Annotated in this window: 47 protein-coding genes (1 of these 47 only partly in view); 35 read left to right on the top strand and 12 right to left on the bottom strand. The window is 42.5% G+C overall.

Translation table 11 applies throughout. The features are described from left to right. Both pyk and cmoA read left to right on the top strand, forming a co-directional pair. A protein-coding gene (pyk, locus tag RMO68_RS10105) for a pyruvate kinase (protein ID WP_310440629.1) crosses the window boundary here: on the top strand, nucleotides 1–1,104 show its 3' portion. Its footprint begins 393 nt before the window's first position; only the last 1,104 of its 1,497 coding nucleotides appear in the window; the start codon falls outside the window, past its left edge; its stop codon occupies nucleotides 1,102–1,104. A gap of 108 nt (nucleotides 1,105–1,212) precedes the next feature. Next, the gene (gene cmoA, locus RMO68_RS10110) at nucleotides 1,213–1,929 is read left to right on the top strand and encodes a carboxy-S-adenosyl-L-methionine synthase CmoA (protein ID WP_310440630.1); all 717 of its coding nucleotides are present in this window, start codon (nucleotides 1,213–1,215) and stop codon (nucleotides 1,927–1,929) included. A gap of 234 nt (nucleotides 1,930–2,163) precedes the next feature. On the opposite strand, the gene nth is transcribed toward cmoA, so the two are convergent. Further along, entirely contained in the window at nucleotides 2,164–2,811 is a 648-nt protein-coding gene (gene nth, locus RMO68_RS10115; RefSeq protein ID WP_310440631.1) for an endonuclease III, read from the bottom strand. A gap of 170 nt (nucleotides 2,812–2,981) precedes the next feature. Here nth and RMO68_RS10120 point away from each other — a divergent pair, with 170 nt between their 5' ends. From RMO68_RS10120 to RMO68_RS10170, 11 genes are all read left to right on the top strand, one after another. Next, entirely contained in the window at nucleotides 2,982–3,824 is an 843-nt protein-coding gene (locus RMO68_RS10120; RefSeq protein ID WP_310440632.1) for a peptidyl-prolyl cis-trans isomerase, read from the top strand. Nucleotides 3,825–4,033: 209 nt separating this feature from the next. Beyond that, nucleotides 4,034–4,468, top strand: a complete 435-nt coding sequence (locus tag RMO68_RS10125) for a MarR family transcriptional regulator (RefSeq protein WP_310440633.1) — start codon at nucleotides 4,034–4,036, stop codon at nucleotides 4,466–4,468. Then, nucleotides 4,468–5,904 (top strand): efflux transporter outer membrane subunit, encoded by a 1,437-nt coding sequence (locus RMO68_RS10130; RefSeq protein ID WP_310440634.1) that lies wholly within the window; start codon nucleotides 4,468–4,470, stop codon nucleotides 5,902–5,904. Before RMO68_RS10125 ends, RMO68_RS10130 begins: the two co-directional genes overlap by 1 nt. Further along, nucleotides 5,891–8,041, top strand: a complete 2,151-nt coding sequence (locus tag RMO68_RS10135) for an FUSC family protein (RefSeq protein WP_310440635.1) — start codon at nucleotides 5,891–5,893, stop codon at nucleotides 8,039–8,041. The genes RMO68_RS10130 and RMO68_RS10135 overlap by 14 nt, the downstream gene beginning before the upstream one ends. Beyond that, entirely contained in the window at nucleotides 8,032–8,232 is a 201-nt protein-coding gene (locus tag RMO68_RS10140) for a DUF1656 domain-containing protein (protein ID WP_310440636.1), read from the top strand. Before RMO68_RS10135 ends, RMO68_RS10140 begins: the two co-directional genes overlap by 10 nt. Nucleotides 8,233–8,241: 9 nt before the next feature. After that, on the top strand, nucleotides 8,242–9,147 hold the full coding sequence (locus RMO68_RS10145; RefSeq protein ID WP_310440637.1) for an HlyD family secretion protein: 906 nt from the start codon (nucleotides 8,242–8,244) through the stop codon (nucleotides 9,145–9,147). Between the two features lie 54 nt (nucleotides 9,148–9,201). Next, nucleotides 9,202–9,498 carry a hypothetical protein gene (locus RMO68_RS10150; RefSeq protein ID WP_310440638.1) on the top strand — a complete coding sequence of 99 codons (297 nt, stop codon included), beginning with the start codon at nucleotides 9,202–9,204 and terminating at the stop codon, nucleotides 9,496–9,498. Nucleotides 9,499–9,508: 10 nt separating this feature from the next. After that, nucleotides 9,509–10,351 carry a peptidylprolyl isomerase gene (locus RMO68_RS10155; protein WP_310440639.1) on the top strand — a complete coding sequence of 281 codons (843 nt, stop codon included), beginning with the start codon at nucleotides 9,509–9,511 and terminating at the stop codon, nucleotides 10,349–10,351. Between the two features lie 111 nt (nucleotides 10,352–10,462). Continuing rightward, the gene (locus RMO68_RS10160; protein ID WP_310440640.1) at nucleotides 10,463–10,702 is read left to right on the top strand and encodes a CopG family transcriptional regulator; all 240 of its coding nucleotides are present in this window, start codon (nucleotides 10,463–10,465) and stop codon (nucleotides 10,700–10,702) included. Between the two features lie 3 nt (nucleotides 10,703–10,705). Continuing rightward, nucleotides 10,706–10,966 (top strand): type II toxin-antitoxin system RelE/ParE family toxin, encoded by a 261-nt coding sequence (locus RMO68_RS10165; RefSeq protein ID WP_310440641.1) that lies wholly within the window; start codon nucleotides 10,706–10,708, stop codon nucleotides 10,964–10,966. Between the two features lie 60 nt (nucleotides 10,967–11,026). Next, the gene (locus tag RMO68_RS10170) at nucleotides 11,027–12,379 is read left to right on the top strand and encodes a hypothetical protein (protein WP_310440642.1); all 1,353 of its coding nucleotides are present in this window, start codon (nucleotides 11,027–11,029) and stop codon (nucleotides 12,377–12,379) included. Nucleotides 12,380–12,436: 57 nt separating this feature from the next. Here RMO68_RS10170 and fbaA read toward each other — a convergent pair whose 3' ends face one another. Then, on the bottom strand, nucleotides 12,437–13,519 hold the full coding sequence (gene fbaA / locus RMO68_RS10175; protein ID WP_310440643.1) for a class II fructose-bisphosphate aldolase: 1,083 nt from the start codon (nucleotides 13,517–13,519) through the stop codon (nucleotides 12,437–12,439). Between the two features lie 81 nt (nucleotides 13,520–13,600). On the opposite strand from fbaA, the gene RMO68_RS10180 reads away from it, so the two are divergent. Both RMO68_RS10180 and RMO68_RS10185 read left to right on the top strand, forming a co-directional pair. Further along, nucleotides 13,601–14,968: a M23 family metallopeptidase gene (locus RMO68_RS10180; RefSeq protein ID WP_310440644.1), complete on the top strand. Its 1,368-nt coding sequence runs from the start codon at nucleotides 13,601–13,603 to the stop codon at nucleotides 14,966–14,968. 30 nt (nucleotides 14,969–14,998) lie between these two features. After that, a complete protein-coding gene (locus tag RMO68_RS10185) occupies nucleotides 14,999–16,585 on the top strand; it encodes a methyl-accepting chemotaxis protein (RefSeq protein ID WP_310440645.1) in 1,587 nt (528 codons plus the stop codon). On the opposite strand, the gene RMO68_RS10190 is transcribed toward RMO68_RS10185, so the two are convergent. After that, nucleotides 16,575–16,883, bottom strand: a complete 309-nt coding sequence (locus tag RMO68_RS10190) for a cupin domain-containing protein (protein ID WP_310440646.1) — start codon at nucleotides 16,881–16,883, stop codon at nucleotides 16,575–16,577. The genes RMO68_RS10185 and RMO68_RS10190 overlap by 11 nt on opposite strands. A gap of 62 nt (nucleotides 16,884–16,945) precedes the next feature. Between RMO68_RS10190 and RMO68_RS10195 the strand changes: the two genes are divergently transcribed. From RMO68_RS10195 to RMO68_RS10245, 11 genes are all read left to right on the top strand, one after another. Continuing rightward, the gene (locus RMO68_RS10195; protein ID WP_310440647.1) at nucleotides 16,946–17,452 is read left to right on the top strand and encodes a shikimate kinase; all 507 of its coding nucleotides are present in this window, start codon (nucleotides 16,946–16,948) and stop codon (nucleotides 17,450–17,452) included. A gap of 1 nt (nucleotide 17,453) precedes the next feature. Continuing rightward, a complete protein-coding gene (locus RMO68_RS10200) occupies nucleotides 17,454–17,867 on the top strand; it encodes a thioredoxin family protein (protein ID WP_310440648.1) in 414 nt (137 codons plus the stop codon). A 12-nt stretch (nucleotides 17,868–17,879) separates the two neighbouring features. Beyond that, the gene (hisD, locus tag RMO68_RS10205; protein WP_310440649.1) at nucleotides 17,880–19,172 is read left to right on the top strand and encodes a histidinol dehydrogenase; all 1,293 of its coding nucleotides are present in this window, start codon (nucleotides 17,880–17,882) and stop codon (nucleotides 19,170–19,172) included. 229 nt (nucleotides 19,173–19,401) lie between these two features. Further along, complete coding sequence (locus RMO68_RS10210; protein ID WP_310440650.1) at nucleotides 19,402–20,037, top strand: 4Fe-4S dicluster domain-containing protein; 636 nt, start codon at nucleotides 19,402–19,404, stop codon at nucleotides 20,035–20,037. Then, nucleotides 20,037–20,936 carry an NrfD/PsrC family molybdoenzyme membrane anchor subunit gene (gene nrfD, locus RMO68_RS10215; RefSeq protein WP_310440651.1) on the top strand — a complete coding sequence of 300 codons (900 nt, stop codon included), beginning with the start codon at nucleotides 20,037–20,039 and terminating at the stop codon, nucleotides 20,934–20,936. The genes RMO68_RS10210 and nrfD overlap by 1 nt, the downstream gene beginning before the upstream one ends. Before the next feature lie 15 nt (nucleotides 20,937–20,951). Further along, entirely contained in the window at nucleotides 20,952–24,344 is a 3,393-nt protein-coding gene (locus RMO68_RS10220) for a molybdopterin-dependent oxidoreductase (protein WP_310440676.1), read from the top strand. Between the two features lie 90 nt (nucleotides 24,345–24,434). Then, nucleotides 24,435–25,052 carry a molecular chaperone TorD family protein gene (locus RMO68_RS10225; protein ID WP_310440652.1) on the top strand — a complete coding sequence of 206 codons (618 nt, stop codon included), beginning with the start codon at nucleotides 24,435–24,437 and terminating at the stop codon, nucleotides 25,050–25,052. Next, nucleotides 25,049–26,146, top strand: coding sequence for a 4Fe-4S binding protein (locus tag RMO68_RS10230; protein ID WP_310440653.1), 1,098 nt, complete (start codon nucleotides 25,049–25,051; stop codon nucleotides 26,144–26,146). The genes RMO68_RS10225 and RMO68_RS10230 overlap by 4 nt, the downstream gene beginning before the upstream one ends. Continuing rightward, nucleotides 26,143–26,586 (top strand): hypothetical protein, encoded by a 444-nt coding sequence (locus RMO68_RS10235; protein WP_310440654.1) that lies wholly within the window; start codon nucleotides 26,143–26,145, stop codon nucleotides 26,584–26,586. The genes RMO68_RS10230 and RMO68_RS10235 overlap by 4 nt, the downstream gene beginning before the upstream one ends. Further along, nucleotides 26,583–27,077 (top strand): hypothetical protein, encoded by a 495-nt coding sequence (locus tag RMO68_RS10240; RefSeq protein WP_310440655.1) that lies wholly within the window; start codon nucleotides 26,583–26,585, stop codon nucleotides 27,075–27,077. The genes RMO68_RS10235 and RMO68_RS10240 overlap by 4 nt, the downstream gene beginning before the upstream one ends. A 136-nt stretch (nucleotides 27,078–27,213) precedes the next feature. Continuing rightward, the gene (locus RMO68_RS10245; protein ID WP_310440656.1) at nucleotides 27,214–29,022 is read left to right on the top strand and encodes a diguanylate cyclase; all 1,809 of its coding nucleotides are present in this window, start codon (nucleotides 27,214–27,216) and stop codon (nucleotides 29,020–29,022) included. 15 nt (nucleotides 29,023–29,037) lie between these two features. Here RMO68_RS10245 and RMO68_RS10250 read toward each other — a convergent pair whose 3' ends face one another. The 6 genes from RMO68_RS10250 to RMO68_RS10275 all read right to left on the bottom strand — a co-directional run bounded on the left by RMO68_RS10250 (nucleotide 29,038) and on the right by RMO68_RS10275 (nucleotide 35,561). Beyond that, on the bottom strand, nucleotides 29,038–29,718 hold the full coding sequence (locus tag RMO68_RS10250; protein WP_310440657.1) for a response regulator transcription factor: 681 nt from the start codon (nucleotides 29,716–29,718) through the stop codon (nucleotides 29,038–29,040). Next, the gene (locus RMO68_RS10255; RefSeq protein ID WP_310440658.1) at nucleotides 29,715–31,778 is read right to left on the bottom strand and encodes a cation:proton antiporter; all 2,064 of its coding nucleotides are present in this window, start codon (nucleotides 31,776–31,778) and stop codon (nucleotides 29,715–29,717) included. Before RMO68_RS10255 ends, RMO68_RS10250 begins: the two co-directional genes overlap by 4 nt. 83 nt (nucleotides 31,779–31,861) lie before the next feature. Continuing rightward, entirely contained in the window at nucleotides 31,862–32,374 is a 513-nt protein-coding gene (locus tag RMO68_RS10260; RefSeq protein WP_310440659.1) for a phosphatidylglycerophosphatase A, read from the bottom strand. 13 nt (nucleotides 32,375–32,387) lie between these two features. Beyond that, nucleotides 32,388–33,578, bottom strand: a complete 1,191-nt coding sequence (locus tag RMO68_RS10265) for a sulfate adenylyltransferase (protein WP_310440660.1) — start codon at nucleotides 33,576–33,578, stop codon at nucleotides 32,388–32,390. Next, nucleotides 33,556–34,443 carry a hypothetical protein gene (locus tag RMO68_RS10270; protein WP_310440661.1) on the bottom strand — a complete coding sequence of 296 codons (888 nt, stop codon included), beginning with the start codon at nucleotides 34,441–34,443 and terminating at the stop codon, nucleotides 33,556–33,558. The genes RMO68_RS10265 and RMO68_RS10270 overlap by 23 nt, the downstream gene beginning before the upstream one ends. Further along, nucleotides 34,440–35,561: a bifunctional 2-C-methyl-D-erythritol 4-phosphate cytidylyltransferase/2-C-methyl-D-erythritol 2,4-cyclodiphosphate synthase gene (locus tag RMO68_RS10275; RefSeq protein WP_310440662.1), complete on the bottom strand. Its 1,122-nt coding sequence runs from the start codon at nucleotides 35,559–35,561 to the stop codon at nucleotides 34,440–34,442. Before RMO68_RS10275 ends, RMO68_RS10270 begins: the two co-directional genes overlap by 4 nt. 215 nt (nucleotides 35,562–35,776) lie before the next feature. Here RMO68_RS10275 and thiC point away from each other — a divergent pair, with 215 nt between their 5' ends. From thiC to RMO68_RS10290, 3 genes are all read left to right on the top strand, one after another. Beyond that, the gene (gene thiC, locus RMO68_RS10280) at nucleotides 35,777–37,153 is read left to right on the top strand and encodes a phosphomethylpyrimidine synthase ThiC (RefSeq protein ID WP_310440663.1); all 1,377 of its coding nucleotides are present in this window, start codon (nucleotides 35,777–35,779) and stop codon (nucleotides 37,151–37,153) included. Nucleotides 37,154–37,175: 22 nt separating this feature from the next. After that, on the top strand, nucleotides 37,176–38,351 hold the full coding sequence (locus RMO68_RS10285; RefSeq protein ID WP_310440664.1) for an Mrp/NBP35 family ATP-binding protein: 1,176 nt from the start codon (nucleotides 37,176–37,178) through the stop codon (nucleotides 38,349–38,351). Nucleotides 38,352–38,456: 105 nt separating this feature from the next. After that, nucleotides 38,457–40,250 (top strand): GGDEF domain-containing protein, encoded by a 1,794-nt coding sequence (locus tag RMO68_RS10290; RefSeq protein WP_310440665.1) that lies wholly within the window; start codon nucleotides 38,457–38,459, stop codon nucleotides 40,248–40,250. A gap of 12 nt (nucleotides 40,251–40,262) precedes the next feature. Here the strand turns inward: RMO68_RS10290 and RMO68_RS10295 are convergent, their stop codons facing one another. The 3 genes from RMO68_RS10295 to RMO68_RS10305 form a co-directional block, all read right to left on the bottom strand. Continuing rightward, on the bottom strand, nucleotides 40,263–42,101 hold the full coding sequence (locus RMO68_RS10295) for a GGDEF domain-containing protein (RefSeq protein ID WP_310440666.1): 1,839 nt from the start codon (nucleotides 42,099–42,101) through the stop codon (nucleotides 40,263–40,265). Nucleotides 42,102–42,208: 107 nt separating this feature from the next. Continuing rightward, the gene (glmS, locus tag RMO68_RS10300) at nucleotides 42,209–44,023 is read right to left on the bottom strand and encodes a glutamine--fructose-6-phosphate transaminase (isomerizing) (RefSeq protein ID WP_310440667.1); all 1,815 of its coding nucleotides are present in this window, start codon (nucleotides 44,021–44,023) and stop codon (nucleotides 42,209–42,211) included. A gap of 2 nt (nucleotides 44,024–44,025) precedes the next feature. After that, nucleotides 44,026–46,533, bottom strand: a complete 2,508-nt coding sequence (locus RMO68_RS10305) for an HD domain-containing protein (protein ID WP_310440668.1) — start codon at nucleotides 46,531–46,533, stop codon at nucleotides 44,026–44,028. Between the two features lie 78 nt (nucleotides 46,534–46,611). Here RMO68_RS10305 and mqnE point away from each other — a divergent pair, with 78 nt between their 5' ends. The 6 genes from mqnE (at nucleotide 46,612) to RMO68_RS10335 (ending at nucleotide 53,429) form a co-directional block, all read left to right on the top strand. After that, complete coding sequence (gene mqnE / locus RMO68_RS10310) at nucleotides 46,612–47,673, top strand: aminofutalosine synthase MqnE (protein WP_310440669.1); 1,062 nt, start codon at nucleotides 46,612–46,614, stop codon at nucleotides 47,671–47,673. Between the two features lie 9 nt (nucleotides 47,674–47,682). Next, nucleotides 47,683–48,252 carry an aminodeoxychorismate/anthranilate synthase component II gene (locus RMO68_RS10315; protein ID WP_310440670.1) on the top strand — a complete coding sequence of 190 codons (570 nt, stop codon included), beginning with the start codon at nucleotides 47,683–47,685 and terminating at the stop codon, nucleotides 48,250–48,252. After that, nucleotides 48,249–49,433 carry a hypothetical protein gene (locus RMO68_RS10320; RefSeq protein ID WP_310440671.1) on the top strand — a complete coding sequence of 395 codons (1,185 nt, stop codon included), beginning with the start codon at nucleotides 48,249–48,251 and terminating at the stop codon, nucleotides 49,431–49,433. Before RMO68_RS10315 ends, RMO68_RS10320 begins: the two co-directional genes overlap by 4 nt. 92 nt (nucleotides 49,434–49,525) lie before the next feature. Continuing rightward, nucleotides 49,526–50,842: an ATP citrate lyase citrate-binding domain-containing protein gene (locus tag RMO68_RS10325; protein ID WP_310440672.1), complete on the top strand. Its 1,317-nt coding sequence runs from the start codon at nucleotides 49,526–49,528 to the stop codon at nucleotides 50,840–50,842. 10 nt (nucleotides 50,843–50,852) lie between these two features. Then, nucleotides 50,853–52,670 carry a citrate/2-methylcitrate synthase gene (locus tag RMO68_RS10330; RefSeq protein WP_310440673.1) on the top strand — a complete coding sequence of 606 codons (1,818 nt, stop codon included), beginning with the start codon at nucleotides 50,853–50,855 and terminating at the stop codon, nucleotides 52,668–52,670. A 111-nt stretch (nucleotides 52,671–52,781) separates the two neighbouring features. Next, nucleotides 52,782–53,429 carry a type II secretion system protein gene (locus RMO68_RS10335; RefSeq protein WP_310440674.1) on the top strand — a complete coding sequence of 216 codons (648 nt, stop codon included), beginning with the start codon at nucleotides 52,782–52,784 and terminating at the stop codon, nucleotides 53,427–53,429. Nucleotides 53,430–53,524 lie beyond the last annotated feature (95 nt).

Raw genomic sequence — 53,524 nt, forward strand, 5'->3', positions numbered from 1 at the left:
TTAATCCGTGCCCGCATCGTCGATATCAATGATGTGTATGTGCAAGCGATTATCGAAAATAAAGGTAAACTCACTTCGAATAAAGGGATCAATTTTCCCAATACCCGTTTGGGGATCGATATTTTGACCGAAAAAGACAGACGGGATATCGGATGGGGCGTTGCGAACGGCGTTGACTTTATGGCAATCTCTTTTGTTCAAAATGCGCAGGATATGATTAACGCCCGAGAGGTTGTCCGTTCATACGGCGGAGAGGTGCAACTGATTGCGAAGATTGAGAAATTTGATGCGGTTGAGAATATCGATGAAATTTTGCGCCACTCCGATGGATTAATGGTCGCACGGGGTGATTTGGGGATAGAAGTACCTTATTATCGTGTTCCGACGATCCAAAAGATGTTGATTGACAAAGCCAATGCCCATTCCAAACCGGTCATTACGGCAACGCAAATGCTTCTCTCAATGACGGAAAAAGAGTCCGCCACGCGTGCAGAGATTAGCGACGTCGCCAATGCGGTTTTAGATGGAACCGATGCGGTGATGCTCTCTGAAGAGAGTGCCGTAGGGCATAATCCGGTGTTGGTGGTTGAGACGATGGTTAATACGATTCAGGCAATCGAGGAAATTTACCCGTATGAAAAATTTAATTTCGGCTACGATGATGCGATGGACAGAGTCAACGAATCCGCGGTTCGGTTGGGAGACTCACTCAATGCGGAGGGGATTATCGCTATGAGCTCATCGGGGGCATCCGCGAAAAAGCTTTCCCGTTACCGTCCGAAAATGACGATTTATGCGGCGACGCACGAAGAGAGGGTCGCACGATTGCTGACTATCGTTTGGGGTGTCGTTCCGGCATATTTGATCAAAAAAGGGCGTATAGAAGATATGCTTAGCGACATCATTCAAAGCGGTTTGAAGCGTAATATTATCGATAAAAAAAATACCTACATTTTCACGGCGGGATATCCGATCGGAACTCCCGGGACGACCAATATTATCCGAATTTTACGTGAAAATGAGATCACTTTTTTCGGTGAAACCAAATCTCTACCGGGCAAAGGGAAAAAAAATGAAGAGAACTCACCTGCAACCTTGTTTTGATTTTAATGGACTGAAAATTGCTTTTTAATTTTGCGAGGGGCACAAACATTTGTTTCGTCACTTAGTGTGCCCCTCAAAACTGCTCCCCTTTACGCTACAATTACCTTTATGAAAACCGATACTTTATTTACTAAACCCATATCCAAACAGTTTGAATTTGATGCGGATGTTGCCGCTGTATTTGATGATATGCTTCTCAGATCCGTCCCCTTTTATAAAGAGTCGCAGTCGCTTACCCGCCGCTTTGCACTCAATGCCCTCTCAAATGGCGGAACCGTATACGATTTAGGATGTTCAACCGCATCGTTGCTTCTGGAGATTGAACGCTCTCATGATAAGCAAAATGAGGTTCGATTGGTCGGTATCGATAATTCTCCCGCAATGATAGAACATGCACGAAAAAAAATCGAAGTTTATGGCTCAGGTATTGAGTTATATGAGGGAGACATTCTCCTCTTTCCTTACGAGAAAGCGCAAGTGATTATCAGTAACTATACCTTGCAGTTTATCCGTCCGATGGTACGCGATACGTTGGTTCGAACCATCAATGAAGCGCTAGAAGAGGGAGGCGTTTTTATTTTTAGTGAGAAAGTGGTGAGCGAAGATCCGAAGCTCAACAAAGAGCTGATTGATTGCTATTATGATTTCAAAAAAGTGCAGGGGTACAGCGAATATGAGATTGTACAAAAACGCGAAGCCCTTGAAAACGTTTTGATCCCTTACACTATGAATGAAAATATTCAAATGGCAAAAAACAACGGGTTTAAAACGTGTGAAGTATTATTTCGATGGGCAAATTTTGCCACTTTTATCGCGATTAAATAACGTATTATCTTACGCTGCCTCGGTTCGGATTTGAATTAGGCTGCAGCCCCTCTTTAATATCCGAATAATCCAAAATGTTTTTATCGCATTGCTTATGGTAATAACCCTGAGCATCATAATACTCTTCACAATCGTTGTAATAACGTAGACTTACTCCCCGTTCGTTGAAACACCCTGTAAAAAAAATTGGCACTAAAAGGTATAAATAGTATTTTTTCATACGGATATTGTATCTCATCTGGGTTTAAAGCCGTCCTTACTTTTACAGAACGCATTTAAAAAACATTCACTATCGCATTTTGGGTTTTTGGCCGTGCAGATGTAGCGGCCAAACAGTACGAGACCCTGATGCAATTGATGAAGATTTGTTTTGAATTTTTTGACGAGGGTTGCTTCGGTGGCGGTGGCACTCACATCATCGCTGAGCCCTAAACGGTGGCTGACACGAAAGACGTGTGTATCGACTGCCATTAAGTTCGCTTGGGTGTATTCGATAAGAACCACGTGGGCTGTTTTTTGTCCAACTCCGCCGAGGGTTATAAGCTCTTTTTCATCTAAGGGAATCTCTCCTCCGTAGACCTCCACCACTCTTTTTGCCATAGCGATGAGGTTGATAGCTTTGTTATTAAAAAAAGAGCAGCTTTGAATGAGCCGTTTTACCTCTTCGATATCTGCATTGGCGAGGTCTTTAGGTGTCGGAAATGCTTTAAATAATGCAGGAGTAATGAGATTGACCCGTTTATCGGTGCATTGGGCAGAGAGTGATACGGCGATGACCAATTCAAAAGCGTTGGTGTAACTTAGTTCTGTTACCGCCTCTGAATATCGTTCCAAAAGAGTTGATTTAAGTGCTTCAATCTCTTTTTTTGTCGCCTTCTTCATGCTGAGTATCCCATTTTTTAGCCGTATTGTAACATTTAAAAATTATCGGATAAAAGGGCGAGGGAAAACTCGTTTAATTTTGATTGTTTTTTGCGTACTATACTGACAAATGTATTATAATGCCGAAATCAAATCCCCCTTGAATAGAGGGGACAAATACAAGGATAACAATGAAGCGATATTATGCCGCTTGGATTTTGGGTTTATTGTTGGGTGCACAGTCTGCATCGGCAGTTGTTTTGGCAACTGTTAACGGGGATGAAATTACCTCTGAAGAAGTAAATAAAGTATTGATGGAAGGGACTCAAGGACGTTTTGACTCTCTACCGGCTGATAAACAAAACGAATTGCGTCAACGTATTATCGAAGGAATGATCGCACAAGAGCTTGTTTATGACGACGCTAAACGGACGGGTGTTCTTGATTCTAAAGAGTATAAACAAGAATTGGAAGCATTGGTCAACCGTTTAAAAGTGCAACTTGCCGCAAAAGTATGGGAACAAGAGCAATTTGAAGCGATTAAAGTCGATGCCAAAGAGGTAAAAGCCTATTTTGATGCGAATCCGGATGAATTTGTCGACAAAGAAAAAATTCGTGCACGCCATATCTTGGTAAAAACCGAAGCAGAAGCACAAGCAGTTATCCGAAGTATGAAAGCATTAAGCGGAGAGAAACTCAAAAATGAGTTTATTGCTCAAGCTAAATCAAAATCAACCGGACCAAGCGCAGCGAAGGGCGGGGATTTAGGTTATTTCCCTCGCGGACAAATGGTTCCTTCTTTTAATGATGCAGCATTTGCTATGAAAGAGGGGACAATGTCCTCTTCTCCGGTACAAAGCCAGTTCGGTTACCATGTTATCTATGTTGAAGATAAAAAAGCGGCAAAAAAACTTGGATTTGAAGATGTGAAAAACTTTATCGAACAACGTTTGAAAATGGATAAGTTTAAAGCAACGATGGAGAAAAAAATGTCTTCACTTCGCGAAAAAGCAAAAATCACCTATACTAAATAATTACCTCTTTACTCTAATCCCGCTTACGAGCGGGACCCCTTTTATCTCCCTCGCCATCTTTACTTTTTAACTATTCCTTTTTATTTTTAGTATCGTTCTTTGGAGTTGTGTATTTTCCATTTTATTTAATTACTAACATAATAGTTATTATAATAACTATTTAAGCTCCATTGATCTACAATCCCGAAAATTTTTCACAAAGGATTGTTATGAGTTTCGAATCCGATAAGTCAATAGCTTTTCTCATCGCCAAAGCGCGTAATGTTCTCAAAAATGAATTCGAAAATGAGTTAAAACCGTACGCTCTGTCGTATGCTCACCGAGTTATTCTAATCCGGCTAAGTGAAAAAGAGGGGCTGACTCAAAAAGAGTTGGCGCAAGATACCTATTTTGAACAATCCAATCTCACCTTGATGCTCGATAAATTGGAATTAAAAGGGTTGGTAAAACGGATTGCAAAAGAAAACGATCGAAGAGCGTACATTGTTACCATTACACCTGAGGGGGCAAAGCTTCGTGATTTGCTTGTTAAAATGGGTGAGGAGGTTATGGATAAAGCGTTACACGGTCTCTCAACCAAACAAAAGAACGAACTTTCTAATACGCTTCAATTGATATACGAGAATCTCAAAAGTACAAAATAATGGACTATTTACGGATACTGTTTCTCTTTATTACACCGTTTTTTTTACTGGGGTGTGTCCCGGCAATTCAAAAAGCTTCCCTAATACAGGAGAGGGATGTTACTAATGATTTGGAAAAAAATCGTAATCTTTTCGAGGGTAACGATGAATATCTTGTACGTGAATGGTGGGAAAACTTCGGGGATGAACAGCTCGATTCTCTGATAGAAGAAGCGTTATCTTCAGCGCCGAATCTACTAACGCTTGAAGCGCGATACGCTCAGGCCAATAGTATCATCGAATCGGTTCAATCCCGTAATCTTCCCCATCTCTCTGTCGATGCAAGCGTGGTTCGAGAACGCTTTAGTGAAAACCATATTTTCCCCGCACCGTTAGGGGGAAGTACGAACAACCAATACCAACCTCAATTATCCCTCAATTACGATTTTGACTTTTGGAATGCACGTAGTTCCCGTATTCTTGCCGCCAAAAACACTGCTCTGGCACAACGAGCCGCCATCGAAGCGACAAAAATCGCTCTTAGCAGTGCTATCTGCGAAACGTATCTCTCTTGGAACTATGATGAACAAAAACTGAGTCTGTTGAGTACGATAGAGCAAACTACCCGCGAAGAGATAAAGATAGTTGAAAAACAGTATAAACTCGGTCTGATCGATGCGATGGAGATTAATAATAAAACAAATTCCCTTTCACAAATCAAGCAGCGCCGTGAAGAACTGAAACGCTCCATAGAAGGGAAAAAAGAGGCACTGTGCGTGCTGTGCGGATTTCTCCCCTCCCGCGCGGATACCTTGAAGGTTCCCCATATTCATCATGAATTTAAATTGCCGATCCCTAAAGAGATTATGTTGAACTTCATAGCTCACCGTCCTGACGTTGCCGTCGCAAAATACACAGCTTTGAGTAAAAGCCACACCATTGAGGAGAGCAAAGCACAGTTTTATCCGAATATAAGCCTCTCAGGGCTTATCGGCTTCACCTCGTTTAGCTGGACAAAACTCATTGATCACTCATCCTATACCCCATCAGCCGGGATCGCATTCTCCCTTCCCCTTCTTGATTGGGGGCTGCGAAACGGAAATTTGCAAAACAGTGTCAGTGACTACAACGCTTCTGTTTATGACTACAATCAGGCACTCATCAAAGCAGCCAATGAGGTCGTTGTGTTACTCAAACAATCGAAACTCCTCGAGTCGCAGCGGCAATTTCATGATGAGGAGATAATGGCCAAGAGTGCGAATGAATCCATTGCACGTAAAAAGTTTATACAAGGGCTAAGTAATAAACTTCCTTATCTATCTGCCCAAAAAATCACGCAGGAAACGCAAATTAAAACCTTCTCGCTCAATGAAATTAAAACAGAGCTTCAAATCAATTTGATAAAAGCATTGGGCGGCGGTTACACCGATAACGAGGATACCAATGCAAGCCGATAAAACCCTAATGATTTCGGCTAAGGCTTTCCCGTGGAAACGGACACTTCACGAATGGCTAAGCATTGATGCCCCGATATTGATCTATATGGTTAAGGCGACAATTGCCGGACTGATCGCGCTTTGGATTTCGATGAAATTGAATCTTCCTGATCCGAGAACCGCCATTTTTACCGTTTTTATTGTGATGCAGCCGCAAAGCGGTTTAGTCTTTTCAAAAAGCTATTATCGCGTTGTCGGAACGATTGTCGGCGTAGGGATTTCATTGGTGCTTATGGGGATGTTCGCCCAAGATCCGATCTGGTTTATCGGATTTTTTGCACTTTGGATCGGTATTTGTACCGCAGCAGGATTCAAATATCGCAATTTTCAATCGTATGGATTCGTATTGGCAGGATATACCCTCTGTATCGTAGCCCTTCCCGTCATCGAAACGCCATTGGAAGTATTCGACATCGCCGTATCGCGTTTTTCGGAAGTGGTTGTGGGCATTATGTGCGCAACGATTATCAGTGACATTATCTTTCCGCGTCATCTCTCCGATTCACTCCTCATTGCTGAGAGGGAACGTTTCGGCAATGTCCTCTCCACGCTTGCCGATCCCGATTCGATTTTTGGTACTGATGAAGATGCACACGCGCAGACGGCAAGATTTTCGAGCGGTGTTGTCGGTCTCCATGCCATCCGAATTAACAGTGCATATGAGAGCGGAGCGGATCGAAAAGATCGTCAGCACTCGCAGCATCTTAATCATGAATATATGAATTTATCAACTACCTTTCACTCTCTAAAAAATATGATTCGCCTCCTTGAACCGAATACTTCCAAAGAGGTAACGGATACGTTGATCAATCTGTATGCTCCGATTGCATCAAGTCTGAAGCGCTTCTCTTCTACGGTGTTTTCTGCCGATGATTTGAACCGTATCATTCAAGAACTCTTGGAGGTAAAAAATACCATTATAAGTCGAGTAAAAAGGGAGGAAGAACGACTGCAACCTCTTTTGGATGAAGATACTTATGATGCTTTTATAGCAACATCGTATTTGATGATTCGGCTCTTGAACGAATTGCATATCCACTGTGTGACCTATCTATCGCTTCTCAAACATCGGTTATCAGGTAAAACATCGAATGAATTAAACCGTGTCGTTCGATTTTCAACCCATACGGATAATGTTCTAGTAGCGCTTGCGGCATTGCGTGGGAGCGGCGTATTATTGGTGACTATGGGATTTTGGATTGCGACGGGGTGGCCTTATGCAACATTCACCATCACCTTGGCTGTCGTTATCGGGCTCTTAATCGGGACACTTCCAAGTCCGCTGGATGCCGTTATCAATTTTTTCAAAGGGGGGGTGAGTGCCATTCTCCTTGCCGCTGTGTATGATTTTTATATTATTCCGGAATTTACTTCCGATCTTTTAACCCTCAGTTTAGTACTCGCTCCCGTCTTGGCACTGGTAGCATGGTGGACGACTCAACCGAAATGGAGCGGATTTGCCCTCGGTTTTATCTTTTTGTTTATGTATGAATGTGCACTTGATCCCTATTTCAAAATCGATCCGACTCTATTTTTAGAGAGTTCTTTAGCCTATTTGATCGGTATCATTTTTGCCGGAGCCGCGTATCTGCTTGTCAATTTCTGGTCATGTTCGTTGACGCAGCGCCGTGTTGCAAAGATACTTCGTCGTCAAATCGTAACGCTTTGTGAGGGGCAGCTTACTCTTGGGCGCAGTGCATTGGAGAGTACCGGACGTGACCTCGTTCAGCAGTTCTCCACACAAGGACGGCTGAATATGCGCTCCAGCCGCCTTGTATTCGAATGGCTCCTTTTAACACTTGAAATCGGACGGGCTATCGTGTCGATACGACGAACTCTTCAGCGGTTACACCCTCAATATCGCTATGAAAGTATCGATAACGGGTTGAAGTTAATCCGAGTATTTTTTGAAACACCGTCCGAAGCACTACGAAATACGATGCTCAACACTTTGCAAAATATTCTTGATGATCTTCGTCTAAGTGAAAATGGGCATTCGAATCGATTGCAGAGTCTGATAACAGAATTTGCGCTCATACGAACAGCATTGTTGAGGGTTGACTCATTTCCTATGATAACGGAGGATTCATGCCGCTAGATATTACTTTATTCGGTATCCAAATGCCCACACTTCTACCGATTTTTACAGCCAGTGCCGTATTACAAATTTTGTTTGATCGCGTCATGTCGGATACCGGTTTTTACAATCATGTATGGCACCCAGGATTATTTCGTACCGCAGTGTTTATCTGTATTTTTACTATTCCGTCTCTCTTTATTTATCACTAAGGATTTCTGATGAACAAAAATAACAAATTATCGAAACTTTTACGTTTTTTGATCACCTTTTTCATTGTTTCTCTTGCCGTATTTTTAGGATTAATGTTGTGGGAAAACTACATGAATACTCCATGGACACGTGATGGTCGTGTTCGTGCCGATGTCGTTATGATCGCGCCTGATGTCGGGGGATTGGTAAGTCGTGTCGCCGTTGTTGACAATCAATTTGTTAAAAAAGGGGAACTGCTGTATCAAATTGATACCGAGCGGTTTCACCATGCAGTGCATCAAGCCGATGCCGTTGCCAAAACGCGAAAAGCGGAGTATGAGATGAAAAAACATCAGGCTCAGCGTCGTCGTGATGCCGGTGATGAGGTTGTATCGGCAGAAAGCAGGGATGATGCGTATTATGATGCTCAAATGGCTTATGCGCGTTATGAGGAGGCCTTAACGCAAGTAGAGACTGCGAAGCTTAACCTAGAACGATCCTCGGTTCGTGCACCTGTGGAGGGTTGGGTATCCAATCTACTGCTTCGAAGAGGGGACTATATTGATATTGGGGAAAAGCATATGGCCCTTATCACGAAAGGATCATTTTGGGTTTATGGCTATTTTGAGGAGCATAAACTCTCCTTGATCCATATCGGAGATAAAGCAGAGATGAAAATGCTGGGGACAAAATACGTCATAAAAGGACATGTAGAAAGCATCGCAAAAGGGATTTCAGATCGCGATAATGTAACGGACGGTCGCCTTTTGGCCAATGTCAATCCGATTTTTACTTGGGTTCGTTTGGCACAACGGATTCCCGTACGTATTCACATTGATGAAGTCCCAAAAGGGCTCACTCTTTCTGCAGGTATGACCTGCTCCGTGAGCATTCTCCCAAATAAATTTGATCAAAGGAGTGCCCATAAACAATAATACTTATAGGGTCAAAGTTAGTATTCAAACATCAAAAAATAAGGAAATGGAATTATGAAAAAGAGTATGGGATTCATCATAACGGCAGTTGTATCGGTGTGTTTTGCCGATACGTTAGATGAGGGGAAAATAGCGCTCGAACAAAAAAGGTATTTTGATGCCGTTGAGGCATTTACCAAAGCCTGCGAGAGCGGAAACGGTATCGGGTGTTATAACCTCGGTGTGATGTATGAAAAAGGGGAAGGGATAGCACAGAATAAATACAAAGCGTCAACCCTCTACACTCAAGCATGCCGCGCTAATGTAGGGCTTGGATGTAGTAGTATGGCACTCTCATACGATACCCCTTAAGGAAAAAACAATGAAACGATATTGTGTCGCTTTAGCAATGAGTATGATGCTTATTGGACAAAGTGTATCGGCGGTTGTTTTGGTAACAGTTAACGGAGATGAAATTACCTCTGAAGAGGTGAATAAAGTATTATTGGAGGGGACACAAGGGCGTTTTGAATCTCTTCCTGCCGATAAGCAAAACGAATTACGTCATCGGATCATCGAAGGGATGATCGCTCAGGAACTGGTGTATGATGACGCACTTAAAACAGGTGTATTGGATTCGAAAGAGTATAAACAAGAATATGATACGTTGATGAACCGTTTAAAAGTACAACTTGCCGCAAAAATGTGGGAGCAAGAGCAATTTGAAGCGATTAAAGTTGACCTCAATGAGATAAAAGCCTATTTTGATGCGAATCCAAATGAGTTTATCGATAAAGAGAAAATTCATGCTCGTCATATTTTGGTAAAAAGTAAAGGAGAAGCAGAGTCCATAATCGTGATGCTAAAAACATTACGCGGTGAAAAACTTAAGCAGGAATTTATGGCACAAGCCAAAACTAAATCGATAGGGCCGAGTGCGGCTAAAGGTGGGGATTTAGGTTATTTCCCACGCGGACAAATGGTTCCTTCATTTAATGATGCCGCATTTGGAATGAAAAAAGGGTCGATCTCCTCTGTTCCCGTACAAAGTCAATTCGGTTATCACATCATTTATATCGAAGATAAAAAACCGGCTAAAAAGTTAGGTTTTGAGAGTGTAAAAAGTTTTATAGAACAACGTATTAAAATGGATAAGTTTAAAGCACACATGGAGAAAAAAATGTCTTTGCTTCGTGAAAAAGCGAGAATTATCTACACTAAATAATCTTCTTTACTTTCCCGCTTAGGCGGGAACTCCTTTAAATTTTATAAACCTTGACATTAAAATATAATTAGCAGTATAATTGTCCATATAATTATCGGATAAGGGGTTCTAATGAATAAGTACGTTAATGTAACCAAAATGAGTATCACCCTCGATAACAGCGTAGCCAATGAACTTAATGCATTGGCTAAAGAGCTTAACGAGAAAAAGAGTCATGTGATTGAAAATGCCCTTATGCTCTATTTTGATATGCTGGACGAGAAAATCTCTGACAAACGTTTACGAGAGGTGGCTGAGGGTTCTGTAACGCCGATCAGTGCCGAAGAGGTATGGAAAGAGTTGGGAATATAAACGATGTATGCGATTGAATTTTTGCCTTCCGCAAAAAAAGAGCTTTCGCAGTTGGATCGTGTCATCCAAAAACAACTCAAAGAAAAAATCATTTTACTTGCAACCGATCCCGATAGGCTTAAAAACAATATCAAAGCATTAAAAGGGGAATACAGCGGAAAATTTCGTCTGAGGGTACGAGATTATCGGGTAATTTTTCGGATTACCGAAGAAAAAATTCTTATTACGATCATCCGTATCGGACATCGTAAAGAGGTTTATTGAACTCATTTAATATACTTAAAACAGATATAATTATTTATATTGATCTTTAGGATGTTTTTTGTGCAAAAAAGTATTATGGAATTATCTAAAATAGATGATAAAAGTTATGTATTACTTTTCAATAAATATGAATACGCATTGTCTCGTCATGAAACCAATGAATTAACTTTAACAGGTGTTGAAAAACATTTTTATCTAGATTGTGATCTTATTTTCAATAGTCAAGATGTCCCGTATGAAGATATTAGCTCTTTATACGGGGAAGAACTTATTGAAAACATCGCTTTTCCTGTTTATTATAATAATGATTCATTCCCATATTTTTTTCTTTTTAATGTAGCAAATAAGGATAATAAGTTAGCAGTTTATTGTACGCTGAGTTATAGATTTGAAGATTGGTTAAATAATATAAGTTTACGAACCTATGCACCATTACTATCTTCAAAATTGAGTAATGAATCAATATTTGTAGAAGTCGAAAGTTTCATTGATGATGGAACACAATTTATTGGAATTTATACGAAATTTGATCTTAAAAGTAATATCCATATATGCATTAATGAAATAGTATCTGTATTGTTAAAATCTCATACTGATCTTTTAAACATATATGATGCCGAATATATTGCGCCGATTCATAGATGTCTAGAATTCGAACCTCAGTATTATCAAGCAGGACTTGGAATATTAAATTATTTTGGAACCATTGTACGAGAAAAATATCCAGATAAAAACGTAAAAATAAAAATTGAGCAAAATACTCATTCCGTTACAATGATTGTTGAAACAGAAGATGGTGATAAAGAGATTATTGAGAAGTTGCTTCACAATTATGAATTAGTTGTAATGGGTCAAAAAGAACCAGAAACTCTTTTGGATACACAGCTTCAAATCTTGGACTTGAAAAATGAATTAAGAATTGCACATTTAAGAATAGAAACACAAAAAGAGCAACTACAATATAGAGACAAGGAATTAATAGACGTCAAAAGTTGGTTTCAAAGTGCATTAATGCAAAATAATTCATCAACAAGTCATATAAATTTTTCTCCGATTATTTCAATCGATATGAATCAAATTATCCAATTGGAAATTGCAAAAGACATTAAAGAAATTTCACAAAATATTAACGAACTTATTGTTGGTTGCCACGATACTGTACTCAAATCATATTTGAATACAATCGCTAATGATGTGCAGAAGATTGAAAAATCTGAAAATAAAGATCAACTCAAAGAATCTTCCTCGTTAATTAAAATTAGGGAGTTTATAGAGGAATCCAATAAGACTGGAAGTTCGATAAATAGTTTTTTAAATACGGTTGCTAATGGCTATGATAATTTAAAAATAATTGCAAAAAAATACAATTCTATTGCACAATGGTGTGGAGCTCCACAAATACCTTTAGTCTAAAAATGAGAGTAATGGATCCCGTATCTAGTACGGGATGACGAGAAGAAGAGAGTTGAGTTAGTTTCGATTAATCGCGTTCAAATCTTCAAATGCGGCTTTTACACGATTAATCAATGTTTCTTGACCACTACGTAGCCATTTGCGAGGGTCGTAATATTTTTTGTTCGGTTTCTCTTCCCCTTCAGGGTTTCCGATTTGCCCTTGGAGATAAGCTTTATATTTTTCATAATAGTCTTTGACCCCTTCCCATGTTGCCCATTGGGTATCGGTGTCAATGTTCATTTTGATAACACCGTAGCCGATCGCTTCACGAATCTCTGCGTGGGTAGAGCCTGAACCGCCGTGGAATACGAAGTTAACCGGTTTATCCGAAGCGGTAGTGAATTTCTCTTGGATGTATTTTTGAGAGTTGTTAAGGATGATTGGAGTGAGGACGACGTTACCCGGTTTATACACACCGTGAACGTTTCCGAACGATGCGGCGATGGTGAATCGGTTACTGATAGCACTTAGTCGCTCATACGCATAGGCAACATCTTCGGGTTGGGTATAGAGGAGGGCGTTGTCAATATTGGAGTTGTCAACACCGTCTTCTTCTCCGCCGGTAACGCCGAGTTCGATCTCCAAGGTCATACCGATTTGATCCATGCGCTTCATATATTCCACACACGTTGCAACATTTTCTTCTAGGGATTCTTCTGAAAGGTCGAGCATGTGAGAGGTGAAAAGCGGTTTGCCGTGAGTTTTGTAATGGGCTTCTCCGGCATCGAGGAGGGCATCAATCCACGGGAGAAGTTTGCGTGCCGCATGGTCGGTGTGCAAGATGACGGGGATACCGTAGGCTTCTGCCATGGCATGAACGTGCAACGCTCCCGCGATAGCTCCGGCAATAGCCGCTTTTTCGTTCTCATTGCTAAGCCCTTTTCCGGCGTAATAGCTTGCCCCGCCGTTGGAAAACTGGATAATAACGGGTGAATTTACCACTTTGGCCGCTTCAAGGACACCGTTGATCGAATCGGTGTTGACAACATTGACCGCAGGGAGTGCAAATCCTTTTTGTTTTGCAATTTCAAAAAGTTTTTGTACATCATCACCGAAAATTACTCCCGGCTTTATCACATCTAAAATTTTTACGGACATTACTTTACCCCACTGTTAAAATGTGACGATATTATAGCCTTAGAGCAATAATGTTAGAATTAAAAAAAAGAGGGATATTTGGTGCGTATCATCGGTTTACTAATGATCGGGAGCAAAATGGTGTTTGCCGTAGTGACGCCATTGCTTTTTGATACCCTTGTTGTGCCGCTCCAAAAAAGTACGGCTTCGATTGAAAAATTAAGTCAAAAACCGGTGATGGAACCGAATCAAAGTTTGTTACATGATTTTTTGAACAGAGTGGAAACAACGTTAAATACGGGGAAGAAACTTTCAGGTGCTAGAGAGGTCGATAAAGAGGTATTAAATAGCTATCTTAAAGAGTTGAGAGAACTCGCACGAACCAAAGAATCGATAGAGGTTCTTTACCGTAAATCGTTGACCACGGCAATGGCTCAAAAGGACAAACAGAGTTTTGAGGATTTGGTGACGCTCCCTTTAGAACCTCTGCATCACCCTCGTATCCGCTCTGAAGTAATCGCATTTTACCGCCAGTATTATCCGCATCATTCCATTAAAAGTATGGAAATTTTGTGCGATGAACAGGCATTGGAAGAAAAGAGTATTCAAATCGCTATTGAACAGGAACAAGCGTATGAAGAACATTTGCGAATCTTGAAACGCTCTGAAGCCTACAAAGTGAAGAAAACTGCGCAAATCGGCTCACGTAACAGTGTCCTCTTAAGTGCAGAGTCTAACGGTGTGGGCGGATATGAGTTTGAGGCTGAAAATCTTAATCCCTATACGGTGACGATGAGTATTGATTTTGAATTTTTGAGCAATCTCAAACCTTCCGGAAAAATTCCTTTATTTATCGAGATTCCGGGGAAAAGTAAAAAGAGAGTGCTAGAACTCTCTCGTATCACTTCCGGAGGGGTCGATTATCGCTCATCGTATGGATGGGTGAGAGGATCGGCTTTTGCCATACATGAAGATAGATATCTGTATAAACTCCCTTTTTCAAAAGGTATAAATGTTGAAGTTTCTCAAGGATATCACGGGGAGACGTCGCATAAAGGATTGTCTGCCTATGCGGTTGATTTTCCTATCCCCGTAGGGACACCGATTTATGCGGCACGGGAAGGTATTGTCGTGGGGTCGGAAGGGAGTAGCAATGTCGGAGGGGCAAGTGCAGAGTATCGCAAATATGCCAATTATGTCATTATTGAACATAATGACGGAACCATGGGCAACTATTACCATTTAAAACAAAACGGTGCCGTTGCGGTGATAGGACAAAAAGTTGCCCAAGGTGATCTTATCGGATATTCCGGTAATACGGGGTACAGCAGCGGACCGCATCTTCATTTTAGTGTTAGCAAGGTAGATCCGATTTCGATGCGTCGACCGATGAATTTACCGATTAAAATGGAAACTGCACAAGGAATTGTAAATTTACCGCGCAAAGGCGATCGATATACGGTACAATAATTCCACAAATTATAACAGCGAGGTTTACATATGTTCGATACCGTAAAATCAAAAATAATTTTTACTACGTTACTGTTTAGTTTTTTAGGATTAGGGACAATTTACTGGTATTTAACAACTACATTTCATGAATTTTCCAATGAAACGGCAAAACGTTCTCTAAATATGCTCAGTCAATCTATTTTTCAAACGCTTTCGGGGAGTATGCTTGCCGGAGATCCGGCAGTCGTTGCCGAAGCAATCACGAATGCGCAAAAAATCGAGGGTATTCAGGCGTTAAAAGTGGAGAAATCTCAAGCGGTTATCGAATTGCTTGCACCCGATACAAAATTTACCAATGAACCTTTGATTCGAGAAATTTTTAAAAGCAAACAACCTCAAGTGATTGAAAATACGAACGGAAAACACTCTATTCGTCTCTTGCAGCCTCTTGTTGCGGAGGATCGATGCCTTGCTTGTCATACGAATGTTCAAAGCGGTGATGTTCTCGGAGTCATGGATTTGGTCATCTCATTAGAAAAAAATGATGCTGAAATCAGTAAAACCGAAACTATTTTGCTCATAGCTTTGAGTATTGTCGTTATTGTATTTGTATCCGTACTAAACATTTTCTTCGGTCGAGAGGTTTTGAATCCGCTTGAGGGATTACGTAGCCGTATCGGTGCGTTGGTCAGCGGGGATAAAGATTTGACGAAGCGTCTTGAAGTGGTTAAAAAAGATGAGTTTGCCGATGCGGCGCTTGCCGTCAATAATTTTGTTGCAATGGTGCAAGAGACGGTAAATGAAGTAAAAGATCTGGGAAAACAAAATGCGATGATCGCTACGACGATTACTGAAGCCACACGAACGATTTCGAACGGTGTGGAGCAAGAGAGACAAATCGTCGAAGCAACAACGCAAAAAAGCCATTCGATCAAAGAGATACTCTCAGGTGCAATCGCAATCTCGGAACAAACACAGCGTAATGTTGCCAATGCAAATGGAGAGTTAGTAACGGCTAAAGATGCTTTGTATCGACTTGTCGGTGAAGTTGATGGGTATATTGAAACGGAACATGAAATGTCATCACAGCTTATTGCGCTGCGTAATGATGCGGATCAAGTGAAAAATGTATTAGGAGTCATCAAAGACATAGCCGACCAAACGAATCTTTTAGCCCTTAATGCCGCGATTGAAGCGGCACGTGCCGGAGAACACGGGCGCGGATTTGCCGTTGTTGCCGATGAGGTGCGAAAATTGGCGGAACGAACGCAGAAAAGTTTGACCGAGATTGAAATCAGTGTCGGAACGATTGTCCAATCGATTAACGATGTGAGCGATAAAATGGGTGAGAACGCTAAAAATATGAATGAATTGACCGTTATTTCCAATGAAGTAGAGGAAAAAATATCGGCTACCTCTTCGGAAATGGAACGCTCGGTGAGTGTTGCGGAACGCTCTTACAACGATTCGGTTGAAGTCGTGGGGCATATTGAGTGGATTATAGAGAAGATTTCACAGATCAATGTTGTTTCGGAAGCAAATAAAAAAAGTGTTGAACAGATTGAGAACGATTCTAACCAACTGATGTTGGTAGCGCAATCCCTTTCTGCCCGCATTAATGAGTTTAAGAGCTAAAAACTCCTAGCCAAAGAGCATCTTTGGACGTTGAGAGTACCCGATGCGGGGTATGACGAGGGATAAAGCAATAATCTCCGGCTTGGAGATTTACCTCAATATCTTTTAACGTCATCCTGGCTTCTCCTACTAAAAGCAGTACCCATTCATCTTTTTCTTGATTGTAAAGTTCTCCCGGTGTTTTAAGCCATGATCGGATGGATTCGATTTTCAGTGAATTGTTTTGAAACAGGGTTGTAAAAACTTCGCTGTTTTCATTCGGTTCTAGGGAGGTGTAGAGATTGTTTATAGGTATCAAGAAGCACTCCTAAGTTAACGCATGATATGATTGCATGATTATAAACTAACAGTAGAGAATTTATGAAAAACATTGTTCTAATCGGTTTTATGGGAGTCGGTAAAGGTTCCGTTGCACGTGAGATTGTCAAGCAGTCTGATTTAGTTGCTTTAGATACTGACGATATTATTGAAAGTATGGAGAACCGTCGCATCAAAAAAATCTTCGCCGAAGAGGGAGAAGAGTACTTTCGCGTATTGGAGCGTAAAGTGGCTCAGTGGCTGCAAAAAGAGGTACGCGGAACTTTGATTTCTACGGGAGGCGGTTTTTTTAAAGTTCCTAATCTTTCTAAAATCGGCACGGTTGTTTATCTCTCTGCTCCGTTTGAGACAATTCATAACCGTATTTTAGCCCATCCCGATGCAGAGAAAAAATTGCGTAAACGTCCTTTGTTCCAAGATATCGATAAAGCAATCAAACTCTACGATGAACGTTCGGCGCTTTATAAAAAAGCGGCAGATATTATTATTGACGTGAGTAATAAAGAGATATCAGATATCGCTAAAGAGATTTTAAAAAAGGTGAAATAAAATGATGAAAATTATTTTTATTATGATGTTTGCAGCTCTTTCGCTTTTCGGAGCCGGTGTTAAATGGGAAAAAGATATTGCGGTAGCCGTTGAAAAAGCTTCTAAAGAGCAAAAACCGTTAATGGTATTGGTGACGAAGAACGGATGCAAATGGTGCGATATTTTAAAGCAAGGTACCCTTAAAAACCCAAAAGTGGTTGCGATATTAAACCGTGATTTTGTTGCTTACGAAGGGGTTGTAGATGAGGGTACGGTTCCCCCCTCATTAATGACGCAAGGAACCCCTGCAACATGGTTTATTAAAGATAAATCACCGATGTTTGAACCGATAATGGGTGCGGTAGAGGGTGAAGATTTTCTAAAAGCTCTCGATATTGTTAAACAAGAGTACAAAAAAAGTGCGACGAAAAAGTAAAAAGGATAATCAATGACCCTTATTCATACCAATGAACCTAACTTTACTACTGTTTTTAGCGAACTGCTAGGACGGGGAAAAATGGACATGGAGCATGTCTCTTCGATTGTTAAGGGAATTATCGATGAAATCCGATCCCAAGATGATGCTGCGTTAATGACGCACATTTCTAAATTTGATCGATGGAATCCCTCGTGCGGTGCCGACTTGCGTATCGATACGGGTGATATGAAACGAGCGTATGAGGCATTAGACCCTACTCTGAAAGCCTCTTTGCATTTGGCGTATGACCGCATTCGCGCTTATCATGAGAAACAGCTTCCGAAGAGTTGGTTTGATACCGAAGCCAACGGGACAATTTTGGGGCAAAAAGTGACGCCTGTCGATCGTGCGGGTCTTTATATCCCCGGAGGAAAAGCGGCGTATCCGAGTTCATTGCTGATGAACGTTATCCCTGCACAAGTTGCGGGGGTAGAGCATATCGTAGTAACGACTCCGACTCCCGATAATGAACCGAATGAGCTTTTATTGGCGGCATGCCATTTATGCGGTGTGAGCGAAGTATTTAAAGTCGGCGGTGCCAGTGCGATTGCGGCAATGGCATACGGAACTGCGACGATCCCTAAAGTGGATGTCATCACGGGTCCGGGTAATATTTTCGTCGCAACGGCAAAAAAGATGGTTTTCGGAGAAGTGAATATCGATATGATCGCGGGGCCGAGTGAGATCGGCGTATTGGCGGATGATTCGGCGAATCCTGTCCATATTGCGATTGATTTACTCTCTCAGGCAGAACATGATGAGATGGCGAGTTCTATTTTGATTACCCCATCAGAGAAATTTGCTAAAGCCTGTGCAATTGAAGTAGAAAATTGGTTGAAAAAACTTCCGCGTGAAGAAATTGCCCGTAAATCGATTGAGGAGCGTGCCGCTATTATCGTGACCGAGTCGATGGAAGAGGCGGTGAGACTGATGAATGAAATTGCCCCTGAGCATCTTGAAGTAGCAACGGATAACCCGTTTGCCCTTTTACCCTCTATCAAACATGCCGGAGCAATTTTCTTGGGTCATTATACGCCGGAAGCAATCGGTGATTATGTCGCAGGCCCGAATCATACTCTCCCTACCGGAGGGACGGCTAAATTTTACTCTCCGCTTGGGGTAGAGAACTTTATGAAAAAATCTTCTATTATCTCTTTTTCACGCCAAGCGATCAATGAAATCGGCGAAGCGTGTGCGTTGATTGCCCATACGGAAGGATTGGGTGCGCATGAAGCATCGGTTCGCTGCAGATTAGATAAATAAACCTTTCTTATTCTTTCATTCCCCTTCGCGGGAAAAATTTCCAAACGGTTACATATCAAAAAGTTATAGCAAAAATGGGTTTCCTTTTAGTTTCGGTTAAACCTAATTTAGCTACTATCAACCCAGCAGAAATGCCGTCAAATGCCTGTAATCACGGCATCAAATAAAGATTATTCATGTTGCTTATGACATGAATGGCACTTACGTGAATCAGGAATAAGGAGAATATATGCAATTGGGTTTCTTGGTAGACCTTCGCCTTTGCATGGGGTGTAAGGGCTGTGAGATCGCATGTAAAGTGGAAAACGAAGTTCCGCTTAGTACATGGCGTCTACGTGTCAAATATGTTGATGTGGGAACATTCCCGGAGACGAAACGGACCTTTACACCGCTTCGCTGTAATCATTGTGCAAATGCACCGTGTGAACGTATTTGTCCGGTAAGTGCATTGCACTATCTTGAGAACGGTATCGTTAATATTGATAAAGAACGCTGTATCGGCTGTGCCGGTTGTGTTATGGCATGTCCATACGGTGCGATTTACATCGACCCGCAAACCCAAACGGCGGATAAATGTACCTATTGTGCTCACCGTATTGCCAGCAGCATGATGCCCTCATGTGTAGTCGCGTGTCCGGTTGAAGCCAATATCTTCGGTGATTTAGATGATCCGATGTCAAGCATCAGCAAATATATCCAATCCCACCAGGGCAACGTTCAAGTCCGTAAACCGGAAAAAGGGACAGATCCGCACCACTATTACGTCGGTGGCGGTAACGTAACGTTGAACCCACTAGCATCTTTCCGCGGTGAGGGCCACAACCTCTTTAATAAACTTACTCATCTCCCGATAGGAGGGCACTAATGGTACACGAAACAATAGCGGCAACCAATGCGGTTGTAACTCTTGACGTTGCTCTTCCGGGAATCGTATGGGGTTGGATTATTACAATGAACATGTGGGCAAAAAGTATCGGTACCGGTATTATTTTTCTCGGCTTTTTCTTATTGAAAAAATACCCTGAGCAAACCGGATTTATCCGTTTTCCGATTGTAGCGATTTCGATTGTATTCATCCATATTTTCTTATTTTTTACAGTGATCGATTTGCATCAAATGTTCCGTTTTTGGCACATTTTCTTCTATCCTCATTTGACATCGGCGATTACGATCGGTGCTTGGATGGCGACAGGTTTCGTTGGATTGCTGTTTGGTATGGCATACGCGATCTACATGAAAAAAGATGAAGCACTGTATGACAAACTTCTCGGGTGGACTGTACTTCTTGCGGTACCGGTTACATTGTATACCGCAGGGCTCATGGCACAATCGACGGCACGTGAATTGTGGCAAATGCCGACAGAATCGGCACAAATGATTTTAGCCGCGCTATTAGCCGGTACTTCTGCCATGATCTTACTAGGGGGAAATAAATTCTCAGATCTTATCAAAAGAGATCTTGCGATTATTTTAGGCCTTAGTGCGGCGGCGGCATTTATCCTTTATATGGCGGAACTGATCTTCGGATCCATGAAAGCTGAAGAAGTGGCGGCAGTATTGCATTATGTTAAAGGCGGCGAATACACCGTTATGTTCTGGATCGGTCAAGTTATGGCATTCATTGTTCCGATGATTCTTGTATGCTTGAGCATTAAAAACCAATCGTATTATTTACTGAAAATTGCTGCAGTAACAGCATTGATCGGTTTGTGGGTAACTAAACATGTATGGTTAGTTATTCCTCAACTGTTACCAATGAGCTAAAGAGGATTAATTATGATGTATTTAGAAAGTAGAAGAACATTTTTAAAAGGGACCGCGCTCACCGTAGCGGGTGCTGCTATCGCAAAGGGAGTATTTTCAACAGATGCTGCCGCTGAGTCAGTCAAAGCGAGTAAATTTACCAATACCCCCGATAGCCTTTCATTCTATCCTCCTCAAGATCAGTGGAACAGTTTCCAGGAGCTTGACGGTGTAGACTGGAAGCGCGGCGGTATTGATCGTCACGGGGTACAGAGTGAAGAGAATCCGGACGGTATCTATGTCAATGACTATATGATCGTTCCGACGGCATGTTCGAACTGTGAAGCCTCATGTGGTTTGACGGCATGGATCGACAAAAAGACATTTACCGTTAAAAAATATATGGGTAACCCATTCCATACAGGTTCACGCGGACGTAACTGTGCGAAAGGGTATGCGGTTCAATCGCAAATGTACGATCCGGATCGTATCCCGTTTCCCCTCAAACGTGCTCCGGGTTCAAAACGTGGTGAGGGTAAATGGATTCGTACTACATGGGATGAAGCGATGACGACCATCGGGAAAAAAATCGGAGATACCCTTCGTAAAACCGATGATCCCCTCTCTCGTAAGCTTTGTATGTATCATGTAGGTCGTCCAAATGAAAACGGTTTCGTTCCTCAAGTGTGGGAAACATTGGGCCTTGATTCGTATAACTCTCATACGAATATCTGTTCTTCGAATGGTCGTACTCCGACGATTTGGACAGCAAATGATGATCGTACCAGTCCGGACTGGGCCAATGCGAAACTCATTTTCTTGAACTCGTCTCATGCCGCGGATGCAGGACACTATTTTGCACAATCGGCTGCCTTTATCGCCGATGCCCGAAAAAAGGGTGCGAAGATGGTAGTAATGGATCCTCGTATGTCGAACTCTGCGGGGATGTCCGATCTGTGGATCGCGGCATGGCCGGGGACGGAAGCGGCGATTTATCTCTATTTGGCAAACCGTATTCTCAATGAAAATATGACCGACAAAAAATTTGTGAAAAAATGGTTCAACTGGGAAACGTTGATGAACGATTCAGAGCATTTAAACTTTATGCTTGAAAAAGGACAAATAAACAAACTCCCGGCAGATCGTAGTTTTGAGAGTTATATGGAACTTTTAAAAGATATGTATGCTCCGTATACACTTGATTACGCGGTTAAAGAGACCCATGTTCCGGCATATAAACTCGAAAAATTGTATGAGATGTTTATTTGGGCAGGCGATGCAATCTCTACCTATATCTGGCGTGCAGCGGCTGCGGGTAACCGTGGGGCATGGATGGGCGGACGTGCGGCCTATTTCTGTATCGGTCTTCGTGGAGCTATCGGAACAGAGGGGGGAACATTCTTCCACCACTGGCATGTTATTTCCGTTTCGGGTAAAGGGGGAAGCTCAACCGTAGGTCAAGGGATTTCCGGTGCCGATGTACCGAAAGTTAAAACGTGGAATGAACTGACATGGCCACCGGAATGGCCGTTATCAACGTATGAACTTTCCTACCTTCTTCCACATTTGCTGAGTGATACAGCATGGCAGAAAAAATGGAATGATAGAGGATTAAACGTACCGAGTAAACTCGCGGTTTGGATTCCGCGTATGTATAATCCGGTATGGATTAATCCGGATGGGTTCCGTTGGATCGAAGTACTTAAAGATGAGTCAAAAATGGAACTTACCATGAATCTCTCTCCGGTGTGGTCAGAGACCAACTGGTACATGGACTACGTTCTCCCTGTCGGGCTTGCGGGTGAGCGACATGACCAACACTCTGAAGCAACTTTTCCGGCTCGCTGGTCGACATTCCGTCAACCGGTATTGCGTGTAGCGTTGGAAAAATCGGGCTGGAAACCTAAAAATCCTGCCCGTGCAACTCTTGAAGCCCATATCAAAGCCGGTTTGGGTGAAGTATGGGAAGAGAATGAGTTCTGGTTCCAACTCTGTACCGATTATATCGATCCAGACGGCTCTCTCGGTGTTCGAAAAATGTGGGAATCTAAACGTCATCCGGGGAAAACCGTTACGATTGCAGAGTGGTACGATGCGGCGTTCGGTGATAATTTGCCGAAACTCAAAGAGACGGCAACCAACGATCCTCGCTACATGAACGAAGAATTCCCTGTTTATTCGTACCTCCGTGATTACGGTTTCTGGATGGAAGAGGACAAAATTTACCATGCCATGGAACGCGAACTTAAAATGGAAGAGGGCGAAGTGATCTCACACGGGCATAAATTTGCTGCTTCAACGATGAGTATCGGTGCAGGCGGTGTTATTTCTGCTCAAGATCATCATGGTAAAACCAAGGCGATTGGTGTTGAAATCGACGGTAAGAAAATGGAAGGGTTTGCAACCCTCACCAAAAAGCTTGAGTTTTATACGCAGTGGGCTACCGATTGGAAGTGGAGAGAGTATGCTATGCCGTTCTATCCACGTAATGATGAGGAAAAAAATGAATATGTTCACTTGGTTTCTCATGTTAACCACAAATATATGACGGAAGAGAACTCGTTTGCGCTCAATACGGTATTCCGTTTGCCATATAATATTCACACCCGTTCAGCAAACTCGAAACACCTTATGGAGATCAGCCAAAATCATGACCCGATTTGGATAAGTACGGGCGATGCTAAGCGTCTTGGTTTCAAACGCGGTGATGCGATTCGTGTTAAAATTGTTGATACCGTTTCAGGATTAGAGAGCGGGCATTTCGTTGCTATGGCGGTTCCGACAGAGGGTGTCCTACCCGGAACACTCGCATGTTCACACCATGGCGGACGTTGGAAACTGACCAATGCAGTTACGATCCCTAACGGGGTGAGTGATGGTAAAGTAGCGCCGGGGGCAGCACCTCGTGATTTAGGAAATAAAGAGTTCCTAAAAGAATCACCGGCAAATGTCGGAAAAGTAGGTGGTCAAAGTATTATTGATGATTATGAGGGGACAACCGGGCTTAACAGCTTTGGGGTTCCGGTTGCCGAGATTCAAATGGACGGTAAAGTGGGTAAACTCAAATACGTCGAGGGGATCAAACCTTTCCATACGGAACGCTTTGCTGAGTATAACCGAGATTCGGGCAATATCTGGTGGGATGGACTCTCAGGCTCATGGCAAAATGCCGTTGCGGCTCCACACCCGGATCCGGTTTCAGGTATGCACTGCTGGCACCATAAGGTTCTTCTTGAACCGGCACAAGTGGGAGATAAAATCGGGGATATTTTCGTTAATTACGATAATAACCTTAAAGTATATCAAGCGTGGAGAGATACATTGACGCGTGGGTTGGATTCAAACTCAACACTTCGACGTCCTCGCCATATCAAACGCCCATGGGTCAATCTCGATCCATCGGTGTATGAGGTTAATATCAAGTCGTAAGGCTTGATATAGCCTTATAACCTAACACCTCTTATACGCTTTTCAGCCACATAAGTTACAATCACGCTACTTTATTAAAGGTTTTTACGAATGGATGAAATTATCGCACGCAGTAATTTATATGCGTTATTATCACGAATATTACTTCAAGAGTTGGATGTGGAGCGTTTAGAAATTCTTCGCAATGACGAAACGGTTTTAGAATTTATGCCCCATTGGCGTGATTGGGAACCTCGTAAAAATATCGAAGCACAACAGCTTTTGGAAGAGTATTTGAATCCCGATTTTACTAACCTCTCACTGCTCCACCTGGTTCCGTATGAAACCTTTTATACACGCCCTGACCAAATGATTGAAACAGGCGGTGCCAATCCGGTGACTGACATCTATAGTGCATACGATTTTCTAGTCGATTATGAGGTTGCACGTGTCGTTTCTGCGGACCATATAGGCATTGAGATGGAGTTTATGCATCACTTATGTGAAGCACAGCTTAAAGCGATGGAAGAGAGTGATCATGAAGCGATTCAAGAGTTGATTCGTGTGCAACATCAGTTTTTGAATACCCATTTACTTCGCTGGGCACCTATGTATCTCATCAACATGAAATATGAATCGCGTACTCCTCTTTATTATGATACGGCAGAGATGGCTTTAGAATTTATCCTCTCTGATAATGAAACATTGAGCGCTCTGGTTCAAGCGTGAGTCTACTACAGCTTTCACCCGGGCAATGTGTTCGTGCACTTAGTGTCAACTCACTCTGCTCTCATTGTGCTGAGAGCTGTCCGACGAGTGCTATTGCTCTCAGCGGTCGACTTCCATCCATCAATCAATCCCTTTGCGTCGGGTGTTCGGGTTGTGTGGCGGTGTGTCCGAGTGAAGCATTAGTATTGGATGATTTTAATCCGACTGAGTTTTTCTTTTCATTTATAACCGAGGAAGAGGGTGTTGTTTCGTGCCAAAAGAATATCCCCTGTATTGCAGCTCTCTCGAGTGAGCATTTAATCTCACTCTGCAGTCTTAAAAAAGGATTGGTTCTCGATATCGGGCATTGCAGTAGTTGCGATATCGGCTCTTATGTGCTTGAGATTATGGAAGAGAGAGTTAAAGGTGCAAATTATCTCCTTGAAGCGATAGAGGTTGAGAGGAGTGTCGTGTGTGAAGCAATCGCGTACAGTAGTACTGAAGCGGATGAACCTAAAGATCGGAGAGATTTTTTTAAAACGTTCCATTTGCGTGGGATTGCAAAAGCCAAGCACGATTTTGAAAAAGAGGTACAAAGGTCTACCGATGAGTTTATCGAAGCGAGTATTGACAGCTCCCACACCCAAGCGCTGCGTACGAAAAAAATCACCGATCGGCGGAAACTTTTTTTTACGGCATTGAAAAGGGTAGAAAAACCAGCCCAGTTTCACGTCGTCGATGCTCAGATGATTACTTTTACCTCTCAAAAGATTATGGATGAGACAAAATGTACCGCGTGTCAGATGTGCTATCGTATTTGTCCTACGGCAGCACTTACCTCTGACATGCGCAATTCGAAGATCGATTTTGACCCGTTTTTGTGTGTCAAATGCCATCTCTGTCATGATGTTTGTGAGAGTGATGCAATCAGTGTTTCAACGTCGTACAATCTCAGGGAGTGGTTTGAACCTGCTGTGCAAAATCTCATCACCTATCTCGTCTGCAGGTGCGATGAGTGTGATGCTCTTTTTAGCTCGGTCAGAGGGGAAAAGATTTGCCGCCGCTGTCAACTCGAAGAGGAAGAAGCTTTGGAATTATGGGGATTAAATAAATGATGAATAACGATAATACAATAACATCTGAGACAAAGCTGTACGGATATATTGCTGAAGAAGCTCATAGTAGCCGCTTTTCGGTCACACTTAATAAACTTTATAAAGAGAACGGGTGTGACGCGATGATGATTCCGATGAATATCCGAGTCGATGATGTCGCCTTTACGATATCTCAAATGCGCAGTTCCAAGCTCAATGGTGCTGTCATTGGAAGCGAATACCAAGAAGAGGCACTTTCATTGGTAGATGAAGCCTCTATTGAGGCTTTGGAGAGCGGCTATTGCGATTGTATTATGATACGTGAGGGAAAATTGATAGGGGATTTGATTATGACGAGGGCATTAGAACGCTATGCGGATCGAGACGATTTTGTGGATGATATCGCAATGCGTTCACAGTGTCACTATTTTTACGATTTAACTACAGGAGAAACAAGATGAAAACAAATGATTTTAGTGATCTTAAAGCTGAGTTTGATGAGTTTATACGGGAAAAATGCGACAGTGGAAGTTGTGAGACCGGAAATGAAGAGAGTACAACCGATGATGAACCGGTTCCGAGTTTTGTAGATGAATTAGCGGATAAGCTCCTTGCCCCTTATCATAGCGGAGTTTATTTTTCACGTCTTGATATTAAGCGGGTAGCGGAAGCTATCGATGAATCGATTCCTATCAAAGAGCGCAAAAAAATGATTAAAGCGCTGTTTCGCCACACAACATCAAAAGAGTACTTACGTTCGGCATTTGATGAGTTTAATCGCCATTTCGGAGGACGTATACTCATTTATCAAGAGCTGTCTGAAGCTTTTCCTGCATCAAAAAAACTTTTCGATGAGAATATCGTGAAAATAAAAAAGACGCAAAAAATGTTGGATCAAATCGTTTTAGACTTTGAAGAGATTGAACCGACTGATGAGCCCATGATGATTTAATAGGAAAATATTTCGAATCAGTGAGTATTTTAAATTTTTATAGTGTAATAAAATTTTTTTTGATAAAAATGTGCTAGAATAGGATTAAAACTAAGAGCATTAGATACAGTTATCTAAGATTTAAAAAAGAGAATTTATGAGCTTTAAACGACGTATTCAAGTCTCCATAACAGTACTTATATTCGTTGTTTCAACAATTTTGACTTCCTATTTTATTTATCATGAAGAGCAAATCGCTGCAGAAAAAGCATTTCATTCATCCCAAAATATTAAAAGAGTATACGATTCTATTCGTAAAGATTTAGAGTCATTTTATATTTATCGTGCCTATGCCAATCTTCGCTCAGCCGGAGTCAAAGAGGCAATGGATGCACGTGATCAAGAAAAACTGTATGAGCTTACACTTCCCCGCTATACAACATTACGAGAAGAAAATCCCCACTTGATTGTTATGCAGTTTCATGCTCCGGATGGAAGATCGATACTTCGTATGCATCGAAAAGAGGTATTCGGAGATGACATTGCTGCACGTCGTCCGATGTTAAAAAAGACCCATGCAACACGATCGGTTCATTGCGGATTTGAGGGGGGAATCGAGGGGATAGGGTATCGCATCGTAGTACCTTTTAGCGATAAAGATAAATATGTCGGCGCTCTTGAATTTGGTATCGATCCGGATGTGATTATTAGCAAACTTGTTCAAACAACCAAAATGGAGACTCTTTTTATGCTTCATGAGAGTCGTATGGCTGCAGCGGACACGCAAAAATATCAGGCACGTTACAGCGGTTATCTCTTTTCCCATTTAACCCCGTATCAGAAACCGTTGATAGAAGAGTTCGTAAAAGAGAATCAGGATTTAAATCAGCGTATTATTCATTATCAAGGGAAAAAATATGATGTTATTCCCATTTATTTAAACGGAAATGACGGTAAACCTATCGGCATATTTTTGTGCTTTAATGATGTCACAAGAGGTTTTCAAGAGGTATCTGAGGTTATTTTAGAGAGTTTCATGCTAACCCTTAGTATGATCATAATACTGTTAGGAATATTTGAATATGCCTTTGCGCGCATGACAAAGAAAATGGTTTTTCAGGAGACCTATACTTCTACAATTTTGAATTCTCAAAAAAATATCATTGTGGTTATGGATAACGGAGAAATTATTTATGCCAATAACGCATTTTTTGATTATTTTCATTATCGTTCTTTGGAAGAGTTTCGACAAAATAACCGATGTATTTGTGAACTGTTTGAGAAATCGGAAACAGAAACGTACATCCAGCCTGAAATGAATGGGATGGGGTGGGCAGAATACCTTCTGGAAAATAAAGATCGGGAAAACCGGGTTAGAATGACAATAAATGGAGTAACATCGACATTTACGGTGGACGTTCAAAAAATGGAATACGAAGAGGTACTTCGTTATGTTGTTGTATTTAATGATATTACCAATTTAAACAATTTAGCGACATTGGACAGATTGACTCAAATTGCCAACCGTTTTGAATTTGACAAAATATTAGGCCATTCTATTGATGTTGCTCGGCGGTATGAACGTTCATTCTCTATTATTTTACTGGATATTGACCATTTTAAATCGGTCAATGACCATTTTGGGCATTTAGTAGGCGATGAAGTTCTTAAAACGTTTAGTGAGCTTTTGCGTAAGCAGATACGACAAAGCGATGTTGTCGCACGTTGGGGTGGGGAGGAATTCATTATTCTTCTACCGGATACCTCTTTGCCTTCTGCGATTAAAATGGCTGATGCATTGCGCCAGCGTATAGAAGTAAACCCTTTTGAGACAGTTGGGAATATAACCTGTTCCATTGGGGTAGCAGAGTTCAATCTTGCGGATAAAGCCGATGATTTATTGCACCGTGCCGATCAAAAACTCTACCGTGCAAAAAATAGCGGGCGAAATCGAGTAATGGCTTAAGAATCTGATCCTTCACTACCCGACAAAGCGATACCCAATACCTGTTTCCGTAATAATCCATTTAGGTCGGGTAGGATCAGTTTCAATCTTTTGACGCAGTTGATTGATAAAAACGCGTAGATAATGGGTTTCATGCTGATACCCGATTCCCCATATTGCTTTTAGCAGCCATGCGTGTGTGAGGGCTTTTCCCTGATTCTCCATAAAAACGCGGAGGAGCTTAAACTCTTTGGGCGTCAATTTAATCAATTCATCCTCTATACTCACAATCCGATTGGTAATATCCATTCGCATCTCTCCGACGATTAAAATCGGAGATGTCGATTGTGAGGGAGGGACACGACGCAAGTTGGCATTAATGCGAGCGATTAGTTCATCAGTATTGAATGGTTTGGTGACATAATCATCTGCTCCGGCATTGAGGGCGGCTATCTTATCCGATTCAGCATGGATCGCTGACACGACAATGATGGGAGTTTGCTCATCCACTCTATAGAGCTCTAAAAATTTTACTCCGCTCATGTCCGGCAATCCCAAATCGAGCAAAATCAAATGAAAATGCTCATCCGCTCCTTTTTTCAGTCCCTCTTTTGCCGTTGATGCACTTTCCGTCATAAAACCTGCAAAGGCTAAGGTCATTGCTAATAACCGACGGATAGAAGCATCATCATCCACGATTAAAATGCGCGGTGTCATGACTCACTCCGAAGCGTTACTCGAACACAAAACTGGTCATTTTCCAATGTGATAGCCAATGTCCCGCCATGTACTTCGATGATATTTTGCGACAGTCGTAATCCGATCCCTGAACCCGGTTTACCCTCAGAATTATTGAGCCGACCAGGAGTATTCCCCAGCATTGCTATCGTGTCGGTAGAGGGGAGATCGCCGTTGTTGCAGATAATCAAGGTGATTTCATTAAATGCCGAGGTGATTTCAATACTTACCTCGTCACCGTATTTAAACGCGTTATCGAGCAGATTACCGATGGCAAGATGAAGTAAGGCGATATCACCATTCAAAGGTGGGATATCGGGTGAAAAAGAGAGTTTAGCCTCTCGTTTCCAATCCTTCTCAGCAATGGAGAGCGCAGAAGAGACGACATCATCTAGTCTAAGTATCGTTTTATTGAGAGGGGTTTTTCCCTCACGAAACCGTGCATTCACCAGCAGATTATCGATCACTTTTTCCATGCGACGTGATCCCTCAACGATGGTTTGAACCATCTCTTTTTTATCCTTCTCATCGAGGGTGAATTGCGGATTAGATAAATTACCAGCGGCTCCCCGTATCAATGTGAGAGGGGTTCGCAGTTCGTGAGAGAGGAGATCAATCAAACTCTTTTGCATCGTCTCGACGACTTTATTCTCTTTGAATCCATGGGTGATGAGATTAAGGAACGGTCCGGTCATAATGGTTGTTGCCAGTGCCATGACGACAAACATCGTAAAGAGTTCCGTCGAGAGTATCCCCATCTCATACCCGATATTAAGAACCACCAACTCCATGAGTCCACGGGTGTTCATGAGTATTCCCAGAGCAAACGAGTCTCGCCAGCTAAATCCCATGTATTTGGAGGCAAGAGCACTTCCGAAGAGTTTACCAAATACTGCAAGGACGATAATACCGCCGCAGATCAGCCACGCATCTATACTGTTGAGCAAACCGATTTCACTGCGTAATCCCGTTAGGGCGAAAAAGAGGGGCAATAATACCAAAAGGCTGACGTATTCCAAACGCGGTGCAATGAGTTCTTTGAGTCTCGATACAGCCGATGAGGGCATCATCGCTCCCGCCATAAATGCTCCGAATAGCGCATGTACCCCTATTGCTTCGGTTGCAAGAGAGGAGAGGAGTAACAAGACGATAATAAACGACATTCCGTTCATACTAAGCCGTTCACTTTGAGAGTGTCCGATTTTCGCGAAAAGGGGACGTATGACGTAAAACATGACAACGACATACAAGGCGATGAGGAACAATAACACGAAAGAGGAACTGAGCGATCCCGAAACAGAAATGGCAATAATCAACGCTAAGATATACCATGCCGTAATATCATCGGCGGCGGCACAAGTGATTGCCATCGAGCCATAGCGGGTGTCACCGATATTTTTTTCTTTGATAATCCGAGCCAATACGGGAAACGCGGTGATACTCATTGCGATACCGATAAAAAGGGCAAACGGGATAAAGGAGATGTTTTTGGGCGCGAAGATCGGATAGAGCCAATAAGCTAATGCTACTCCCAAGAAAAAGGGGAAGATGATACTGACATGGCTGATAAATACCGAAGCGCTCGATTGTTTTTTAATTTTATCAAAATCGAGTTCCATTCCCACGACAAACATAAAAAAGATCAACCCGAGCTGACTGATGAGATGGAGATTGCCGAGGGAGTCTTTAGGAAAGAGGGTGATAAACATATCAGGAAACAATGCTCCCATGAGTGAGGGGCCGAGGATAATTCCCGCAATAATTTCACCCACGACGGTGGGTTGTGCGACAAAGGAGACCAGATAGCCAAATAGTCGCGTGACGATCATGATGACGATAAACTGGATCAGCAATAAGGGGAGCGGATGATGGAGTTGTTTGAGAAATGTATCGCCAATCGTTGTCGGTAGCGAAGCCGCTGGGGCTATGACTTCAGAGAATAGAGGATTCTCTAAAAGTGTTCCGTAATGGAGGATTCCCGCAATAGCAATCCCGAAGAAAAGGATCAATGCCACATAAATTAAAAGTGTCTTTTTCATGCGGAAAGTGTAGCGCAGATCGTCTCAGGAAAGTATCAAGATGTAAATTTGAGTTTTCAGAGGAGAGTTCTTTTGGGATCTTATTAACCGATAAACCCACTTTTTAAAATCGCTTGCCAAATGATAGCAGCCGTGATACCTGCGGCAAATCCGGCGATGATGTCATCTCCCATCACCCCAATTCCCCCTTTGGCTTCACGATCAATACGACCTATAATTGAGGGTTTTTTGATGTCATAAATGCGGAAAAAGAGAAAACTAAGAGCGATTTGAACAGCAATTCCGTTATTCCATTGCATCAGTGTTGCCATATCAAATCCTACCCCCGGAGCGATGGATAGGGCGAACCATAACCCGACGAGTTCATCGATAACAATTCGTTGATCATCATGGTTGTTTGAAGCGGCTTCATACGTATTGATACTTTTAATAGCGATTAGGGTTATGAGTAGTGCAGCCAAAAAAAGGGTTTGCGGACCGAAATAGAGGAGTATCGCAACTCCTAACGGTAACGAAGCAATCGTCCCCACCGTGCCGGGAGCTTTAGGACTGAGGCCGCTGTAGCCGACGGTAAGAAAAAACCATTGAAATTTCATAGGTAATTATCCTTTAGTTGAGAGAGGTCGTTTGATAAAGGCGCATTAATGCGACATAAAAATCTTTTTCGGTATGCTCTTCGAGAAGACCGTTAACGGGCATAATATCGTAATAGAGTTTGGCCAAATTTTTAAATCGGTTAGGATAAAGGGATGCGACGATCATCGACGATATCTCTTTACGAACTAAAACGGCCGGAGGTAAAAGCCCTTGTCTCATTAACTCAAGAATTGATTCGGAATGGTATGAGATATGGTGATGATGTCCATGCGGGCAGGTTTGGACACTGACGAGTGTTTTGCATTGATTACAATAGACGTATTCGCTTGCAATTCCCACTTCGATATCGATCCCGACGAGACGGTCAATAATCGATTTATTGGCGTTATGGTCGTAGTACATGCCGATTCCGGCATGGTTTTGACCGATCATAAGACGGTTACATCCATAGTTTTTGGCCACAATGGCGTCTAAAATAACTTCATTGCTTCCGGCAAAAATATAGCTGCTCTCGAGAGGAACAATAACGACGCGATTACGAGGAAGATAGTTCTCGACGAAAAATTTCAGGGTCTCAAAACGGAGATCATATTTCAAATCGGCATTATTGTACGGCTTGAGGAGGAAAATAACAATTAGATCCGTACGCTCTAGGCTTTGTCGAATAAGGCGCTCATGGGCACGATGGAGTGGATTGGCCGCCATAAATAACGCGGTAATATGTTCGGCTCCGATTTGCTCTTTTGCTTGATTGACCATCTCTTGAAGGGATTGGACACTGAAAAGATCGATGGAGTATTCCCCGCAAATGGCATATTTTCCCAATCGTTTATGGGTTGCATTGACTCCCGGATGGGATAAATCTTCGGTTCCATAAATCTGGTGCAACCGTTCTCGAGGGTCGATAGGATAGACTTCGTCAACACAAAGCTCTCCTACAACGAGGTTATCACAAATCAGATCAAGAATTTCCCCTTTTTTGGTTGAGGTGAGGATCGTTTCATTGACTTTTCCACTGGGAGAGAGGATAAGGGGAAAGGGGAATGTTTTACCGAGAAACATACCGCTGCTTAGAACTTCTTTGCTCTGAGCCTCATTCATAAGGGCTGTTACGGGACTGAGCATACCTGCTTTGAGTAAAGTGAGGGCGGAAACGGCCTCTTGGTCAATATAGAGGGCTCTATTTTTTCTTGACAATGCCATATTTCTTTCTCTTTTCCCATAAACTTTTGCGTGAAATCCCCAGTTTTTTCGAAAGTTCTGTATCCGGGTATCGGTTTTGAAAATGGATCATAATGTATTTCACATACTCTTCGATCGGTAAAATCTCTCCTTGATCAAAAAGGTGGTTTTCACTTTCGATTTCGATCAGTTTGAAAGGGGGATTATCGATGGGATCAGTGCTGGCGACGATGCACTCTTTTCCTGCAATTAGTTCATAAAAGGCTTTATGCTCACTTTTCTTGAGGTTTTGAAAATCGGTGATAAACAAGATCGCATCGTCATTCGGTGCCGCAATATCGCTAAATGCTTTAGCAGAAGAGAGTGAGATGAATTGGAGTGTTTTATCATGATGTGCCGCATAACGGAATGCAAACGCATCGGCATATTTTTGGTATCCGCTGCAAATAAAGAGGGGAAGTTCTGTTTTATCCAGATCTTCATCTACATTAATCGAGTTAAAGGTGTGGGTGAGATAACGCTCATACGTTTGGTTTTGACGGCGAAGACGTTCATGATTTTGGAAGTGTTGAATTTTTCGGATAAGTTCTTCAATCATAAAAGGTTTGAGAATGTAATCTTTGGCTCCCGCTGCGAGAGGTTTGGAAACGGTATCGTTACTCACATAGCTTACCATCAAAATAACGACGGCATTTTTATACGCTTCGATGACAGGATAGATATCTTGACCGCTGATATTGGTCGAAAGGAGGACAACATCATACGGAGTTCCGCGAAGCCCTTCTTTGGTTGAACTGGAAATATCGCAGTTGTGGCTTAAATCGCTTAGTTTAGAAGCGATACTTTGAGCAAGATAGATCTCGTTTTCGATAATGAGTATATTCATCCGTTTTTCCAATCAAAATAATGTACTGATGCGGTTGCAATCACGCCGATACCTTCCTTACGTCCGATAAATCCAAGATGCTCGGTGGTAGTCGCTTTGACATTGAGCCGTGCAGGGGGGATATGGAGCAATGAAGCTAGTGTAGAGCGCATTTGCTCTTTATAGGGGGCAATTTTCGGTGCTTGTGCGATAATAGTGATGTCCGCGTGTAAAATGACAAATCCGAAATTGTGGAGTTTTTCGACACAGCGTACTAAAAGCTGCTTTGAATCAATATTTTTATAGGCATTGTCGGTATCGGGGAACAGCATCCCGATATCTCCCAAGCAGGCAGCTCCAAGTAAGGCGTCGATGAGGGCATGGATCGCAACGTCTCCGTCACTGTGCGCTTTAAAGCCGAAAGAAGATTCTATATTGATTCCGCCGAGAACCATCGGCTTAGCCTCTTCAAAAGGGTGAACGTCAAATCCATTACCGGTAAACACTACCGAAGAGGGAGATGAAAGACATTCGAGAGATGCGGTATCGGCAGTATGCGTTATTTTTGCGGCACGCGGATCACCGAGGACAAAGTAGCGTGTACCTCCGGAAGCGACAACGGCGCTGCTCTCATCGGTAAACTCCACATCCGTTTCCAACGCACGGCGTAATACGTCGGTACGGGAGAGTTGAGGGGTTTGAATTCGTTTGACTTTCTCACGCTCTATCGTCTTATCATCGTAGACAACCGTGTCATGAACATCGAGTGCGGGAACAATGGTATCCGCAACCCCTTTATGCTCTAACAGTCTGGAGATGAGGTCAGGGTCAATGCAGGCACGGGCAATATCACTGACCATGACATAGGGAGTTTTAACTTCATTGAGAGCGTTTTTAAGTGATTGTTGGCGGGTCTCTCCCCCTGCAACAATCGTAAAATCACACATAGAACGGATAAAAGGGATCTCATCCGGATGGGCAGAGAGGATAATGGAAGCTTCGGGGAGTGATTCTTTGATACGGTTAGTAACATAAAGCCATAGCGGATCATGGCCAATACGGAGCCATTGTTTTTTTACAGGTACTTTAAAACGGGTAGAGTTACCTGCGGCAAGCAAAACAAGGGTTAAATCAGACAAAATGTATCCTATTTTGTAAACTGTTACGAAATTATACACTTAAAAAGCTTTTTTTTATCTTGTTTGCGATAAATTATAAGATACTTCAAGAGGGAATGAGAGTCGTTTTCCTAAATCCTCTTGAAATTTTTTATTTAAATTGAAACAGATACGACCCTTTTAGGGGCTCTTATCTATAAGTCCAATTAAGCTTTTGAAAAGATCAAGGAGAAAGTATGAGAACTGAATGGGTCGCTAAAAGAGAAAACGACACCGTCCGTACTCAGATGTACTATGCCAAGCAAGGCATTATTACCGAAGAGATGGCCTATGTAGCCAAAGTAGAGGAACTTGACCCAGAGTTGGTTCGTTCTGAAGTAGCACGGGGGCGTTTGATTATCCCTGCGAATGTTAACCACAAAAATTTAGAGCCGATGGCGATCGGGATTGCCGCACGCTGTAAAATTAATGCAAATATCGGATCATCTGCGATTGCGTCTGATGTTCAAGGCGAGATTGAAAAGATTCAGGTCTCACAACACTATAAAGCCGATACTGCAATGGACCTTTCAACGGGGGGAGATTTGGATGAGATTCGCCGTGCGGTGATTGAAAACTCTAAAATCCCTATCGGTACGGTTCCTATTTATCAAATTTTACACGACGTGAATAATAAAATCGAAGATTTGAGTATCGAAGTGATGCTCGAAGTACTAGAGCGTCAGGCGAGACAAGGGGTGAGTTATTTCACGATCCATGCGGGGTTTTTGCTTGAAACCATGCCCAAAGTGGCGAAACGTAAAATGGGGATTGTCAGCCGTGGCGGTTCATTGATGGCGGCATGGATGATGCACTATCATCGCGAGAATCCATTTTATACGGCGTACGATGAGATTCTTGATATTTGCGCCCGTTATGATGTCTCCCTTTCTCTTGGGGATTCTCTCCGTCCGGGGTGTTTGGCGGATGCGAGCGATGAAGCGCAGCTCGGTGAGTTGAAAGTATTGGGTGAACTGACACTCCGTGCATGGGAAAAAAATGTACAGGTAATGATCGAAGGGCCGGGACACGTCCCTCTCAATCAAATCGAGCGTAACATGAAGATCCAGCGTGAATATTGTCATGAGGCACCGTTTTATATCCTAGGCCCTCTCGTTACCGATATCGCGGCGGGATATGATCATATCAGCTCAGCTATCGGCGCGGCAGTCGGCGGATGGCATGGGGCATCGATGCTTTGTTATGTTACTCCGAAAGAGCATTTGGGGTTACCGAACGCCGAAGATGTTCGTGCAGGGATTATCGCCTATAAAATTGCGGCACATGCGGCGGATATTGCCCGCGGACGTAAAGGTGCGCGTGATATCGATGATGCTATGAGCGATGCCCGTTATGCATTTGATTGGAAACGTCAGTTTGAACTCGCACTTGATCCTGAACGGGCACGTGAATATCATGATGAAACGTTACCCCAGGATGTATTTAAAGAAGCAGAATTTTGTTCCATGTGCGGACCGAAATTTTGTTCGTATAAAATCACCCAGCAGATTATGGATAATCCTGAATCGTTGGCATGGATTGCTGAAGAAGCAAAAACACAAAGCGTAAGCTAAAAACTACAAGGAGAATATTTTTATGACAGAAGAAATTGTAAAATCAGCATTATCGAAAGTTACCTATCCGGGGTTCACGAAAGATATCGTAACCTTCGGATTCGTTAAAGAGATCAAAATTGATGGGAATAATGTCAGCGTAATCGTTGACATCACCTCAAGCGCGCCGGAAGTGGCACATCAAATCACAATGGAAGCAACCGATGAACTTAAACGTATCGGTGCCAGCGAAGTGGTAGTTAATATTACCGCACCGAAAATGCCGCGAGAGAGTTCATCTAAGGGAAAAAATATTGCCCCTCAGGTGAAAAACTTCATTATGGTAAGTTCGGGTAAAGGGGGAGTCGGTAAATCGACTACTTCCGTTAACCTTGCAGTTGCTCTTGCGATGCAAGGGAAAAAAGTGGGTCTTTTGGATGCCGATATCTACGGCCCAAATATCCCGCGTATGATGGGTCTTGACGGTCAAAAACCTGAAGTGGTCGGAAACAAAGTTCTTCCGTTGAGGGCGTATGGTGTCGAAGTGATGTCGATGGGCTCCCTCATGGAAGAGGGGCAGTCATTAATTTGGCGCGGTGCGATGATTATGAAAGCAATCGAGCAGTTCTTGCGCGATATTATGTGGTCGGATTTGGATTGTTTGGTCATTGATATGCCTCCGGGTACCGGTGATGCACAACTCACGTTAGCGCAAAGTGTTCCGGTAACCGTAGGGGTTACGGTAACCACACCACAAATGGTTTCCCTCGATGATTCCCGCCGTAGTTTGGATATGTTCAAAAAACTTCATATTCCGATCGCGGGTGTTGTTGAAAATATGTCTGGATTTATCGCTCCCGATACCGGAGTTGAGTATGACATTTTTGGAAAAGGGACCTCTCAAGCGATGGCGGATCAGTTTGATACCTGTATTCTCGCCGAAATCCCTATCGAACCCGCTATCCGAACGGGCGGGGATGAGGGTAAACCGGTAACCTACTACGCACCGACTTCTGAAACGGCAAAGCGTTATATGAAGGCAGCCGAAGATTTATGGGCGACCATCGAGAAAATCAACGAAGAGGGGGGAGTGGACAATCAGGCGATCCAACCGAATACCCCTCCGGGCGTATCAGCATGTTCAACTGCCGCTGCACCGAAAGCCGCAGAAACAACTCCATCCGGCGGAAGCTGCGGTACCGGCTGCGGCTGTCACTAAAACCCTCTCTTTTCCCCTCGATTTGGAGGGGGAATTCCCCCTTTTTTATATCTCTAATCTTTTTTTCAGTATAATCGATCTATTTACGTCAATAAGTCAGGAATAATGAAAAAAGAGAAAACATTTATTACCCTTGTAATCAGTATTTTAGCCGTTATGATTATTTTAGTTGCCGTTTTGGCGGCAACTTTTCGGTATATGGGGTTGCAATCGGCGGAGAGTAAGGCAAATTTAGCGGCACAGATCGTTCGAGAATCGTTAACCTCCCATATGATTAGCGGAAGTGCCGATTACCAAAACGAACTACTGAAACAGATTGATGCGTTGGAAGGGATGAAACGTACGTGGGTTGTCCGCTCCGAGAATTTAAGTCGTCAATACGGAAAAGGGATACATCCTCAAGAACCTGTTGACGATATCGATCGTGCGGTATTACGCGAAGCTAAAAGTATTGAAAATATTTCAGGCTCATTATTCTCTGATACCCTTTATCGGCTCTCTATCCCCTACATTGCTACGGAAAAGGGAAAAATTGATTGTCTTAGCTGTCATAACTCCAAAGTCGGGGACGTTTTAGGGGTTGTCTCCATTGAAATAGAGATCAATGACCTTAAAGTAACCGGATTGATCGCCGTTGCCATAGCAATTTCCGTTTTACTCCTTTTAACGTTTTATCTTCTCAAAAATGTACGCCGTTTTATCGCTTCATATAAAGAGACATTGGATGCCGTTGCCCTCACTATGGAGAACGCTGAACGCGGCGACTATAGCCATCGTATCGACTCTTCTGAGACATTGGACGGTTATAATGCCGCGATGTGGACGAATGCCGTTATGGAAAAACTGGATACGACGTTGAATGAGAGCGGTAAAAAAATGGCTGCGCTCATCCGTTTAGATCAGTACAACACCAATCCGCTCTATACACTTCAGATGGGAGTGGATCAGCTGTATGAAGTAGAACGTTTTCGAACGGAGATTGAGAAAGATCAGAACCTTGAAGAGGTATATGGACGAATCATTGCATTGCTTCGTACACGTTGGAATTTAAATAATTTTAATATTTTAGAACTTAATCCGCTGGATAAGACAACGCATGTGGTTCATACGGAAAAGAGTTTATTGTGCGATGCCCTTAGTGGTTGTCGAGCAGATCATACAAGCGGTATAGTCGATTCGACACAGTGTGAGGTTGCATGCCCTAAAATGATTGATCCCTTAGCTCATTATGTGTGCCAAAGTTATCCGATTGTTGATGATTTGGATATTGTAGTCTCTCTCGTTACTTATGATGTTCGTGAAGTGAGCACGATACGGTTAGCCCTGGAGCAGTTAGGAAACTATATTAATGCTTCAAAACTTCAGATTATTAATAAAAAATTACAACAGACCGTTCGGATCGATCCTATGACACAGCTCTATAATCGTGCGTATCTTGAAGAACTTACAAAACTTATAATGGCTCAGTCTACGCGAACGATGATCCCTTACGGTATCTTAATGATTGATATGGACCAGTTTCATCTAATTAACCAATCTTATGGGAATGCCATCGGAGATGAGGTGATTAAAGCGATGGCGCGTAATATCCATGAGAACATTCGACAAGGGGACATCCTTGTCCGTTACAGCGGTGATACATTTGCGGTCATTCTTTACGATTATGAGGAGAATGATGTGCACGAAGTAGCGGAAGCCATACGGGTCTCTTTCAAGAAAAAAATCAGAATCAATACCTATGCTATTTTGAAAACCGTAAGTATCGGAGTCTCTCTTTTCCCATTGCAAACGCACGACATGATAGAGGGGATCGAATACGCTAAGCGAGCGTTGCTAGAAACAAAGCACCAAGGGGGGAATGCCTCTTTGGTATACGATAATAAGAGAATGCCGGTTTAATAGCAATCTCTTTTAAAATTGATCTCCGCCGGTAAACATACGCGCTTCAAATTCGATAACGCGGTTACGTCCCGTATGTTTACCCTCATAGAGGGCGATATCAGCGAATTTAATCACTTTCCAGATAGAGTCGGCTTGGGAAGGGAAGTGAGCAATACCGATACTAAGTGTTTTTTGAACGGTATCGTTTCCGAATTGAAATTTCTTCTCATTAAATACCGTCCGTATTTTTTCAGCTACTCCTACTGCCCCCTCAGGTGTCGTGTTGTGGAGCAGTACTAAGAATTCTTCTCCGCCGTAACGTACCGGAAGATCGGCTTTGCGAATACTTTGTACCAAGATTTCAGAGAGAGATTTGATCACAACGTCTCCGGCATCATGACCATAGGTATCATTGATCATTTTAAAGTAATCGATATCAATCATAAGTACGGCATAAGAGACGTGAGATCGTATCGCTTGTTCAGCACTTTTATCAATAAATTCTTCTAAAAAGCGACGATTATAGAGTCCTGTTGCCCCGTCTCGCAGAGAAGAGTCTCGTAATTTATCCATAAGACTTCGACTTTCAATAACCGCTTTAGCCGCTTCGAAATAGTTTCGAATACTCGGAAGTGCAAGATTCATCATTTCAATAGTTTCCGTATCTTTAGCTGAATAGGAGAGAATTAATGCCAAATCATCGTTAATATTAAATGGGATACACGAATACTCTTTCTCATCCGCACAGTTGGCACAAATACCCGGAAAATCGGTTGAGTAAACATCCGTTGCGGTGCGGTAAGCCCGACACTCTTGCGTATCTTTGTCCGCACTTGGGAGACAAAAGCTTTTGTGATCGGTAATGTAAATAAGTTTACGCTCTTTGGTTGTTTTATCCACTTCGTAAAGGGCAAAATGGTCAAAATGAAATTTTTCCTTTAGAACATAAATAAATCGAGAATAGACATCATTTTTATTACTGTCCATTTCGATTGTCTTTTTAAATTTATAGACATCGGAGAGTTCTTGAATAATGACACCTGCTGTACTAAGCGGATCACTGCTACAGATATTAGAGCGAGAAGCAAAAGTATTGAGGTTGTGTTTTATCCCCCCGAACGTATCTTCCATTTTTTGAAATAGGGTATTCATCTGTTCGGCGACTTCACTTCCCGCATCTTTGAGCGTAGTAGTAAATCGAAAACTGAAATCTCCGGTACGTGCACGTTTAATACCGTTTTGAAGATTTTCAAAGAGTTTCATATAAGGTTTGAAATAATGGTTTGTCACCCATAGGGCGATGATAATAAAGACAACATTGATAGCAAAAATTTTAGCAATCGTCATGGCGCCGGTTTGACGAATTTCATTGATGTTGAACTCCATACTGATAGCCCCTAAGACATCCCCTTCTTGGACATTATGACAGGTGAGACAGTTTGGATTCCCATACGCGGTTGCGGTATAGGGAATGGTTACCCGTAAAACGGCATTTTGAGGATCTTCCCGAATTTCTCGGACGGTTACCCCCTCTTTTAATACTTGACGATCGATAGCATCGCGGGGTTTTTCATTTTGCATCCCCTCGCCGTGTTGCTGTATAACACTGTCGGCACGAACTATCCAAAGGGCTTGTACATCTTTGATATTGGCAATATTGCCGAGAAAAAACTCCCGCTTATCCATGATGCCGTTAACCATATGTGCCGTTAAACCGTCACGAACAATTTCAGCCGTCATCTTTGATTTTTCGATAGCGTTGTTGTAGCCATAATCACGAAAATTAAGTGCGACGTTGGTGATCGTTGCAACAGCAAGCCCGATGAGCATTAAAGCAACGATAAATAATATTTTACGGTTGGCATTCATATTTTATTACCTTATATTTTAACGGATGAAAATAGAGAGTTATTTTGGGAAGACAATAGCTAAATAATTTTTAAAAATAGATGAAAGTAGAGTTAAAGCGTCAGGGTCTATTCAACCGTAACGCTTTTGGCGAGATTGCGCGGCATATCGACGTCATTACCCAAACGGATAGCGATCTCCATCGATAGAAGCTGTAATACGACCATCATTTCAAAAAACTCACACATATAATCGTCATGTGCATGGGTGCGGATATGATCGTCCGCTTTATCAAAATCGAGCGGACTGATAGAGCAGATTGTTGAGTCGCGGGCGCTTAGCTCTTCGATATTGCTTTTGGTCTTATCATAAAGTTTATGTTCCGGAAGGAGTGCAATGGTAAATAGCTCCGGATCGGCGAGGGCGATAGGACCGTGTTTCATTTCACCGCTCGGATACCCCTCGGCATGGAGATAGGTAATCTCTTTAAGTTTTAAAGCTCCCTCTAACGCAAGCGGGAAGAAAACATCTCTCCCGATGAAAAAGAAACCGTGCCCATGTAAATAGCGTTTGCTTAAGCGACGTAGTTGCTCATGCAGAGCATTCTCAACACTCACGGTTGAGGGGAGGGTGCGTAGAAGCTGAATTTGACGTTTGATCTCTTCGGAAGGGAGGGTTTTTCGTACTCCCCCAAGATAGAGGCTAAGCATCCATAACACACACACTTGGGTAGCAAATGCTTTTGTCGAAGCGACCCCTTTTTCGATTCCGGCACGGGTGAGGATAGAGGCATCGGCGAGTCGTACCATTGAAGAGTTATCGACATTACAGATAACCATAGTTTTGAGGTTATTGCGTTTCGCCATTTTCAGAGACTCTAACGTATCGGCCGTTTCGCCGCTTTGGCTGATAACGACGAAAAGGGTACCCTGAGTGAGAAAAGGTTCGCGGTAACGGAATTCACTGGCAATTTCAACCGAAGTTTTTATCTTTGCATGGCGTTCAAACAGATAGCTGGCAACAAGCGCGGCATGATAGCTTGTACCGCACGCACAAAATTTGATTTCGTTGATCCCCTCAAATAGATTACTCTCAAGCTCTTCAAAATAGACACTTTCATCGCGTAGACGTCCGAGCAATGTGTCGGCAAGGACGCGACTTTGTTCATAGATCTCTTTTTCCATAAAAAATCGAAATCCCTCTTTTTGAGCGGAGAGTTTGTTCTCGGAGAGGGGGGTAAAACGGAGCACTACAGCATGATGAGTTTCATCAAACAATGAAATTCCCTCTGCGGATGCATAGCCGTAATGACCGTCTTCGAGATAGATCACTTCATGACACTTGCCGATTAAAGCGGCATCAGAGGAGCCGAAGAGAGTTTCACTCTCTTTGTTGCGCCCGATAATCATTGGAGAGCCGTGTTTCGCGAAGAAAATTGTCCCCTCCATATCGGCGTTAACAAGTAAGATAGCATAAGCACCGTGAAGCTGGGCAAGGGTTTGTTTAAACGCTTCAAATGGACTTGAGGCACTTTTGAGTTGATACTCAAAAAGATGGACGATTACTTCTGTGTCGGTTTGACTTAAAAACTGAACCCCTTGAGTGGTAAGCATTGTTTTAAGCTCTTGGTAGTTTTCGATGATACCGTTATGAACGACGTAGGAATTTTCCCCTAAGTGCGGGTGGGCATTGAGTTCAGTGGGTTTGCCGTGGGTTGCCCAGCGAGTATGTCCGATACCGACAGAAAAACCGGTACTTTCATAATTTTTGGCTTTTTCTTCAAGGTTAATGAGTTTGCCGACCGCTTTAAAAAGGGAAAAATGTCCCTCTTGCAAGACTGCGATACCTGCAGAGTCGTAACCGCGATATTCGAGTTCTCGAAGTCCGTCGATCAATATCTTTTTAACCGGTTTGACTCCGATATATCCGACGATACCGCACATAGTTATTCTCCTACCAATTTAGCAATTATTTCGCGCGCATTATCGCACATTCTATTTTGTTTTTCAATTAAGAAGTGGTCACGTGCCATATTTTTGTTCGTATGGATTTTAGCAGTCGCAATATTGATCTGCGCTTCATCGAAACATTGGACAAAATAGGCCAAAAGTCCCCGTTGATTTGTTGTGTTGAGATTAAGTTGTGCGTAATGAATAGAGTGGTCACAATCGAGAGTAATTTCATTCGGTTTAATGATCGGTTTAGCGAGGGTCAGTTTTTTAGTCATATCAAATGCCTCTTCGACAATAATCTGAATTTGCTCCATAGTCCCCTCTAGGGGGCGTTGCAAAAATTCGATTTTAAAGTATTTGATGCCGTCAAAAAGGGTGAAAATATCCATCGATGCCACGTCAAGATAACTGAGCTTTCCTAATAAGTACCCAAGATTTAGAGGGATGCGACGGAAAATATGGATGACAAGCCCCCCCTCGATGTTAAGTTGATAGGTGAAGGTTTGACATTCAAAGGCCTCTTTGGAAATATTGATAATTTCACTCGGAGTATGTTTGAAAAAGAAAAGGTTGGATTCAATGGAGAGAACTTTTTTCTGCTCAATTTTCGAAAGTTGAATAAATTCAGGATCGTGGATCAGGCGTTTTTCTTTATTTTCACGTTTAATAGCATCGGTAATCCGATCATTCTGGGAAGCAATCTCAAGGGATGCTTCATAGAGTTCATGAAGCAGGTTTGCACCGAAACTGGTATAGGTTCCACTCCCCACACCGTTAATGTCGGCATAGGTCAGAATATAAAGAAGGGTTAGATTTTCCGGTGTTTTGATTTTGGACATAAATTGGTAGAGGGTTTTTTCGTTGTAAAGATTTTCACGATAAGCGACATTGCTCATTAAAACGTGGTGCCGTACAAGAAGCGCTCCACGCTCGAACTGCGGAGTTGGAAGTTTCAAGTTTTTGAGGAATGGGACGATGAGTTTTGTCCCCACTTCAGAATGATCTTGTTTACGCCCTTTGCCGGTATCATGTAGAAGTATAGCTGCTTTGAGGAGGAGTTTGTCCGGAGAACTGAGAGGGTGATAAAGGGCTTCAACATACGGGTCTTGAATGTTTTCAAGGGCTTCAATACATTTAATCGAGTGTAAATCGACGGGATAGTGGTGATACCCGTCAAACTGCGGTAAATGAAGTACTTTCTTAAACGCGCCGATGAGGTGATGTAAAATCCCCGCATCATAAAAGAGTTTTATAATGACATAGAAATGTTGACGTTCAAAGAGCTTACGCAATAATCCATAGGTTTTCACTCTGAGCGGATGTTTGATGTGGGTGTAGGTAAAATGAAATAGAACACTGGAATCAAAAATCCATTCACGATCTTCCAGATTAACCAGTAACTCTAAAAGGGTGTCAATCGGAGGGGTTTGTATGTTATAAGAAGCATACAATATCCCCTCAAAACTGTAAAAACCTTTGTGGATCCTCCCCTCTCGGAGTGCTTGAATAGGAGCTGAATGATGGAGATAAAGGCGAGCCATTTTTTTGACATAGATTTGAGTGAAGTTATTAATCCGCCATTGCGCTTCCAACAATCGACTGACGAGTTTGCGCTCGTCACTAAATCCGAGCATTTGTGCGATACGGGGCATATAATCAAGGACGAGCTGATCTTGTTGTTTACCGCTGAGCAGATGGAGTGCACTACGGACGCGAAAGAGCAGTTCAAGAGCAATCCTATAGTCACGGTACTGTTCATCGCTAAAGAGTTCACTGCTGAGCTCTTTGAGGCTATTGACGCCATAGATAGTCTTTGCTATCCAATAGAGCAGTTGCGAATCACGCAATCCGCCTACCCCTTCTTTGATATGCGGCTGCATCGAAAAAGGAAATTTTCGACGACGAATATCGGCTTCTTCGATTTTAGCCATTATAAATGTTTTTGGGTCATCATTTCGGATAAGGGTTAGACGGTTTTGTGTGACACTCCACGTAAAGGGGGAACCGATGATGAGACGCGATTCCATGAGTGCTGTTTTGATCGTAATATCCTCACGTGAGGCATTCAGTAAGTCATTGACATCATGAACACGATGGCCCAGTTTAAGCCCTGCATCCCATGCTAAATAGAGAAACTTTTCGATGATGGAAGCGGTATTGTATCCGTCGTTTTTTTCATACACGATCATGAGGTCGATATCACTGTGGACGCAGAGTTGCTCTCGACCATAGCTCCCAAGTGCGATGAAAGCGATAGGGATGGAGCTGCGCATCGGCAGATAATTTCCAAACATGCGACGCAGGATCGTTTTATACATGAGAGAGACAATGGAATCAAGTGTTTTGGTGTGAATGACAAGGAAATCTTTTCCCTGATTACGTTCAAAGAGTTCCAAAAGTGAATTTTTATAATCGGAAATATAGGTTTTAAAAAGTTTAGATATCTCAAAATCGCTTGCATTACGCTCGATGAGGTCTTCAATCTGTTCGCTGATGCTCATAGTAACTACTTTTTGAAGATATTGTACCGTTTTTCTTTTGCTATAATGCGCCAAAAAATAAGCAATAAAGAATAAACAATGGATTTGATAGCAAAAGTAAAACGACATGAACGTCTGAGCGCAGATGAAGCGGTTGCATTGTACGATTTAGACCTTTTTACTCTCGGTGAACTTGCGGATGAGCGTCGCAGGGCATTGCACGGCAAACGTACCTATTTTAATATCAACCGTCACATCAATCCGACCAATGTATGCAAAGACATCTGTAAATTTTGTGCGTACAGCGCGAGTCGTAAAAATCCGAACCCTTATACGATGAGTCATGAAGAGATTTTGGCGATCACCGATGATATCGTTGCACGGGGAATTTCGGAAGTTCATATCGTCTCTGCCCATAATCCTGAAACGGGATTGGAGTGGTATCTCGAAGTATTTAGTAAAATCAAAGCACGTCACCCCGAGCTTCACATCAAAGCTCTCACAGCGGCAGAAGTCCATTTTCTCGCCGAAGAGTACGGCAAAAGCTATGATGATATTATCGATTTGATGATAGCCAACGGGGTTGACTCGATGCCCGGAGGCGGTGCGGAGATTTTTGACGAGAAAGTACGTGACTATATCTGCAAAGGAAAAGTAACTTCCGCGCAATGGCTCGAAATTCACCGTAAATGGCATGAACGTGGGATGAAATCAAATGTCACGATGCTGTTCGGTCACGTCGAAGAGCGTTCTCACCGCATCGATCATATGTTCCGAATCCGTGATTTGCAAGATGCTACGGGGGGATTTAACTGTTTCATCCCACTTGTCTATCAGAGCGAGAACAACTTTTTGAACGTGAAAGAGTCGATAACAGCGCATGAAATTCTCAAAACGATGGCAATCAGTCGTATTGTTCTCGATAATGTACCGAATCTCAAAGCCTATTGGGTCACTTCAACGGTCAATCTCGCCCTTGTTGCCCAAGAGTTCGGGGCGAACGATCTTGACGGTACAATCGAGCGCGAGTCAATCAACTCTGCTGCCGGAGCGGCAAGTGCGAACGGTGTAAATCTCGAAGAGTTCGTTGCTCTGATAAAGAACAGCGGATTTGCTCCCGTTGAACGTGATAGCTTGTATAATACAATCAAAGCATGGTAAGGAACAGCGATGATTTTAATGATTGATAACTATGACAGTTTTACGTATAACATTGTGCAGTATTGTTTAGAGCTTGGAGCCGACCTTAAAATTATCCGTAACGATGAACTCACGGTCGAAGAGATCGAAGCGTTGCATCCCGAAAAGATCATTATTTCTCCTGGCCCTGCAACCCCCGATGATGCGGGAGTGACACTAGACGTTATTCGTCATTTTGCCGACAAAGTACCTATTTTAGGAATTTGTTTGGGACATCAAAGCATCGCACAGGCATTCGGTGCTAATGTGGTACGAGCCAATCGGATGATGCACGGCAAAACATCTAAAATGATTCGTTCGGGAGAAACCCCTATTTTTAATAAATTACCGGAGATGTTTACCGCTACACGCTATCACTCCTTAATTGTTGAACAAGAGAATCTTCCGGATGTTATTGTCCCTACGGCATACAGTGAAGATGACCATGAAATTATGGCATTAGAGATTAAAAACAAACCAATATACGGTGTTCAATTTCACCCAGAATCGATTATGAGTGAATTCGGACATGAGATAATCAATAACTTTTTAAAATTATGAGAGAAAAAGTTCTTTTTTTAGCACTCTTAGGGATTAATTTTTTAGTCCTTGTTTTGCAAATAAAAGGGCTCTCTATCGGATATCATGAAGCGCAAATTTTATACGGTGAAGTATCCCCTCTACAACTGCTAATCTCTTCTTCGCTCCGTTTTTTCGGACAAAATGATTATATGCTTAGAGTGCCGATGATTGTACTTCATCTGCTTTCGGTCGTGTTACTTTACGGCATTTCAAAACATTATGTTTCACGGGAGCATGATCGTTTATGGATCGTTCTCATTTATATCCTTCTCCCCGGTGTCACGAGTGCGGCTTTGATTGTGGATAATGCGGGATTAGTTATTGCCTCATTATTCCTTTTTGTGTACATTCATCTTAATTTTGGACGCTATGCTTTGGGACTGATCCCTATCCTTATCGTCATTGATCCTGCATTTGCTTATCTTTTCTTTGCAATAGCTCTTTATGGTCTTTACCGAAAAGAGTATCTGTATACTTTATTCGGAGCGGTAGCTTTAGTACTTTCTCTCAGCGTCTATGGGATACATGTCGGGGGATCGCCGGAGAGTCGTTTTTTGGATGCTTTGGGTGTGTATACGGCTATATTTTCACCTATTGTCTTTCTTTATCTTTTTTATGTTTTGTATCGTCGTATGATTTCCAAGGAGTGGGATCTAATCTGGATGATTGCGATGAGTGCTTTTATGATTTCTTTGTTACTCTCTTTTCGGCAAAAAGTAGAAATTCAAACCTTCGCCCCCTTTTTACTTTTGGCATTACCGCTCGCGGCACAAACATTTTTACATACCTATCGTATTCGCTTACGCGAATTCCGTGGACGGTACCGATTCCTTTTTTATACGGCGTTTACCCTTTTAGTAGTAAATGTATTAGCGGTATTTTTTAACCACTATTTTTATCGTTTTTTGAGCAATCCGACACACCATTTCTCCTATCCGATGCATGTTGCAAAAGAACTTTCGGCAGTGTTGCATCATGACAATATCAAATGCATTGATGCAGGGAATGAGAAACTTCAGTTACGTCTACGTTTTTACGGAATCACACACTGTGAGGAGTATCGTTTGGAGAATGAGATAGCTCCAAGAAGTAAAAAGGTTACAATAAGTTACACTAAAAAGCCAATTTATGAGATGTATGTTACTAAAGTAAACAAATAATCATCTTTTTTCTGCAAAAACTTCCGAGAAGTCATTCAAATTCCCTATAAATGATATAATTTTCGTTAAATAGATTATTCGAAGGAGTTGCAATGGCTCAAAGAGCGATTCGTGAATACGATGGTAAAGCAATTTTCTCTAAACATTGGGAAAAATACTTCAGTGGGTTTCATTACGGTTTTAAATCAGTATTGGTAACCAATGGTGATGAATTGCGTGCATGTGCGCAAAAACACGGATTTGAGTGGTTAAAACAAGAAGCTCTTGTAGCAAAGCCGGATATGCTATTCGGTAAACGCGGTAAAAATGATCTTGTATTGTTTAAAACCAATAAACCGGGTGATGTCACTCTTGAAGAAGCTGCCAAATGGATTGATGAAAAAATTTCTCACGAAACGACACTTCTCTCCGGTCAACACGGAACATTGACCCATTTTATTGTTGAGCCGTTCACTCCGCATTCTCAAGATCAAGAGTACTACATTTCAGCAACGACGGTCGGTGAAGACGATGTACTTTATCTATCGGCTGAGGGTGGTATGGAAGTTGAAGAGGGATGGGAAGAAAAAGTCAATGAAGTGACGATTCCGATCACGATGGATGATGCAAATATTGCGCATTTGATCCGTGCAAACGTTCCTGCGGGGATTCCGGCAGAAAATAAAGAGCGTTTTATCACTTTTGCTGAACAATTTTACAAATTCTATCGCGATTTGAACTTCGCTTACCTTGAAATCAACCCGATTGTTATGATCGGAAACGATATGCATATTCTTGACCTTGTTGCACGTCTTGATGACACCGCAGGGTTTATGATGGGTGAATCATGGTGCGGTGCCGAGTTCCCGACAGCGTTCGGTATGGAAGATCAATCTCCTGAAGAAAAAGCGATTGCGGAAGCAGACTCGAAATCGGGTGCTTCATTGAAACTTACTATCCTTAACCCTATGGGTCGTATTTGGACAATGGTTGCGGGTGGCGGTGCATCGGTTGTATACGCCGACACGATTGCCGATCTTTCAGGAAACGTAGCTGACCTTGCAAACTACGGTGAGTATTCGGGCGGACCGACAACGGGTGAAACCAAATTTTATGCGGATACCGTATTGGATTTGATGACACGTCACAAAGACCCGAAAGGTCGCGATAAAATCCTCATCATCGGGGGCGCTATTGCCAACTTTACCGATGTCGCGAAAACGTTTACCGGAATTATCCAATCGTTTGAAACCTATGCAGACAAAATGAAAGCGGTCGGAACACGTATTTATGTACGCCGCGGCGGACCGAACTATGAAAAAGGTCTTAAAGATATCAAAGAAGCAGCAGACCGTTTGGGTCTCTATATCGAAGTTTATGGGCCAGAAACGCATGTCACTGACATCGTCCGTATGGCTTTAGAGAAATAAGGAGAGAATGATGGGTGCTTTATTTACCAAAGATACACAAGCAATTTTTTGGAACAACAACGCGAGCGCTATCCAACGTATGTTGGATTATGACTATGTCATCAATCGCGTTAAACCTTCGGTCGCGGCAATCGTTGCTCCGACCTCAGGTAACAAATTTGAGAAATTTTTCTACGGTCCCGATGAGATCATGGTTCCGGTTTTCCGTAACACGACTGAAGCGGCAGCCGCGTTTCCTAATGCAGACGTTCTTTTGAACTTTGGATCATTTCGTACAGCGTACGATGTTACGATGGAAGCAATTGGAATCAAAGGACAATTCAAAACGGTCATGGTAACCGCAGAAGGTATCCCTGAGCGTTTGGCGCGTAAAATGAACCAAGCGGCTCGCGATGCGGGTGTGGTTGTGATCGGACCGGCTACGGTCGGCGGTATCGCTCCGGGCGGATTTAAAATCGCTAACGTCGGCGGAACCATCGAAAACATCATTAATTCTAAATTGCACCGTGCGGGTTCATGCGGACTCGTAACCCGTTCTGGCGGTTTGTTCAATGAACTCTCTAACATCATCAGCATCAATGCCGACGGTATTGCCGAGGGTGTTGCGATCGGTGGAGACCGTTTCGTAGGATCGGTATTTATCGATAACCTTCTTCGTATGGAGAGTAACCCTGAAGTTAAATATATGGTTCTTCTCGGAGAAGTGGGTGGAACTGAAGAGTACAAAGTGATCGAAGCGGTAAAATCAGGCAAGATCAAAAAACCGATTATCGCATGGTGTATCGGTACCATTGCTAAACATTTTAGCTCAGGTGTTCAGTTCGGTCACGCAGGTGCTTCGGCAAATGCGGATGCAGAAACGGCAGCGGCTAAAAATGAAGCAATGGCGGCAGCGGGCATTTACGTTCCTGCGAGTTTCAATGATCTTCCTCACACAATTGCGGAAGTTTACGGAAAACTTCGTTCAGCTGGCACTATCGGCGAAATCGTTGAACCGGAATTGCGCTCAGTTCCAAAAGTACGCCGTAAAAAAGAGTTCATTTGTACTATCTCGGATGACCGTGGAGATGAAGCAACCTATGCGGGTTATCCGATCAGCTCGGTAGCCACTCCGGAAACAGGTTTCGGAATCGGTGATGTTATTTCATTGCTTTGGTTCAAAAAACGTTATCCGAAATGGGCAACCGATTATCTTGAAACGGTTATTAAAACCGTTGCCGATCACGGTCCGGCGGTTTCAGGCGCACACAATGCAAAAGTTACCGCTCGTGCGGGGAAAGATGTTATCAGTTCATTGGTAACAGGTTTGCTTACTATCGGACCTCGTTTCGGCGGTGCGATTGACGATGCAGCGAAATATTTCAAATACGCAAACGACCGCGGTATGTCTCCGGCAGAGTTTATCGATTATATGAAAAAAGAGGGTAAAACGATCTCCGGTATCGGTCACCGTATCAAATCGGTTCGTAACCCGGATCTTCGTGTATCGGGATTGAAAAAATATGCGGCAGAGCATTTCCCAAGTACACCATTGCTTGATTTTGCCCTTGAAGTTGAAAAATTGACAACGTCTAAAAAAGATAACCTTATCTTGAACGTTGACGGTACTATCGGTATCTTGATGGTGGATATGTGGCGTGCACTTGGTTATTCTGAGTCTGATATTGACGGCTTTATCGAAGCGGGTGCATTGAACGCATTCTTCGTTGTCGGTCGCTCAATCGGATTTATCGGACATATCTTGGATGAAAAACGTCTCGGTATGCCGATGTATCGTCATCCGACCGATGATATCCTCTACAACGTCGAACTCGCAGACGAAATTTAATTCTTTTTCTACAATCCCCATATTTTGTGGGGATAGTATCTTTCTTTCACTCCTTCATTTTTAGTTATAATCATTTTTTGATAAATTTTGTTTTCTAAAGGTTTCTATCAGATGAAACGTTTTGCTTTTACGATGCTTGAATTGGTGTTTGTTATTATTGTAATAGGGATATTAGCAGTACTCGCTATGCCAAGTTTTACTTCCAACTCATTGCAAAAAGCGGCAGAACAAGTTGCAGAGCACATTCAATATACGCAGCATCTTGCTATGATAGAAGATAAATTTGATCCCAATGACCAATTATGGTTTCGCGAAAATTGGCAAATCGAATTTACCTCTACCGCTTCTAACGTATGGTATAAAATTTATTGTGATACAGATCATAATGGAAATTCAGATAGTGTTACCCATAAAGAGGTTGCTACTGATCCATTAAGCGGTGATTCATTAGATGGAAATAGTGATATTACCGATCTTAAAAAAAGATTTGCTATTACAAGCGTAGCTTTTTCATCAAGCTGTAGTGGTAGAAATAATAATGGAGGCGGTTTGCCAACTGGTGGTACCGGTAAAGAATTGTCATTTGATAGCCTAGGGCGTCCATATATTTATATTACAAGTGCAACTCCACTTGCTTCAAATATTTATGCATATTTACTGACTTCTGATTGTAATATTACATTAGTCCATGAAAGTGAGGGAAATGCGACGATTATGGTGCGACCGGAGAGTGGTTATGTGTCGGTTGTCTACAACTAGAAAAGCATTCTTTTCATTTTCTAGTAATTTCTTCCTTTTACCTCTTGACTTCTTTCATCTTTTCCCCTATAATTCCCGTCCACAAACGCTGATGA

It is taken from the genome of Sulfuricurvum sp. (assembly GCF_031427015.1).
Taxonomy (GTDB): domain Bacteria; phylum Campylobacterota; class Campylobacteria; order Campylobacterales; family Sulfurimonadaceae; genus Sulfuricurvum.

What these genes read in the sequence shown, in the direction of transcription:
- cmoA (WP_310440630.1), top strand. Translation starts at nt 1,213, where the DNA reads ATGAAAACCGATACTTTATTTACTAAACCCATATCCAAACAGTTTGAA.
- nth (WP_310440631.1), bottom strand. Translation starts at nt 2,811, where the DNA reads ATGAAGAAGGCGACAAAAAAAGAGATTGAAGCACTTAAATCAACTCTT.
- RMO68_RS10120 (WP_310440632.1), top strand. Translation starts at nt 2,982, where the DNA reads ATGAAGCGATATTATGCCGCTTGGATTTTGGGTTTATTGTTGGGTGCA.
- RMO68_RS10125 (WP_310440633.1), top strand. Translation starts at nt 4,034, where the DNA reads ATGAGTTTCGAATCCGATAAGTCAATAGCTTTTCTCATCGCCAAAGCG.
- RMO68_RS10130 (WP_310440634.1), top strand. Translation starts at nt 4,468, where the DNA reads ATGGACTATTTACGGATACTGTTTCTCTTTATTACACCGTTTTTTTTA.
- RMO68_RS10135 (WP_310440635.1), top strand. Translation starts at nt 5,891, where the DNA reads ATGCAAGCCGATAAAACCCTAATGATTTCGGCTAAGGCTTTCCCGTGG.
- RMO68_RS10140 (WP_310440636.1), top strand. Translation starts at nt 8,032, where the DNA reads ATGCCGCTAGATATTACTTTATTCGGTATCCAAATGCCCACACTTCTA.
- RMO68_RS10145 (WP_310440637.1), top strand. Translation starts at nt 8,242, where the DNA reads ATGAACAAAAATAACAAATTATCGAAACTTTTACGTTTTTTGATCACC.
- RMO68_RS10150 (WP_310440638.1), top strand. Translation starts at nt 9,202, where the DNA reads ATGAAAAAGAGTATGGGATTCATCATAACGGCAGTTGTATCGGTGTGT.
- RMO68_RS10155 (WP_310440639.1), top strand. Translation starts at nt 9,509, where the DNA reads ATGAAACGATATTGTGTCGCTTTAGCAATGAGTATGATGCTTATTGGA.
- RMO68_RS10160 (WP_310440640.1), top strand. Translation starts at nt 10,463, where the DNA reads ATGAATAAGTACGTTAATGTAACCAAAATGAGTATCACCCTCGATAAC.
- RMO68_RS10165 (WP_310440641.1), top strand. Translation starts at nt 10,706, where the DNA reads ATGTATGCGATTGAATTTTTGCCTTCCGCAAAAAAAGAGCTTTCGCAG.
- fbaA (WP_310440643.1), bottom strand. Translation starts at nt 13,519, where the DNA reads ATGTCCGTAAAAATTTTAGATGTGATAAAGCCGGGAGTAATTTTCGGT.
- RMO68_RS10185 (WP_310440645.1), top strand. Translation starts at nt 14,999, where the DNA reads ATGTTCGATACCGTAAAATCAAAAATAATTTTTACTACGTTACTGTTT.
- RMO68_RS10195 (WP_310440647.1), top strand. Translation starts at nt 16,946, where the DNA reads ATGAAAAACATTGTTCTAATCGGTTTTATGGGAGTCGGTAAAGGTTCC.
- RMO68_RS10200 (WP_310440648.1), top strand. Translation starts at nt 17,454, where the DNA reads ATGATGAAAATTATTTTTATTATGATGTTTGCAGCTCTTTCGCTTTTC.
- hisD (WP_310440649.1), top strand. Translation starts at nt 17,880, where the DNA reads ATGACCCTTATTCATACCAATGAACCTAACTTTACTACTGTTTTTAGC.
- RMO68_RS10210 (WP_310440650.1), top strand. Translation starts at nt 19,402, where the DNA reads ATGCAATTGGGTTTCTTGGTAGACCTTCGCCTTTGCATGGGGTGTAAG.
- nrfD (WP_310440651.1), top strand. Translation starts at nt 20,037, where the DNA reads ATGGTACACGAAACAATAGCGGCAACCAATGCGGTTGTAACTCTTGAC.
- RMO68_RS10220 (WP_310440676.1), top strand. Translation starts at nt 20,952, where the DNA reads ATGTATTTAGAAAGTAGAAGAACATTTTTAAAAGGGACCGCGCTCACC.
- RMO68_RS10225 (WP_310440652.1), top strand. Translation starts at nt 24,435, where the DNA reads ATGGATGAAATTATCGCACGCAGTAATTTATATGCGTTATTATCACGA.
- RMO68_RS10235 (WP_310440654.1), top strand. Translation starts at nt 26,143, where the DNA reads ATGATGAATAACGATAATACAATAACATCTGAGACAAAGCTGTACGGA.
- RMO68_RS10240 (WP_310440655.1), top strand. Translation starts at nt 26,583, where the DNA reads ATGAAAACAAATGATTTTAGTGATCTTAAAGCTGAGTTTGATGAGTTT.
- RMO68_RS10245 (WP_310440656.1), top strand. Translation starts at nt 27,214, where the DNA reads ATGAGCTTTAAACGACGTATTCAAGTCTCCATAACAGTACTTATATTC.
- RMO68_RS10250 (WP_310440657.1), bottom strand. Translation starts at nt 29,718, where the DNA reads ATGACACCGCGCATTTTAATCGTGGATGATGATGCTTCTATCCGTCGG.
- RMO68_RS10255 (WP_310440658.1), bottom strand. Translation starts at nt 31,778, where the DNA reads ATGAAAAAGACACTTTTAATTTATGTGGCATTGATCCTTTTCTTCGGG.
- RMO68_RS10260 (WP_310440659.1), bottom strand. Translation starts at nt 32,374, where the DNA reads ATGAAATTTCAATGGTTTTTTCTTACCGTCGGCTACAGCGGCCTCAGT.
- RMO68_RS10265 (WP_310440660.1), bottom strand. Translation starts at nt 33,578, where the DNA reads ATGGCATTGTCAAGAAAAAATAGAGCCCTCTATATTGACCAAGAGGCC.
- RMO68_RS10270 (WP_310440661.1), bottom strand. Translation starts at nt 34,443, where the DNA reads ATGAATATACTCATTATCGAAAACGAGATCTATCTTGCTCAAAGTATC.
- thiC (WP_310440663.1), top strand. Translation starts at nt 35,777, where the DNA reads ATGAGAACTGAATGGGTCGCTAAAAGAGAAAACGACACCGTCCGTACT.
- RMO68_RS10285 (WP_310440664.1), top strand. Translation starts at nt 37,176, where the DNA reads ATGACAGAAGAAATTGTAAAATCAGCATTATCGAAAGTTACCTATCCG.
- RMO68_RS10290 (WP_310440665.1), top strand. Translation starts at nt 38,457, where the DNA reads ATGAAAAAAGAGAAAACATTTATTACCCTTGTAATCAGTATTTTAGCC.
- RMO68_RS10295 (WP_310440666.1), bottom strand. Translation starts at nt 42,101, where the DNA reads ATGAATGCCAACCGTAAAATATTATTTATCGTTGCTTTAATGCTCATC.
- glmS (WP_310440667.1), bottom strand. Translation starts at nt 44,023, where the DNA reads ATGTGCGGTATCGTCGGATATATCGGAGTCAAACCGGTTAAAAAGATA.
- RMO68_RS10305 (WP_310440668.1), bottom strand. Translation starts at nt 46,533, where the DNA reads ATGAGCATCAGCGAACAGATTGAAGACCTCATCGAGCGTAATGCAAGC.
- mqnE (WP_310440669.1), top strand. Translation starts at nt 46,612, where the DNA reads ATGGATTTGATAGCAAAAGTAAAACGACATGAACGTCTGAGCGCAGAT.
- RMO68_RS10315 (WP_310440670.1), top strand. Translation starts at nt 47,683, where the DNA reads ATGATTTTAATGATTGATAACTATGACAGTTTTACGTATAACATTGTG.
- RMO68_RS10320 (WP_310440671.1), top strand. Translation starts at nt 48,249, where the DNA reads ATGAGAGAAAAAGTTCTTTTTTTAGCACTCTTAGGGATTAATTTTTTA.
- RMO68_RS10325 (WP_310440672.1), top strand. Translation starts at nt 49,526, where the DNA reads ATGGCTCAAAGAGCGATTCGTGAATACGATGGTAAAGCAATTTTCTCT.
- RMO68_RS10330 (WP_310440673.1), top strand. Translation starts at nt 50,853, where the DNA reads ATGGGTGCTTTATTTACCAAAGATACACAAGCAATTTTTTGGAACAAC.
- RMO68_RS10335 (WP_310440674.1), top strand. Translation starts at nt 52,782, where the DNA reads ATGAAACGTTTTGCTTTTACGATGCTTGAATTGGTGTTTGTTATTATT.